Here is a 57,671-nt window from a genome sequence, read left to right on the forward strand (position 1 = left end):
CGCCGCCCTGCCCGCCGGCAGCCGGATCTCCTCCGCCCACGGTGTCGGGGGGCGACGCGAGTACGTCATCGGCACCGACGACCCCGCGGCGCTGGGCCCGGGCTTCCTGGCCACGGTGACCGCCTGGTGCGCGTCCGCCGACGTCCTGGCCGAGGACCTGCGGGTGCGACGGCGTACCCTCGAAGACGTCTTCCTCGAACTCACCGGCCGGGAACTGCGGGAATCATGACCGAGCACACCTCCAGCACCACCGCACCCGCCCCGGGCGGCGCGCGCCCGGCGGGCGGGCCCTCCCTTTTCGCGCCCGCGCCCGGAGCCGCGCCGATGTGGCGGATGGTCGGCGCGCAGGCCGGCATGGAACTCCGGGTCATGCTGCGCCACGGCGAGCAGTTCCTGTTGACCATGGTCATCCCGGTGCTGCTGCTGGTCGGCTTCAGCCTCACCTCCGTCCTGGACGTCGGCGAGGGCTCGCGGGTCGACGCGCTCACCCCGGGGGTGCTGGCGTTGGCGGTCATGTCCACCTCGTTCACCGGGCTGGCCATCGGTACCGGTTTCGAGCGGCGTTACGGGGTGCTCAAGCGGCTGGGGGCCACCCCCCTGTCCCGATTCGGCCTGCTCGCCGCCAAGACACTGGCGGTGCTGGGCGTCCAGACCATCCAGATCGCGGTGCTGTGCGCCGTGGCGCTGGGCCTGGGGTGGAACCCGGCCCTGAGCCTCGGCGGCGTGGCGGCGGCGATCGCCCTGGTGCTGCTGGCGACCGCCGCGTTCAGCTCGCTGGCCCTGCTGATGGCGGGGACGCTGCGGGCCGAGGCCACGCTGGCCGCGGCCAACCTGGTCTACATCCTGCTCCTGGGGCTGGGCGGGGTGCTCTTCCCGATCACCGCGTTCCCGCCGGCCTTGGCGACGATGGCCTCGGCGCTGCCGATCACCGCGCTGAGTTCGGGTCTGCGGGCGTTGCTGACCGACGGTTCCCTTCCCTCCCTGGGCGCGTTCGCCGTCCTGACGGTGTGGGCCCTCGTCTGCGGGGTCCTCGCCGCCCGTCTCTTCCGCTGGGAATGAGGGCGGGCGCCGCGCGGGCGGACGGACACCGGGGGGACCGCTCGCGCGGGTGCGGCGGCGGTCCGGTGTCGGTCCAGGTACGGGAGTGGAACACGGACCCGGGCCGACGGGCGTGTCGGGGCGGAGTCCTAGGATGGCGGTCATGATCGACATGGACGCGGTGACCGGCATCCTGCGCGACGCGGCCCGGGAGGTCATCCTGCCCCGGGCCCGCTCCCTGGCCGAGGGCGAGGTCATGGAGAAGTCCCCCGGCGAACTGGTCACCGTCGTCGATCGGGAGGCCGAGGAGGTCATCACGGCCCGGCTGCGCGAACTGATGGACGTGCCCGTGGTGGGCGAGGAGGCCGCCTCCGCCGATCCCTCGCTGCTGGAGGCGGTGCGCACCGAGCCCGTGGTGTGGCTGGTCGACCCGTTGGACGGGACGCGCAACTTCGTCGAGGGTCGGCGGGAGTACGGGGTGATGGCCGCCCTGGTGCGCGGCGGCGAGACCGTCGCGGCGTGGATCGTGCAGCCCGAGTGGGACCGCTCCTACGTCGCCGAACACGGATCGGGCGCCTGGCGCGACGGGGTGCGGCTGCGCCGGGAGGCGGCGCCGACCGACCCCGGGGAGATGCGCGGCGCGGTGATGAGCCGATTCATGGCCCCGGAGACCAGGGAGCGCGCCGAGGCGGCGTTCCCCCGGTTCGCCGAGATCGGCGGGGGCACGCACTGCTGCGCCGTCGACTACCCGATGCTGTGCGAGGGCTCGCAGGACTTCCTGCTGTTCAACAGGACCCTGCCGTGGGACCACGCCCCCGGCGCGCTGTTGCTGAGCGAACTGGGCGGGGTCGCCCGGCGCCCGGACGGGTCGGTCTACCGGCCCGACGACGACGCGCTGGGGCTGCTGGGCGCCACCGACGAGACCTGCTGGAAGACGGTCCACGAGCTGCTGCTCGCCTGACCGTCCCGGCTCAACCGAGGGGGATCAGGCGCCACTGCTGGAAGGCGTGCCCACCGTCGGCGGCCTGGACGACCGCGGTCCCGTTGTCGGGGGCTCCGCCCTGGCCCTCCAGGGCGTTTCCGGTGGCCCGGTTGATCAGGCGGATCACACCGCCGCCGACGTCGACGACGGTCCAGTGCTGGTTGGCCGCCCCGGTGGGCGTCAGCAGGGTGGCCGTGGGCGGCTCGTCCGCGACGTTGGAGACCTCAAGGACCTTGCCGCTGCCGATGCCCTCGATCTCGTAGAAGCCATCGTCGAGGGGAACGAAGCGCCACTGCTGGTTGCCCTGGTCGTGGCGGTCCCACAGGTGGACGGGCGCGCCGTTGTGGGTGGCGGCCTGGGCGACGTCCATGACCCGGTCACCGTGCACGTTCTGGAGGACGTAGACGACCTCGGGGTCGATCCCGGCCGGGTGGGTCGGTTCCTCGGAGGCCTCCGGGGAGGGTTCGGGTTCGTCCTCCGGCGCGTTCGGGGGTTCGACGAGGACGCCCGAGACGGTGATCACGCCACCGCCCGCCTCGGCGTCGTCGGCGACGAACAGGCCGCCGATGTAACCGATGATGGCGGCCACCAGGACCAGGGCGACGGCACCGGCGAGAACCGGCCATTGGGGGACGTACCGTTCCGTTGCGGGCTGGGGGGCGGCGCGGCGGCGGGATCGGGACATGGGGCGGTGCTCTCCCGTGTTCTACGGAGTTCGGTCCAACACCGAAGCATGTCATACCGTTTTGCACCTTTCGCGCGCATTCCCTCGGGTACAAGGACGCCGGCGGCGGCGCTCTCGATAGAGTGCCGCCCGTGGAAGCCCTCGGAGTGCCCTGGTTCATGGCCGTGCGCCTGCTCGGTCCCCCCGTGTTCCTGTTCGTGGTGGGCGGCGCCCTGGTGCTGTGGCGACGCCCGGCCCGTTCTGGCGTGATCTGGGCGGCGTTGGCGGTCAACCTGACGGCCGCCGCCCTGCCGTTCCTGTGGATCGGGGCGCAGATCCTGACCGATCAGGCGGAGCAGACCGTGTACGGACTGGTCATGACCCTGCTGCAACCGTCCGTCGTCCTGTTGGCCTGGTCCCTGATGCTGTGGGCGGCGGTGTCGGCTCCCGCGTCGGACCGAAGGACGAGGGCGGGCGGCGGAGGAAGGACGACCACGGAAACGGAGCGTGCGCCCGAAAACATAGGATGAATGACCATGGGCACCCCGACCACTCCCAGGACGCCGTTCTCTCCGCGCACCGCGGCGGAGGCGATACCCCCCGTGTGGCTGGTGCTCGTCGGTATCGTCTCGGTGCAGACCGGCGCGGGCGTGGCCAAGAACCTGTTCGAGGTGCTGCCGCCCTCCGCCGTGGTGTGGCTGCGGCTGCTGACCGCCGCCGTCCTGCTCGGCCTGGTCGTGCGCCCGGCGTGGAAGGCCCACACCCGGGGCGACTGGCTGGTGGTGGTCGGCTACGGCGTCGCCCTGGCCATGATGAACTTCTTCATCTACCAGGCGTTCGCGCGCATCCCCCTGGGCATCGCGGTGACGATCGAGTACCTGGGGCCGCTGGCCATCGCGGTCCTGGGGTCGCGCCGCCGGGTCGACCTGCTGTGGGCGGGGCTGGCCGGTCTCGGCGTGGTCGCGCTCGGCCTGGAATCGGGCTCCCTGGACCCCTGGGGCATCCTGTTCGCGGTGCTGGCCGCCGTCTCCTGGGCGGGCTACATCCTGTTGAGCGCCGCGACCGGACGGCGCTTCGACGGGGCGTCGGGGCTGGCGATCGCCAGTGTGGTCGGCGCGCTGCTGATGGCCCCGGCGGGCATCGCCGAGGGCGGGGCGTCGCTGTTGGACTGGCGGGTGCTGCTGTTCGGCCTCGCCGTGGGCGTGCTGTCGTCGGTGGTCCCCTACACCCTGGAGCTCAACGCCCTGCGCCGGATGCCGCCACGGGTGTTCGGTGTGCTGATGAGCCTGCAACCGGCCGCCGCGGCCCTGGTGGGCCTGATCCTGCTGGGCGAGATGTTGACGGTGTGGCAGTGGCTGGCCGTGGGCTGCGTCATCGCGGCGAGCGCCGGCTCCACCCGTACGTCCGCCTCCTCCGTCTGATCCGACCGAAGGACGTCGGCGCAGGTGGTGATGGTCGGCGGGGTCGGGTCAGAACTCCCGGGAGCGTGTACTACGCTCTGTCGTATGTCTGATTCCCCGGTCTCCGCGGCGTCCGCCGTGGCCACCCTCCCCCCGTTGGCGGCGGAGGACATCGTCCTGCTCGGCGTTCCCCTGTGGGGATGGCAGATCGCCGTCGCGGCCGCCGGTGTGCTGGCCCTGATCGTGCTCTCCCGCAGCATCTGGAACCCCACCGCGACATCGCTGCGGCTGTGGGCGTTGGGCAACATCGTCGTCAACGCCGGGATCGCCGTCACCGGCGCCACCGTGCGGGTGACCTCCTCGGGCCTGGGCTGCTCGGAGTGGCCCAAGTGCACGCCCGAGAGCTTCGTGCCCATCGACACCGGGCACGCCGCGCTCAACGCGGCCATCGAGTTCGGCAACCGGACCCTGACCTTCATCGTCCTGGCGGTCGCCGTCATCACGTTCGTGGCGTTCCTGCGCGCCGCGCCGCGCCGCCGGGACCTGGTGCGTCTGGCCGCGATCATCCCCTTCGGCGTGCTGGGCCAGGGCGTCGTCGGCGGCATCACCGTGTGGACCGACCTGCACCCCGCCTCCGTGGGCGCCCACTTCCTGCTGTCCATGGTGATGGTCTTCGTCACGGTGGCGCTGTACGTGCGCTCCCGCGAGCCCGAGGGCACCCCGCGGATCTCGGTCGACCCCATGCTGCACACCCTGAGCATCGGCCTGGTCGTCATCGGCTTCCTGCTGCTGATCGCCGGAACCGTCGTCACCGGCACGGGCCCGCACGGCGGCGACGCCGCCGCGCCCCGGTGGGCGTTCGCGTTGGAGACCGTGACCAGGGTGCACTCGGCGCTGGCCTGGCTCACCCTGGTCTGCGCGATCCTGGCCGTCGTCCTGGCCTTCCGCACCGGAGCGGGCCGCCCCACCCGGATGAGCACGGTGCTCCTGCTCCTCGTGGTGATCGCCCAGGGCGTCCTCGGGTACGTCCAGTACGCGATGGCGCTGCCCGAGGTGCTGGTCGTCCTGCACGTCCTGGGTTCGGCCCTGACCTGGATCGCGATCTCGCGCCTGTACTTCTCCACCACCCGGCTGACGCCGGCGGGCGAAGGGCTCAGCGCGGCCCCTGACCATGCCGTGGCAGGTACTCCTGTTGAGCCCGCGCCTGGGCGATGACGTGCGCGAAGTCCGCACGGCGTAGGAACCCCGAGTCCGTCGGCCGCTCGGCCCAACCCGGGGCCAACGGCTGGGGGACGCGGCCCAGGAAGGCGTCCCGGGAGACGTGCATCAGGGCCAGGAACGCGTCGCGGCGCACCTTCCAGTCCTCCCGGCTGATCCCCCTGTCCAGCTTCTGGTGCAGCAGGGCCAGCTCCGTCGCCGCCAACTGGTACTCGCGCATCGCCTCACGGCCCTTCTGACCGGCGTTGCGCGCCGCCCATTCGCGTGCCAGGCGCCGCCCCTTGAGCGTGCTGAGCATGGTGATGTCCGCCGGGGTGACCAACCCGGTGGAGATGTAGGGCGGCAGGTAGTGGGAGATCGCCTGGACCTGACCGCGACGGTCGTGGGCGGCCAGCGCCAGGATCCCCAGGAGCACGACGAACAGCACCAGGTAGGCCAGGCCCAGACCGGTCCAGCCGAAGTAGGTCGCGCCGTTCCACATCCCGTGGAACAGGACCGCGAAGAACCAGCCGACCACCGGGGCGAGCAGTCGGAGGAAACCGGTGCGCATCGCCGCGTACGCGACACCGATGCCGATCATCGCCGTGTAGAGCGGATGCCCGAGGGGGGCGACGACGCCCCGGATCGCGAACGTGGCGACCAGGGTTCCTTCGAAGAAGGCGCTGAGGAAGTACAGGATGTTCTCGGTGAAGGCGAACCCGGCGGCCACCATGGCCGCGTAGACGACGCCGTCGGTGAACGTGTCGATCTCGTTGCGGCGCCGCCACAGCAGGATGAGCAGCACCGCACCCTTGGCGCTCTCCTCGACCAGGGGGGCCACCACAGAGGTGCCCAGGAGGTCGCCCATCTCCTGGCCGAACATCGGGACGGTGATATTGGCGAATCCCCAGGTGTTGAGCAACAGGGCCGCGACGACGGCCACACCCGCGCCCCACACGAACGCGAAGAACAGCACCCACCCGGGCTCGGGTTCGAGGCGGTCGAGCATGAGGATGAGCGGGACCAGGATGCCGGCCGGGATGACGGCCGCGATCAGCGCGATGACGAACCCGGTGGCGCCGTCGATCCCTGCGGCCGCACCGCCGGCCAGGGCCAGGAGCCACAGATAGACGAGCATGCCCGCCATGCACACGAGGCTGACGGTGATGCCCAGGAAGAGGGTCATCGAATGACGGGAGCGGCGGCCCTGGAGCACGGCCTTGCTGTCGAGACGGGACATGGGCATCGATCGTAGCGGGGTTCACGGGCGGAAAAGGGCGCGGGACCTGGGAACGGAATGCGGCCAGTGTCGTCTTGTGGACGGAAGGAGGCCTTCGTCGGGGGGACAATGGCCGGGTCCGCCGTATCCATCGACGAAAGAGGCCTCGCTATGGACCGGACCACCACGACCACCACGACACCGACACCCCTGTGGGCGGTGCGCGTCGCCGTGCTCGCCCACCTGGCCGCGATCCTGTGGGAGGGGGCGACGGCCGGGCAGTTGGTGACGTTCAACCACGACGCCCTGCCGCTGCACTACTTCGGGGCGTTCGGTGTGCACGCGATGGCGGCGCTCCAGGTGCTGACGGCGTTGTGGTACTGGAACTCCGCCGGCCGGGGCGCCGGAGCGCCCCGAACGTTGCTGCTGGTCAGCGGTTCGGCCTTCCTGGTGGGCTTCCCGCAGGCGGCGTTGGGCACCTACGGTCCGCTCCAGGCGCACGTGCCGTTGGCGCTGGTGCTGACCGGCCTGGCGGTGTGGTCGGCGGTACTGGCCTGGCGACGCCCCTGACACGGTTCACCCGGCCCAGGCCAGGGCGTTCAGGCGGGCGCGGACCGCGTTCAGGTAGGTCGACGCGGCCAGCCAGGCCACGGCCGCCCCGTCGGGGGACGGCACCACCGACTCCCCCGTCACCGTGCGCACGCGCTCACGGGCGGCGGCGATCACGGCGGTGAGCAGGTCGGCGCCCGTGGGCAGGTGGTGGGCGCGCAGCCGGGCGATCGCGGCGGTGTCGACGGAGACCGTCTCCCGGCCCGCCTCCGCGAATCGGCTCAGCACCCGGGCCAGGGCCGCCTCGGCTTTCGGCGACGGCACCGGGAGCGGTGCCGGAGCCGCAGTCGGGGCGGCCGGAGCAGGATCCGCCCATTTCAGGGTGTCCAGGGACACGTCGAGCCGGCCGCGCCGGGTGTCCGGCAGGCCCGTGAGCCCGGAGACGGTGAGCGGGATCAACCGGCCCGGGCGTTCGGGGACGGGGCGGGCCATGACACGCAGCACCGTTCCCCGGTTCAGGCCGATCCGGGCCAGGTTGCGGGCGCGCAGCGGGTCCCGGGGGCCGTCGGCGACGAGCACGTGGGGGCGGCCCTCACGGGTCTCGACGACCTCCACGCCCTCCGGGTGGGGGCCGACCACGGAGAACCCGGCGAAGACCAGATCGGACCCGCTGCGGCGGGTGGGGGCGGCCAGGGCCGCCAGCGCGTCGGCGACCTGGTCGGCCAAGGGGCGCTCCCAGAGCGCCGCCAAGGGCCCCTCGTCCCAGGGGATCGGGTCGATGGTGGCGGCCGTGGTGGCCGACATCCCGCTGAGCCGACCGTCCGCGGAGGCCCCCGCCCGCTGCGCGATCAGCGCGCCGCGCCCCAGGTCGCGGTGGCTCAGGGCGATGCCGCCGAAGGAGACGCGTGAGCCGTGGGCGGCGGTCACCCGATCGGCGTCACCGGGCGCGACGTCGGCGACCCGCCACAACCGGGGGGCGCCGTCGGACACCGATACGAGGTGGGTGACCACCCCCGCGTACCCGGAGGCGGTGACGACGCGTTCCCCGCCCAGGCCGTACAGGCGCAGCGACCCCACCTCGGTGTAGGCCCGACGGGCCACGCCCACGTCGGCCCGGGTGGGGGGCGGCCGGTCGCCGGCGGGGCCGCCGCCCAGGCGCAGGGACAGGTCGAGCAGGTCGGTCAGGTCCGCGACGTAGGCGGACAGGTCGAAGGCCGGGGTGGGGTGGTCGCGCGGGCCCGCGGCCACCGCGACGCAGGCGGCGGACAGACGAGGCAGGTGGGCGGCGCGGGCCAGCGCGGAGGCGCGCAGGAGTTCGGCGCGCCGGCCGGAACCGGCGGAGCGCACCCCGGCGGCGAGGACCCGGGCCGCCGCGTCCCAGGCGGCGTGGGCGGCGGCCCGGCCTGCCGGATCGACCTCGACGACCTCGGTCAAGGGGTCGGGGGACGCGGACGCGGGGGGCGTCGAGGACGTCTCCGGGACGGGTCCGTCGTCCTCGACGGCGTCGAGCAGGCCCGCCACCGCGAGCAGGTGCAGGCAGCGCGGGCCGAGCAGGCAGGTGCAGGCGACGTGTCCGGGTTCGGTGAGATCGGTTCCGGTCAGAGTGACGGTCTCACCGCCGGCGGCGACGGTCCACGTTCCGTCACCGCCGCTCCAGGGCCACCCCTCGGCGGTGCGGGGCGCGGCGTCGAGTTTGCGGCGTACCCGGGCCGGGGCCGCCTCCAGCAGGGCGGCGAGCAGATCCGGGGCGATCCGGGGCCGGTCGGTCATCGGTGGTCCTTCCAGAGTGGTCAACCGCGCACCTTCTCACCGATCCACGCGGCCAGTCGCTCGGGGCCCAGGGCGGCCACCGGCATGCCGGCGTCGGCGAACGACGCGGCGATCGCCCGGTTGTACACCGGTGCGCCGCCGTGATCGAGGGCGGCCAGGCCGAGCAGGTGCACGCCGGCCGAGGCCAGGGCCCGGACCTCTCCAAGGGTGCGCGACAGGCTGCCGCCCTCTTCGAAGTCGGTGATGAGCGCGACGATGGTGCGGCTCGGCACCCGCACCTTCGCCCGGGTGTGGGCCAGTCCCGCACCGATGTCGGTACCGCCGCCCACGGAGACCTCCAACAACAGGGCCAGGGGGTCGTGGACCCGGTCGGTGAGGTCGATGACCTCGGTGGAGAAGGCGGTGAGGGAGACGCTCAGCGCGGGCATGCCGTGGAGGATCGCGGCGACCAGGGCGGCGTGGATCGTGGAGCGTTCCATCGACCCGGACACGTCCACGACGATGTGCACGTGCCAGTCGGCGCTGCGCCGCGCACGGGTGGTGAACACCGGGTTCTCGGGGACGATCAGAGGGCCGTCCGCCCCGGGGCGGACGGTGTGGAGGTTGGCGCGGACGGTGCGTCCCAGGTCGAGGCGACCGCCCCGGCGGCGGGTGGGCCGGGGGACGGACAGCCCGGACAGCGCGGGGCGCAGGCGGCGGGCCAGTTCGGCGGTGAGGCGGTCGGTGAGGCGTTTCACCAGGGGGCGCAGCCGGACCAATCGGGCCTCGGGCAGGGCGCCGGCCAAGGAGAGGACCTGTTCGAGGAGGTCCACCGAGGGGGTGACGGTGTCGGGGTCGAGGTGATCGAGGACGTCGGAGCGGCCGCGTTCGGCGGCCCGGCCCAGGACCTCTTCGCGCACGTCGACGCCGAACAGGGCCTGGAGTTCCTCCGACCATTCCCGGGCTGCGGGTTCGGAGCGGCCCCGCCCGCCGGTGGGGTCGTGCGATCCCTCGCCGTGACCGCGTCCGTAGAGCTCGTCCAGGGCCCGGGCGGCACGCCGCGCCGGGGCCGAGCCCCCTTGCGGTTCGCGCCCCAGGACGAGCCGCCACCGGTCGGCGGCGCCGATGGCGCGCTCCCCGGGAACCGGGCCTGTGGACAACCCGCTCGGGGCCGTTTCCGCAGGCGACACTGAAAGGGATCCGGTCCGTGTTCCGAGAGGAATCGCCATGTTCTCCACCGTGGGCGTGTCCACCCCGTCCCCCGCATCCTCCTCCCCGGCCGGCCGAGGGGGCGCCGCACCGGAATCCATCGGCGCGGACCCCCCGGTCCGGGGGGCGGCGGGGTCGGCCCCCTCCGGCGGAACGGCCGATCCGGCGGTGTCCCCGGAGGTGGGTGTGCCGGCGGTGAGGGCGGTGAGGAAGGCCGGCAGGAGGGCGTTCACGGCGGTGCGGGCGGTGGTGTCGGCGTCGGCGAGGGCCGCGGCCAGGGCCTGGGGCACGGTCAGGTCGGTGTCCACCTCACCGAGGCGTTCGGTGATCGCGTCCAGGAAGCGACCCCTGGCCGCGTTCGACAGGGCCTCGAATCCTTCGCGCAGCGCGGGCAGGCGGGTGAGGAACCCGGGGTCGTCCCAGCCCTCCACCCGTTCGGTGAGGGTGTCCAGGAGCGCGGGGTCGGCCTCCAGCACCGGGGCGGCCACCACCAGCGCGCCGGTGAGTCGGCGGGCCAGGGCCGTGCCGTCGGAGGCGTCGTCGGCCCATCCGGCCAGGCGGGCGGCCGTCTCGCCGGGGTCGGTGGCCTCCAGCAGGAGCAGGGCGGCCAGGGCTGCGCCCTGGGCGAGCGCTCCCCCTTCGGTGAGCAGCGAGCGCAACTGCCACAGCAGTCGGTGGACGCCGACGGCGCCCGGCAGGGCCGCCTGGTCCTGGACCATGCGGACGACCCGCAACAGGGACTCCGCGTCGGCGCGGTCGGTGCTGCCCGCCATACCGGGCACGGAGGCGATGGCGGCCTCCGCCAACCGGGTGCGGAGCCTCACCAGTGCGTCGGGGGCCTCGGGCATGCCGGGGATCCGGCCGACGACGATCCGTTGGAGCCGGTCGTGCAGGGTGACGGCGTCGGTCAGACCGGCCCGGGGCAGCACCTCGTCGCGGACGCGGTGGCCGAGGTCGGTCACCAGGTCGGGCAGCGCGCACTCGGCGGCCCCGGTGAGCAGGTTCCCGACGAGTTCGGGGGTGAGGTCGCCTTCGTGGTCGCGCAGCCGGGCGGCGATCCGACCACGGGCGACCTGTTCGAGGGTCGTCCCGTAACAGGCCGCGAGTTCGAGGGTGGCCCCGGTGGAGGGGGTCCAGCGGAGGTTCCAGGAGCGGCCCAGGGTCTCGCCGTCGGTGGTGGGGCCCGTGTCGTCCAGGGACTCGCCGTAGGCGATGCCCGCGGCGACCATCCGTTGCAGGGCGATGTGCCGTTCCCGGTCCAGCGGGGAGCGCATCGGATCCAGCCGCGACTCCCGGCGTTCGTCGCCGGGACCGGGCAGGCGCAACCGGGCGACCAGGGAGGAGACGTGCACGCTCAGGCCGGAGGCCGGGGCGTCCGGTGCCGGGCGACCGCGCCGATCGCCGACGAGTTCGCGCTGGGCGGCGCGGGCCAGGGCCCGGGCCCGCCCCAGGGGCTCGCCCTGGGCGAGGGCGCTGGTGAGCGCTTCGATGAGCTCGCGGCGTCCGGGCGCGGGCAGCCCGCGCAGGACGGCCAGGTCGCGGGCCATGCGATAGGCGGCGGTCGTGTCGGGGACACCGCACACGTGCCCGTCGGCGCGCAGCCGGGCACCGATCGCCGACAGACGGCGGATCGCCGCCTCCTCCACCCGCTCGGGGACGCCGGCGGCCGCGTGGACGTCCTGCTGCCATTCGGGGTCGCGGATGCCCGCCGGGTAACCGGAACGGGAGTCGAGGAGGGCGAAGGTGTAGGGGATGAGGGCGGTGACCGTGCCGCCGGTGTGGGATCCGGGTTCGGGAACGGGCACCTCGTGCGCCTCGGGCAGGGCGATCGGGCTCTCCGGCACCGCGAGCGACCGGCCAGGGTCATCGGTTCCGCGGCCGGGGGGCCGCGCTTGGGCCGCCGGGTCGGCGGGCGTCGGGTCTGCGGGCGTCGGGTCTGCGGGCGGGACGGCGGGCGGGGTGAGGGAGCGGCGCAGGGTGTCGCGGGCGGTCTCGGAGAGCAGGGCCGCGGCGTGGTAGGCGCCCACGACGGCCACCGGACGGACGGCGCCGATCTCGGCGATCCGGCGTCGCATCCAGGCCTCGCGGGCACGGTCGTGCGAGCCGGGGCCGTCGGGTTCGGCCGCGCGGTGGGCCCAGCCCAGGGCCAGTGCCGCACGGCGGATCCGTTCGGGATCGGCGCCCTGGGAACGCGCCTCGACCAGGCGGTCCCAGAGCTCCTCCCCGTCGGTGACGTCGGCGGCCCGCAGCATCGCCTCGGACAGCCCCGAGGGGGTGCGCGGGGCGTCGGTGTCGGGCACCCTCACCGAGGCGGGCAGGTCGATGGCGTGCACCGGAACGCCGTGCTGCCGGGCCCAGCGCAGCGCCGCGAGTTCCGGCGAGAAGTCGGCGAACGGGTAGAAGGCGTGCGCGCCGTCCTCGGACCCGCCCAGGACGAGGGCGACGGGTGCGATCGTGTCGGGGTGGGCGAGCCACTCCAGCCACGGCCCTGCCTCCCAGGGCAGTTCGACGAGCACCGCGTCGGGGTCGGCGGCCGACAACAGGGCGGGCATGGCGGCGGCCAGGACCGGCGAATGGTGGCGCACGCCCACCAGGTACGGCGAGGCGCACCCGGCCAACGCCGCCACCACGGCCTCGGGGGCCTCGGCGGTGGACGTCACGTCACTCCCCCAGGACATGACGCAGCTCGTACAGGCGCTGCCACATGCGGGCGCCGTTCTCGGCCCGGTGGCGGATCGTGGAGTCCCAGTAGGCGAGCAGCCGCCCGTGGTCGTCCGGGTCGTCCTTGCGGACCGTGCCCAGCAGGTATCCGGGCAGCAGCGACAGCGGGTCGGACACCCCCAGGTAGGCGCTCTGCAACCCGAGGGAGGTGGTGACGCCGACGGCCTCGGCGGTGCTCATGACGGTGGTGGGCCGCTCCACCGGCCACCCCTCCACCGAGGTGCCCGAACGCAGGTCGCGGAAGGCGGTGACGAGTGCCTCCAGGACCGCGTCGTCCACGGGCCGGGCGTGGCCGTGGCGGGCCAGGGCGGTGCCCGCCTGCCGGCGCACCAGCGCCACCTCGGCCGTCAGGTCGGCGATGGGCGGTACCACCTCGAAGTTGAAGCGGCGCTTGAGGGCGGCGCTCATCTCCGACACGCCCCGGTCGCGCAGGTTCGCGGTGGCGATGACGTTGAACCCGGGTCGGGCGAGGAAGGTGCCGTCGTCGGCGAGTTCGGGCACGGACATGCGGCGGTCGGAAAGGATGGACACCAGGGCGTCCTGCACCTCCGGCAGGCAGCGGGTGACCTCCTCGACCCGGGCGATGCGGCCGGTGCGCATCGCGGTGAGCACCGGGGAGGGGGCCAGCGCGTCGGGGACGGGCCCCTTCGCGAGCAGGAGGGCGTAGTTCCAGCCGTAGCGCAGGTGCTCCTCGTTGGTGCCGGCGGTGCCCTGCACGGTGAGGGAGCCGGTCCCGCCGACGGCGGTGGCCAGCAGTTCGGAGAGCATGGACTTGGCGGTGCCGGGTTCGCCGACCAGGAGCAGTCCGCGCTCACCGGCGAGGGTGACCGCGCAACGCTCCACGAGGCCGCGGTCGCCCACGAACTTGGCGGTGATCTCCAGGGAGGCGGGCAGCCCGTCGACGGGTTCGGGCAGGCGCAGGCGTTCGCCGGCGCTGCCGACGATGAACGTCACGACGGCGCGGGGCGTCAGCGCCCACCCCGGCGGCCGGGGACCGGTGTCGTGGGCGGTCAGGAACGCCAGTTCCTCGGCGTACCGCCGCTCGGCCGGTTCGATCTGCGCGTCGGTCGTGGGCTCGGGCACCACGGTCTCCTCCGGGGTAAGGGGGGCGGGGATGGAAGGTCGATCGGGTGCCCCGGTCCCGGCGAACGGCCGGGACCGGGGCGGGGGGCGGAGGTCACGAGGTCGGGGCGTCGCCCTCACGGACACGTCGCCAGGCCTCGGCGAAGACCTCCGGAACCGGACGCACGGGCAGGTTCCGTTGCGGGAGCGGCGAGAGCACGGCCGTGCCGTTGATCCGCAGGTCGTACAGCGACGCCTTCCACGTCTCGAAGGGCAGGTCGGGGCCCTGCTTGATGTCGGTCCACGCGCCCGGCAGGAAGACCGTGCGACCGGCTCGGGCGCGTTTGGCCGTCATGACCAGGCCTCGGTCGAGCAGTTCGGTCCGGGCCCTGCCGTGCCGGGCCGGACTCCATCCGTTGACGGCGCGGATCCGCTTGTCGGTGGGCTCCAGGACCGCGAGCAGTTGCAGGTACAGCCGGGCGGCGTCCTCGGACAACCCGAGTGTCCCGGCGGCCTCGGCGAACAGCTCCGGTACGGAGGCCGCCGGATCGTACTCGTGGGCGCCCTCGGGCAGCGCTCCGGAGGCGATACGGTCGGCGATCGCCGTGTACCCGGGGCTGCGCAGCAGGTCCACGGTCCGCACGGCGGAGGAGCCGTGCGAGGGGAACTCGTCCCCTTGGATCAGGGCGCGCAGCGTCCCGGAGTGCACCCCGTCGTCGAAACGGGCGGGACGGAACCACAGCCGCAGGCCGTAGGCCTCACCGGACAGGACCACCGTGCCGTTGTCGGTGGCCTCGATGGGGGTGGCCCCGCCGACGGCGGCCCGGTAGGGCTCCCCGCCGATCCGCTCCCGCAGCGCCTCACGCCCCTCCCCCCAGAAGGAGCCCACGCTCAGCAGCAGTTCGGGGGCGTCCAGGCGGGCACGCAGGATCCGCAGGGTCCCGGGGACGGCCTCACGGACGGGGTCGCCCGCGGGGAGTTCGGCGTGGACCCAGGGGATCAGCAACGCGAACTCCGCGAGCAGACCTTCCAGGGCCGACGCCCGCGCGGGTTCGTGCCGGACCTCGATCCGGACGCGGTTGTAGGACTCCTCCGACTCCAGCCGGCTGCGCGTGTCCGTGGTCAGGACCGGGTCGTGGGAGGGGTCCATCAACAGGCGCAGCGTAGCGGTGCCGGTGGGAGGCCACGGGGTCTGGAGGGCGGCCAGGACCGCGGGCGACAGGGGCTCGCGGACCCCCTTCAGCCGGTTCCAGGCGTCGGCGAGGCGTTCGGCCGCCGCGCGCGTCCCCTCCGGGGACCACAGGGCGGCGAACTCCTCGGGGGTTCGCGGCAGGGCGTCGCGGTACAGCTCCAGCACGGTCTCCCGGTCCACCGCGCCCAGTTCCCGGGCGCCGATCCAGGTCTGCGTCTCCGTCAAGCCGATCGCCCTGCGCGCTTCGGTGGTGAAGGCGTTCTCATGGAAGCGCTGGACCAACAGCATGGCGGCGGCCTCCGTGGGCAGGCCGGTGCGCGCGGCCAAGGCGTCGACCGCCTCGGGGCTCCAGGACAGCGGACCGTGCTCGGCCAGGGCGGCCAGGAACGCGGTGATCGCCCGAGCGGTGCCCCACCCCGGGGCGATCCGGGTGCGGCGCAGTTCCCGAACGCCCGGGGCCGTGGGCAGGGCGTCACCGGCCGACGTCTCGACGAACCACTGGGCCCGCTTCTCCTTCTTCGTCCTCTCCCGTTCGGGGACGTCCGGCACGAGGTCGAGTCCGGCCCGGCGCCCGCCGTCGGCGCCGATCACGGAGGGATCGTGCCTCTCGTTGGAGAGCACGATACCCAGGTCCAGTTCCACGTCGGGGTCGGCGAACACGGTGTCGGCCCACCGGGTGAGAAGGTCGACCAGGACCGCGCGCTCGGCCTCCCCGGTCAGGGGTGAGGCCGCCGACCAGGCCAGGGTCCCGATCGAGCCGGGGAGCGAGGACCAGTCCAGGGCCGTCGACGGTCGCCCGCGCAGCGCGTCGAGGTCGTCCTCACCGCGCAGGAAGCGGGAGGTGGCCTCGATGTGGCCGCGCACGTCCCCGTCGCCGACGTGGTGCAAGGGCAGGAAGGGCCTGAGCGCGGTGAGGAGTTCCTCGGACTCGGGACCGACGGCGTCGAGTCCCTTGACCCGTTCGGCCTTCTCCAGGTAGGTGTCCAGGTCGTGCCGCAGCCGCGCGGCGGCGATCGCCAACCCCATGAGCCCGTCGATGATCCCCGGAGCCGGTGGGGCGCCCTCCGGGGAGGACAGCAGGGCCGTGACCGCCCGACGGGTGCCGGCCAGAGGGCCGTCGGCCGCCGTGACGGGGGCCTTGGCGACGATCATGGACCGTGCGGCCGGCGTCATCCGGTCGCGCTCGGCCAGGGCCGCCGCCACCAGGTCCTTCAGGTCGGCGCCGCGCACGGTGCGCAGGAACGCCGAGGCGGCGGTGTCGCGCGGCCTCATGAAGTACCAGAACAGCATGGGCGGCAGGTGGGGTGTGCCCCATTTGGCGGTGCAGTCGCAGGCCCCGCCGAGATGGCAGCTCCACAACCGGCGGCCCTCGGTGTCGACGAGGCCGATCCCGTTGGCGTTGGTGAGGACGTGGGTGTCCTCACCACCGGGTGGGGTGAACAGGCCGATCGCGGGCAGGAACCGGTGTCCTCGGTTCTCCGTGGTGCGGATCCGGACCTCACGTCCGTCGGTGGAGACGATCCGGTGGAGGCCCTCACCGGCCCGGCCGCGCACGATCGCGAACCCGGCCGGGCCCTCGGTGTTCCCGAGCGGGCCTTCGGTCGCCGGTTCGACGAGCGGCACCAGGGTGGACAGCCACGGCATCAGCGTCTCCCCCTCACCGATCCGCTGTTCCTCCAGGAAGGCGGGCAGGCTGGCCCGCCCGAAGGCGCCGGTGGCGGGGTCGACCTCCACCGCGACGTCCCGCTGTTCGTCACGGGTCCAGAAGGTCCGCCCGTCGGAGAGCACGTGCCGGTCGCGGAGCCCGTCGACGTCCCCGGCCCGCAGGGCGCGTCGACCGTTCATGCGGGCTCCGTCGGCGGTCGCCTGGGCCACCCCGGGGGTCTGATCGCGCCACATGGCCCCGTGGACCACCGAGTCGTAGTCGAAGGCGAGTCGTTCGTCGGGGGCGTCGGACCAGTAACCGAAGTGGTCGTGATCCTTGGTGTAGGACACCAGGAACCGGCCCTGGACGTAGAGCGCGCCGGTGGCGGTGGCCCCCCTGGGCAGCATCAGGTGGTGCTCGGCCACGCGTTCCCGAGGGCCCACCGCGATGGCCCGCTCCTGTGAGCAGAGGGTGTAGACCGGCCAGGAGGAGGTGCCGTGGAGCTCGGTGCCGCCGCCACCGTGGGCGCCCAGTTCGAGGGCGGCCTCCTCCAGCGCCGGCCAGGTGTACTCGTCGACGATGCCGCTGTTGAGGGTCCGGGCCAGGAAGTCGGCGACGTCCAGGGCGGAGAGCCGGGCCAGGTGCCGGGGGAAGGCCCGGAAGATCTCGCCGTTCGTCTCGTGTCCCAGCGCCTCCAGTCGGTCGCGCAACCGGAACAGGCCACCGCCCTCCATCGCGGAGGTGAGCACCTCCAGCCGCCGTTCGACGTAGGGGTGCAGGTACTCGTAGGGGAGCAGGTCCTCCAGAACCTTTTGTCCGCCACGGTAACCGTAGCCGCTGCCGTAGGAGGCGACGGCCTCCTCCAGCAGCGGTTCCCACTCGGGGGCGGCGCGCAGGAACGCCAGGTCGCGGCGGGGGCCGCCGCGCGGGTGGTCCAGCCAGGTCTCCAGGTCGAGGGAGCCGCGCGCCCGGTCGGTGGTGACCGGGACGCCCAGTTCCAGGCACAGGTCGAGCAGATCGGCGGGGATGTTCGAGACGTACCGGCTCCGTCCCGAGACGGTGACCGGGGTCCCGTCGGCGCGCAGCCGGCCGGCGATCCGGGTGACCAGATCCAGGAACCCGTCGGGCAGCGACCTGTTCCATCCCCGGGTGTGGCCGATCATGCGGCTCACCCACCCGGCGGCGCCGCCGGGCACGGTCTGCGCGGGGTCGGCGAGCAGGTCCACCGCCCCCGCGTCGGCGAGAAGCCCCAGCCACCACCCGTGGAAGGGGGTGTCGCCGTAGCCGCCGGCGTTGACGAACGTGCCCAGCAGGGTGCGTGCGACCTCGGTGTCGGACCGGCCCAGGGTCACCAGTCCGGAGCGGGCGGACTTCCAGAACCCTTCGGGGGCGGAGGCGGTGGCGGGCACGGTGAGGAGTTCGCGCAGCAGCGACGCCTCCTCCTCGGCGGGGACGAGCCCGGCGGCCTTGGCCAGGGAACGGATCTGCTTGACGAGACCGGTCCACGGCGGCAGCCCGCCCAGGGTGCGGCGCACCGCCAGTTCGCGGAACTCGGTGTAGGCGCGGTCGGGGGCGTAACGGCCGGACAACTCGACGGCGTGCGCGGCCAGGGCCTTGACCGTGAGGGCACCGGCGAACGCGAACTCCAGGAAGGACTCGCGTCGGGTGGTCTCGTCGACGGGCAGGCTGTAGACCTGTTCGGCCTCACGGGCGCGGCCGAACATGATGGCGGCGGTGCGGGCGTTGTCGGCGGCCAGGAAGGCGCGGCCGGCCTGCTCCCAGTAGGCGGGCAGGTGCGGGATGGGGACCTCGGCGGCGATGCGGACGAACTCGTCGGAGGCCGGGCCGGGGCGGGTGGCGGCCAGGCGGGCGGCACCCTCCATCGGCCGGACCAGGGCCAGCGCCTCGGCCCGCCGGTCGGGGTCGTGGACGAGCGCCCACTCGGGGTAGCCCAGGCCGCGCGGGCGGGTCAGGGTCAGGGGCTCGGAATGGTGCGCGATGGCGAACCCGAGGAAGTCCATGGCGGAGTCCTCGGCGGGGGCCAGGGCGTCGGGGACCAGGCGCACGACCTGGCGGTCGCCCAGGGCCGGGTGGGTGTGGACCCGCGCGGAGACGGGGTCGGTGTGCCCGTCGACGACGGCGTCGAGAGGGGCCAGACCGGCGTCGAGGAGGCCTTCGTGGGGGGTGGTCACTTGTTCTCCTCCCGGGTGTTCTTACGGCCCGCGTAGATGAGTTCGGCCATGCGCACGCCCTCGGACCAGGCGACGGGGCCCACATCGGTGAGTCTCAAGGGGCGCTCGTCGGTGTCGACCCACAGCAGGGATCCGGTCTCGGTCTCCCAGTCGGGGGCGTCGGAGCCGATCCAGTGGCGGGCCTGCACCGGACGTCCGCCCTCGACGACCCGACAGGTCGCGTAACCGCCCCGGACGGGGAAGCCGTGGCGCTGGGCCAGGCCGGCGGCGTGGCGCAGTTCGTCGAACCGTCCGCCCGCGTAGTCGTCGATCTGGGCGGCGTCGGCGGCGAAGGCGTCGGGGCGGCGGTGGATCTGGCGGGTGAGCTGGGGCAGGCGTTGGGTGATGTCGAGTTCCAGGGCGAACTCGCGTACGTCGGCCAGGTCCTCGATGAGCACGGGGTGCGGGGGGACGACCCGGTCGGCGTCCAGCCAGACGCTCTCGGCGTCCAGGTCCAGGACGCCGATCCGGCCCCGGTCGTCGACACCGCGCAGGAACCCGCCCTCCCCTCCCTCGACGGGGGCGACGAACAGGTCGGTGAGCAGATCCCGCCAGGTCGGGTCGGGCCACACCGCGGCGATGACGGAGGCGGGCACCGGCAGGGAGCCCAGCAACCAGGACTCGACCCGGGCCGCGCAGTCGCGTTCGTGGCGTTCCAACCACAACAGCACGTCGGCCAGGCGGCGCGCCTGATCGGATTCGCGCACCTTCTTGGGCACCGTCTTGAGCCTGCGTCCCTTGGCGTTGCGGCAGGCGAGGGTGGTGCCCTCCAGGGCGAGGGAGTAGCCGTCGGGACCGTCGGTCCAGACCGGCTGGGGGGAAGGGGAGGTCATCGGCATGTCTGAGGTTATAGCGGTCTCCTGTGACAAGAGCGCGGTCCCGGGGAGCACCGGTGGACGCGATGTCCGATGAGTGCCGGCCCGATCGCGGCCCGTGCGCGATCCTGCTCCCATGAACACGGTGATCACATCGCACGAGATCCGGGCGATCGCCCCGGAGGTCCTGGAACGGTTGCGCGTCGCCGACGACGCCGGCCGTGTCCGACCGATCCGCACCGATCCCGAGGGCGGCGCCCCCTTGCGCTGCTGTCTGCGGCGGAGCCGGGCCGGGGAGCGGATCATGCTCGTCTCCTACGCCCCGTTGCGGGTCCGGCCCGGGGCGCACGGCGTCGACGCGGGCGCCTATGACGAGGTCGGCCCGGTCTTCGTCCACGGCGACGAGTGCGGCGGACCGGCCCACGGAACGGGGTATCCGGTCGCGTTGCACGGACCGCTGCGGGTCCTGCGCGCCTACGACGCCCGGGGCCGCATCCTGGGCGGGCGACTGATCGAGCTGCCCGACGCGCGGGCCGGGGAGGTCGACGGCGTCCTGACGGAGATGTTCGCCGACCCCGACGTGGCGTTGGTCCACGTGCGCGCGGTGGTGTTCGGCTGTTTCCTGGCCGAGGCCCGACCGATCCGCTGAACGCCGGCCCCGGGAACGACCGTGGCGGCGCCCCGAGGGGCGCCGCCACGGCGGACGGGTCGTCGGTCCGGGTCAGCCCAAGAGGCCGGCGAGCAGCGGGTCGACCGTGACGGCCACGAACAGCAACGCCAGGTAGGCGTTGGACAGGTGGAAGAAGCCCATCGTCTTGAGCTGCGCGCCGCTCACCCCGGCGCGGGAGCGCTGGAGCAGACGGTGGGCCTGGACGATCAGCAGGGCGCCGAGCGCGGTCGCGACCGCACCGTAGAACCAGGTGGTACCGGCCACCGGCCAGAAGATCAGCGACACGACCACGGTGGCCCAGCTGTACAGGACGCACTCCAGCAGGACCCGGCGGTCGCTGGCGACCACCGGCAGCATCGGGACCTTGGCCTGCGCGTAGTCCTCCTTGTAGCGCATGGCGAGCGTCCAGGTGTGCGGCGGCGTCCAGAAGAACACGACCAGGAAGAGGACGAACGGCGCCCAGTCCAGGCTGTTGGTGACGGCGGACCAGCCGATGAGGACGGGCATGCACCCGGCGATGCCGCCCCACACCACGTTCTGCGCGGTGCGGCGCTTGAGCAGCAGGGTGTAGACGAAGATGTAGAACGCGATCGCGAAGACCGACAGCGCCGCCGAGAGCAGGTTCACCAGCAGGGCGAACCCGACCGTGGATCCGATCGCCAGGATCAGCCCGTAGACGAGCGCGCCACGCGGTGTGACCAGTGCCATCGCACCGGGCCGTTGGCGGGTGCGACGCATCTCACGGTCGATGTCGCGGTCGATGTAGCAGTTCATCGCGTTCGCGCTGGCCGCCGACATCGTGCCGAACAGCAGCGTGTACACGGCGGTCCACAGCGGTGGGACGCCACCGGCCGCGACGAACATCACCGGGATCGTGGTGATGAGCAGCAGCTCGATGACGCGGGGTTTGGAGAGGGCCACATAGGCGCGCACGTACTCGCCGAAGGAGGCCTTGCGGGAGGCCTCGGGCACGGCGTCGTCGGACGTGGTGCGGGGCGCGGGGTCAGCGAGGGCCATCGGTCACCGTGTCCCCACTGCCGGACGGCTCGCTCGCGTCCCCACGGGGGGCACCGGCTCGGTTTCAGACACGCGGATACCTCGACAACTCTAGGGTCTTCGACACTGCTCGCCACGCGGGGTCGGGCGGACCGACGAAAAGCGTCATGATCGGCGGAAACCCCGTCAACGACATACTGTAGTACTTGTTCGCGGGGCCCGAGGACCAGCCCCCTCCGATGCGAAAGTCCCAGGTCCTTCGGCACGTCAGGGCGGTCGGCCACGGCGGGTCACAGAAGGGTCGCACACGCCCCGCACGCCCGCCAGCCGCCACGCACCCGCTCCCCCACCGCCCGACCGGCCGTCTGCGGGGTGCCCGGACGAGCGTGTGAGCGGTGTCGGGCAACGACATCTCCGGTTACGGACGATAGGCTCGAAGTCGACCGAACCAGCCCCGGTTCCGGACACGCTCCCGGCCGCCACCGGCCGAGAGCGGCACACGGCCCACGGTGTTCGGGACGAGAACACGATCACGGCCCACCCCCGCGCCCCTTGAGCCCCGCCCCGACGGCGGGTCGCCAGGGTGCCCGGCGACGGTGCGGACGACCGATGCGACACCGACCCCACACCCGGGCCGGAACCGGGGACGTGCCCGAGAAGGAGAAACGAGAGTCCGTGAACGCCCACACCCCGCAGGCCCTGGAGTGGTCGGACCTCGACCGCCGCGCCGTCGACACGGTCCGCGCCCTGGCCATGGACGCCGTAGAGAAGTCGGGTAACGGACACCCCGGCACCGCGATGAGTCTCGCACCCGCCGCCTACCTCCTGTTCCAGAAGATCATGCGGCACGACCCGGCCGCCCCCGAGTGGGTGGGCCGCGACCGCTTCGTGCTGTCCGCCGGCCACTCCAGCCTGACCCTGTACATCCAGCTCTACCTGGCCGGCTACGGACTGGAACTGGACGACCTCAAGGCTCTGCGGCAGTGGGACAGCCGCACCCCGGGACATCCGGAGTTCAGCCACACCCCCGGTGTCGAGACCACCACCGGTCCGCTCGGCCAGGGTGTCGGCAACGCCGTCGGCATGGCCATGGCGGCGCGCCGCGAGCGCGGCCTGTACAACCCCGAGGCCGGCCCCGGCGCCAGCCCCTTCGACCACCACATCTACGCCATCTGCTCCGACGGCGACGTGCAGGAGGGCGTGAGCCACGAGGCCAGCGCCCTGGCCGGCACCCAGAACCTGGGCAACCTCACCCTCATCTGGGACGACAACCGGATCTCCATCGAGGACGACACCCGCGTCGCGCACTCCGAGGACGTGGCCGAGCGCTACCGGGCCTACGGCTGGCACGTCGAGGAGGTGGACTGGACCTCCGGCGGCGAGTACGCCGAGGACGTCGACGCCCTGTACCGGGCGATCCTCAACGGCAAGGCCGAGACCGAGCGTCCCACCTTCATCCGCCTGCGCACCGTCATCGGTTGGCCGGCGCCCAACAAGCAGAACACCGGCGCCATCCACGGCGCGGCCATCGGCGCCGCCGAGATCAGCGCCACGAAGGAACTCCTCGGCCTGACCGACGAGCCGTTCCACGTCGACGACGACGTCATCGAGCACACCCGCGCCGCGCTGGAGCGGGGCCGCACCGCCCGCGCCGAGTGGGAGACCCACTTCGAGGCCTGGCGTCGCGGCGCCGGCGAGCAGGGCGAGCTGTTCGACCGCCTCCAGTCCGGCAAGCTGCCCGAGGGCTGGGAGCAGGCGCTGCCGACCTTCGAACCCAGCGAGAAGGGCGTGGCCACCCGCAGCGCCAGCGGCTCGGTCCTCACCGCCGTCGCCCCCCTGCTGCCCGAGCTGTGGGGCGGTTCCGCCGACCTCGCCGGCTCCAACAACACCACGCCCAAGGGCGAGCCGTCGTTCCTGCCCTTCGACCGGGCCAGCTCGATGTTCCCCGGCAACCCGTACGGTCGCGTGCTGCACTTCGGTGTCCGTGAGCACGGCATGGGCTCGATCCTCAACGGCATCGCCCTGCACGGCCCCACCCGCCCCTACGGCGGCACCTTCCTGGTGTTCAGCGACTACATGCGCCCGTCGGTGCGGCTGGCCGCGCTCATGAAGCTCCCCGTGACCTACGTGTGGACGCACGACTCCATCGGTCTGGGCGAGGACGGTCCCACCCACCAGCCGGTCGAGCACCTGTGGTCGCTGCGCGCCATCCCGGGTCTGGACGTGGTCCGCCCGGCCGACGCCAACGAGACCGCCGTGGTCTGGCGCAGGATCCTGGAGAACCCCCACGGCCCGGCCGCCCTGGCGCTGACCCGCCAGAACGTCCCGGTCCTGGACCGCTCCGAGTACGCCCCGGCCGAGGGCGCCGCCAAGGGCGGCTACATCCTCGCCGAGGCCACCGGCGGTTCCCCCGCGGCGATCATCATCGCCACCGGCAGCGAGGTGCAGCTGGCCTTGGCCGCCCGCACCGAGCTGGAGGACGCCGGCACCCCCACCCGTGTGGTGTCCATGCCGTGCGTGGAGTGGTTCGAGGCCCAGAGCCGGGAGTACCGCGAGCAGGTCCTGCCGCCGTCGGTGCGCACCCGCGTCTCCGTCGAGGCCGGCATCGCGCTGGGGTGGCGTTCCCACGTCGGCGACGCCGGCGAGTCGGTCTCCCTGGAGCACTTCGGGGCCTCCGCGCCCTACCAGACGCTGTACGAGAAGTTCGGGATCACCTCCGAGGCCGTCGTCGCCGCTGTCCGCAGCAGCGCCGCCAAGGCCGGACGCTGACATCGCGGGCCCCGCCGGAGACACACCGGCGGGGCCCGCGCTCCCTGTGAGAGGAAGGCGCACACCATGAGCAAGCCGCTTCAGGCACTGTCCGACGCGGGCGTATCGGTCTGGCTGGACGACATCAGCCGCGAACGCCTGCGCACCGGGAACCTGACCGACCTGATGTCCACGCACAACGTGGTCGGGGTCACCTCCAACCCGACCATCTTCGACAAGGCGCTCGCCGAGGGCGACGCCTACGACGAGCAGGTCCGCGAACTCGCCCTGCGCGGCGTGTCCGTGGACGAGGCCGTCCGGGCGCTCACCGCCTACGACATCCGCTGGGCCGCCGACACCCTGCGCCCCGTCTACGACGCCACCGACCGCGTCGACGGCAGGGTCTCCCTTGAGGTCGACCCGCGACTGGCCCTCGACACCGAGCGCACCGTCGCCGAGGCCAAGGCCCTGTGGTGGCTGGTGGACCGGCCCAACCTGATGATCAAGATCCCGGCGACCGTCCAGGGTCTGCCCGCCATCACCCGCGTACTGGGGATGGGCATCAGCGTCAACGTCACGCTGATCTTCTCCCTGGGCCGCTACCGTCAGGTGATGGACGCCTTCCTGGAGGGCATGGAACTGGCCCGGAACAACGGCCACGACCTGTCCCGGATCCAGTCCGTCGCCTCCTTCTTCGTCAGCCGGGTGGACAGCGAGGTGGACAAGCGACTCAAGGCCATCGGCACCGACGAGGCCAAGGCCCTGCTGGGGCGGGCCGCGGTGGCCAACGCCCGGCTGGCCTACCAGGCCTACGAGGAGGTCTTCTCGGGCGCCGAGTGGAAGGCCCTGGAGGCGCAGGGCGCCACCCCGCAGCGCCCGCTGTGGGCGTCCACCGGTGTCAAGGACCCGGCCTACGCGGACACCCTCTACGTCACCGAGCTGGTGGCGCGCGACACCGTCAACACGATGCCGCAGGCGACCCTGGACGCCACCGCCGACCACGCGGAGGTCACCGGCAACACCGTGCTGGGCACCTACGACCGTGCCCGCGCCGACTTCGCCGCGCTGGAGGACGCCGGGGTGAGCCTCCCCGAGGTCTTCGGGCTCCTGGAGGAGGAGGGCGTGAGGAAGTTCATCGACTCCTGGGAGAGCCTGCTCGGGGAGTTGTCCGCGAAGCTGGAATCGGCCACCTGATCCGTTCGGCCGACCGGCGTCCCGCCCGCGCCCCCGAGCCGGGGCGCGGGCGGAGCCCGTCACGACCCACCGGCCACTCTCGACAGGAAGAGCGAGAACCTTGAAAGAACCGGTGATGCCGGGAGCGGTTCCCAACCCGCTCCGCAGCGCCCTCGACCGAAGACTGCCGCGCATCGCCGGGCCCAGCGTCCTGGTGCTGTTCGGCGTCACGGGCGACCTCGCCCGCAAGAAACTCCTGCCGGCGATCTACGACCTCGCCAACCGCGGGATGCTGCCCCCGGGCTTCGGCCTGGTGGGTTTCGCCCGCCGGGAGTGGGAGGACCAGGACTTCGCCGAACAGGCGCACGAGGCGGTCCGCAAGTACGCCCGCACCCCGTTCCGTGAGGACGTCTGGCGCCAGCTGAGCGAGGGCGTCCGTTTCGTATCGGGCGAGTTGGACGACGACACGTCCTTCGACCGGCTCGCGGAGACCGTGCGCGAGCTGGACGCCGCGCGCGGCACCGGCGGCAACTACGCCTTCTACCTGTCCCTGCCGCCCAAGCTGTTCCCCACCGTGATCAAGCAGCTCAAGCGGTCCGGCCTGGCCGAGTCGCCCGAGGCGGACCCCGAGGGTGCGCGCCCCTGGCGTCGGGTGGTCATCGAGAAGCCGTTCGGCCACGACCTGCGCAGCGCCCAGGACCTCAACACGGTGGTGGACGACGTGTTCCCGCCCTCGTCGGTGTTCCGCATCGACCACTACCTGGGCAAGGAGACCGTCCAGAACATCCTGGCGCTGCGGTTCGCCAACACCCTGTTCGAACCGTTGTGGAACCGCGGGTACGTCGACCACGTGCAGATCACCATGGCCGAGGACATCGGTGTGGGCGGCCGGGCCGGCTACTACGACGGCATCGGCGCGGCCCGCGACGTCATCCAGAACCACCTGCTCCAGTTGTTGGCGCTGGTGGCGATGGAGGAGCCCATCTCCTACGACGCGGACGCCATCCGCGCCGAGAAGGAGAAGGTCCTGGCGGCGGTGTCGCTGCCCGAGGACCTGGAGACCGGGACCGCGCGCGGCCAGTACGCGGCCGGTTGGCAGGGCGGCGCGTCGGTGCGCGGTTATCTGGAGGAGGACGGCATCCCCGACGACTCCATCACCGAGACCTACGCCGCGCTGAAGCTCGCCGTCAACACCCGCCGTTGGTCGGGGGTGCCGTTCTACCTGCGCACGGGCAAGCGGTTGGGGCGTCGGGTCACCGAGGTGGCGCTGGTCTTCCAGGCCGCGCCCCAGCAGCTGTTCCCGCGCACCGACGTCAGCGAACTGGGCCAGAACGCCCTGGTGTTGCGCATCCAGCCCGATGAGGGGGTGACGCTGCGCTTCGGCTCCAAGGTGCCGGGCGCCAGCATGGAGGTGCGCGACGTGAGTATGGACTTCGCCTACGGGCAGTCGTTCACCGAGGCCAGTCCGGAGGCCTACGAGCGACTCATCCTGGACGTGCTCATCGGCGACCCGCCGCTGTTCCCACGCCAGGAGGAGGTCGAGCTGTCCTGGCGGATCCTGGACCCGGTCGAGGAGTACTGGGCCAAGGCGGGCCGGCCCGATCAGTACGGGTCGGGTACCTGGGGACCGGAGTCCGGCGAGCTCCTCCTCGCCCGCGACGGCCGTCAGTGGCGGCGTCCGTGACCGGCAACGACCACGTCGGGAGGAACCGATGACGCTCTACCTGCCGCGCACCACCACCGCCCAGATCACCGAGGCGCTCATGGCCGAGCGGCTCAGTGTCGGCGGTGGCGCCATGAACATGGTGCTCACCCTGGTCATCGTCACCGACGAGGCCGACCACTACGACGCGGTGCGGGCCGCCACCGAGGCCGGGCGCGAGCACCCCTCACGGGTGATCGCGCTGATCCGACGCGACCCCGACACCGAACCGGCCATCGACGCGGAGATCCGCCGTCCGGGCACCTCCGGTCCCGGCGAGGCGGTGCTGCTGCGACTGTACGGACCGCTCGGCGAGCACCCCGATTCGGTGGTCACCCCGCTGCTGGTGCCGGACGCCCCCGTGGTGGTGTGGTGGCCCGGGATCGGGCCCGTCGACCCGGCGGACGACCCGATGGGACGGCTGGCCCAGAGAAGGATCACCGACGCTTTGCGCGCCCCCGACCCGTTGCGGGACCTGGTGGAGCGGGTGTCCCACTACAGTCCGGGTGACACCGACCTGACCTGGACACGGCTGACCCCGTGGCGTTCGCTGCTGGCCAGCGCGATGGACCAGCCGTGCGGTTGGGTGACCGCGGCCAAGGTGACGGCCGAATCCCACTACCCGAGCGCCGACCTGTTGGCGGCGTGGCTGTCGGAACGGCTGGAGGTGCCCGTGGAGCGTGAGACCTCGCACGGCCCCGGCCTGACCGAGGTGCGGTTGATCACCGACCGGGGGGACATCACGATCTCCCGGGCCGACGGTCGCACCGCCACGCTGTCCCGGTTCGGCCAGCCGGACCAGACGGTGGCTCTGGCCCGGCGCGGCGCCGCCCAGGCCCTCGCCGAGGAGCTGCGCCGACTGGACGCCGATGAGATCTACGAGAGCGCGGCCCGCCATCTGGGACCGCTGCTCGCAGGAAGCGGAGTTGGGGCATGAGCACACCGCAGATCATCAGACACGCCGACGCCAAGGCCCTGGCCGAGGACGTCGCGCTGCGCCTGGTCAACGAGATCGTGCGGGCGGAGGCGGACAAGCGCACCTTCCACCTGGTCCTGACCGGGGGCGGGATCGGCATCGCGGCGTTGAACGCGGTGCGCGAGCACGCCGCCGAGTCCGGGATCGGCTGGTCCCACGTCCACCTGTGGTGGGGTGACGAACGGTTCCTCCCCGACAAGGACGCCGACCGCAACGAGACGCAGGCCCGCGCGGCGCTGATCGACGCCATCGGCGTCCCCGCCCAGCAGGTGCACCCCATGCCGGCCTCCGACGGGCTGGACGGGGACCACGCGACGCACGCCGCGACCCGTTACTCGCGGGAGTTGGCCGTGGCGGCGCGCGGGCAGGGGCCGGTCCCGGTCTTCGACGTGTGCCTGCTGGGCGTGGGACCGGACGCGCACATCGCGTCCCTGTTCCCGGGGCTGCCGCAGGTCCACGAGGACGAGGCGTCGGTCGCGCCGGTGCACGACTCGCCCAAGCCGCCGCCGACCCGGATCACCCTGACCCTGCCGTCGATCAACACCTCGCGCGAGGTGTGGGTGCTGGCCTCCGGTGAGGCCAAGGCGGAGGCGGTCCGGCTGGGGCTGGCCGGGGGCGACGTGGGCGAGGCGCCGGTGGCGGGCGTCCGCGGCACCGAGAAGACCCTCTTCTGGGTCGACGAGGCGGCCGCGTCGCTGATCTGAACGCACGTGTGAAGGGCCGGTGACCGAAGGGTCGCCGGCCCTTCGCGTGGGGCCCCGGGCGCTGGGTCGCGAACCGGGCGCGACCGGCGTCGGCCCTTCGCGCGGGGGGACCGGTGCCGATCGCGTGTCACACGCGCGGAACCGTACGCCGAGTCCGAGCCGCCCGCAGGGTGAGCACGGTGTACAGCACCGCCGCGGGCAGGGCGTAGGGCCCCGGCCCGGCGAAGAGCCCCCAGAGGTCGGCCGGGGATCCGGCGCCCAGGGCGGGCAGCAGTCCGATGACGCTCAGGCCCCAGGTGAGCACGGCGGTCACACCGGAGAGCGCCACCCAGATCGCCGCCGGGCGCGATGAACGGCCCAGGATGAGGCCGAGGGGCGCGAGGCCCACCCCGCAGATCAGCGCGGGGACGACCACCCACGCCAGGTGGGCGGGGGTGAACTCGGCCCGGCCGACGAGCGCCAAGGCCGTGGTGACGACGACGTGGGCGATCCCCAGCAGCATCGCCGCCCCCGCCGCCGCCGTGCCGAGCCCGCGGTGCGGGGTGTCCGTGTGCGCGATGGCCATCGTTCCTCCCGGTGACGTCCCTATCCGTGTCCATGCTCCCGCCGCCGGGCCGGCCCCGTCCTCCCCCGGTACGGGGAACGGGGCGGGTCGGGCTCCCCCGCGCGGGTGAGCCCGGCCCTCGGCGCGGCCTTTGCGGATTTCCCGTTCCGACCGGCTCGGATCCCCGTGAACGGACCGTGGATTGTCGGTGCCGGGTGCGAGACTGGGGTCACAGTCGATGAGGTCGAGGATTCTCCCCGACGACTCCCACCACAGCACTCTCCCGATGGGGGCGACACCGTCATGGGTGCGAACACACGGAACCCGCGATCGGCCACGGCGAGCGCGGCCGGGGCCCGACGGCAGGCGGACACGACCCGTTCCCTGCTGCTCTGCGGCATGTCGACCGGCCCCGCGCAACTGCTCCTCTCCCTGACCCAACAGTCCTGGGGCGACCCGACCCCGGTGATGAACCCGTTCGTCGCCGCCGGCCCCGGGTGGGTCCGCGCGCTCGTGCTGTCGGCGTGCGGAGCCCTGGCGATCGGTGGCGCGGTGGGGCTGGCGCGGGCTCTGCGCGGACGGGCCTCGGCCCGCTCCACCTCGGTATCGGTGGCGGTCTACGGGGTGTGCGTGCTGTTGAGCGGGGTGTGGGTGATCGATCCGATGTCCGTGCCGCTGCCGGGCGCGACCGAGGCGGCGACGCCGATGGCCGACGCGGCGGTGCGCACCGCCCTGGGGTGGGCGGCGCCGATCGCCCTGACCCGCGCGGTCCTGGGCGGGTCGGGGTGGATGCGTTCCACCGGCCGGGGCGGCCTCGTCCTGTACTCGTGGGCGAGCGCCCTGGTGGCCGTGGTCGGCGGGGTCCTCGCGTTGGCGGTGCCCACGCTCGCCGGAGCCGTGGCCTGGACGGTGGCGGTCGTGCTGTGGGCGTGGCTCTCGACGCTGTGCGCCCTGGTCCTGCGCGACCTCGTCCCCGGGCGACACCCGATTCCGGTACCGCCACCGCGACGCCGTCCGTGAAAGCCGGGGACCTCGTCGCGCGGAACGACCGTACGGCGGGGTCTCCTCCACTCCCGGGTCACACCCGGGGGCAGCGCGACCCGTCCGGCGGCGGCTCTCCGGTGAGCAGGTAGTGGTCCACGGGTTCCTCGACGCACGGCACCCGGCCCGAGCCGTACAGGGTGTGTCCACCGCCCTCGTAGGTGATCAGGACCGCGTGGTCCAGGCGGTCGGCGAGGTCGTGCGACCAGGCGTAGGGGGTGACCGGGTCGCCCACGGTGCCGATGATCACCACCGGCGGGGCGTCGGGGGCGGTGAACCCGGTCGGCGGACGTTCGACGCGCCCCCAGTGGGCGCAGGGCAGGTGTTCCCAGACGGAGTCCGCGCCGAAGAGCGGGGACCGGTCGGCAGCCTCGGCGGCGACGTCCCGATACCCCTCGATACCGGCGGGCGAGGCGTGATCGGCACAGGTGACGGCCGTGTAGGCGGCACGTGGATCGCCGTGGTCGCCGCCCGGCCCGGGTTCGACCGGCTCCTCCCCCTCCTCCTCCACGTGACCGCCGAAGAGTTCCTCGTACAGGACGCGCAGCCCCTTCTCCGGTTCCCCCTCCTCCTCCCGTTCCAGGGCGGCGAACGCGTCGGCCAGCGGATCCCAGGTCTCCTCCCGGTACAGCGCGCTGGTGGCCATGAGCAACAACAACCGACCGTCGACCGGTACCCCGTCGACCGACGCGGGGTCACTGTCGAGCGCGTCCAGGAGTTCGCGGGCCAGGGCGTCGGGGTCGGTCTCCCCGGCGAACGGGCAGTCCTCGACGGTGGCGGCGCAGTGCGCGACGAACCGCTCCCAGGCGCCCTGGAACGCGACGGCCTGGTCGAGCGCGATCTCGACGGTGGAGCCGTCGGTGTCCACGGCGGCGTCCAGCACCATGGCCCGGGTGTTCGCGGGGTACGTGTGGGCGTACAGGGCGCCGATGTGGGCGCCGTAGGAGTAGCCCACGTAGGTCAGCGTCCCGTCGCCCAGGGCGTCGCGGACGATCTCCAGGTCGCGCACCACGTTGACGGTGCCGATCTCGGCCAGGAACGTCTCCCCGGCCGCCTCGGCGCAGGAGGCCGCGTAACGCCGGGCGGCGTCGTCCAGGGGTTGCAGGTGGACCGGGGTCAGGTGATCGGGGTGGACGTCGGCGATGTCCTGTCGCGCGTCGTCCAGGGCGTAGAGGTCACCGCAGGACAGAACGTCGCTGGCGCCGACACCGCGCGGATCGAAGGAGACCAGGTCGAAGACGGAGCGGACGTCCTCGGAGAACGCGGACCCGTGGAACAGGCCGGTGCCGGGGACGCCCGGACCGCCCGGGTTGATCACCAGGGAACCGATCCGTTCCTCCGGGGCGCCGGTGGCCGGAAGTCGGATGAGGGCCAGATCGAGGGTCTCCCCGTCGGGCCGGTCGTGGTCGAGGGGGACGGCGACGGTGCCGCACTCCACGGGCTCCCCGCGAACGGGACAGGGCCCCCAGGCGATGTCCTGTCCCGCGAACCGCGGGGGGATCGTCTCCACGGCGGGATCGGGGCCGGTGGACGGCGGGCAGGCGAGCAGCAGGGCCGCCGTCACCACCGCCGCCGACCAGGTCCGTACCGACCGCATCACCGCGGACTCCGTTCCCCGCCCGCGCCTCGGGCGGTCCCCTGCCTCCCATCCTCGCCGGTCGGCGGGCCTGTGGTCGGGGATGACACGGTTTCCGCGCCCGGTCGTTCCGTGCCGGGTCGGGGCATGGCACCGCTCCCGGTCACAGGACGCTGACGTCGGTGTTCCACAGGGCGGGCGGCGCTGCGGGGTCGGCGACGACCAGCACCGGGCGCTGTGGGTCGCCGAACCCCCAGCCCCCTCCACCGCCGTCGTCCGGTTCGTCGTGGGTGATCCACGCGACGAGCTCGCCGGCCCGCCCCACGTCCCCGCCCGGCCGGGACAGGGCCATCACCTTGCCCGCGACGTCACAGCGCAGGTTGAGGTGGCCCGTGGCGGCCGAGACGCTCTGCGCCCAGGCGCCCCGGCTCACCCCGCGCACCACGCCGGAACGACCGGGGCGCCGCCAGGAGGGGGCGACCAGACCGACCGCCCGGTCGTCGAAGGTGAGCACCACGGCGGACCGTTCCCGGGCCGTCGACGCCGTCGCCGGGTCCGCCAGCGAGCGGTCCGCCCACACTCCGACCGGGCCGCTCGCCGCGCGCGCCAGGTGATCGGCGGCGGCCGCCACCAGGGGGACGTCGATCTGCGCGGCGCCCTGAGGGCACACCACGTCGGACAGGGGCCCGACCAGGGGCGCGTAACCGTCCAGGACCAGGGCCCAGTCCACCACCGCCCGCCCCTGCGCGGCGGTCCCACCGTGGGCCAGGCACACCACGGCACGGTCGCGCACCACGAGGCAGGCGATGCACGCCCCCGATCGACGGGCGGCCAGGGCCAGTCCGAGGCTCATCGCCTTGGTGCCGGTGGTGACGTCGACGACCACCGGCCGCTCGGGGTCCTCGGCGCGCACTCCGTCGATCCAGGCCCGTGCCGCGTCGGCGACGGCCCCGGCGTCGAAGCCGTCCACCGGGTCGGCGGCGAACCGGATCCGGTCGCGGTGGCCCGACTCCCGCAGCCCGGCGGTGTCGGGCAGGGGGGCGTCCGGGTGTTCGGCGGCGTACAGGGCGCGCGCCGCCGCCTCGCGCACACCCGAGCGCACGCCCTGCCGGGAGGAGATCAGCAGCGCCCGAGCGGGCCGGTGGGCGTGGACGGCCGACAGCAGACCCAGGCGACTGCTGCCCAGGGCGGTGACCAGGATCGGGGCGGGCCCGGTGGCGGTGACCGCGCAGATCGGCGCGGCCGCTGCCGCGCAGGGGGCGACCGGGGGCGCGGAAGGGACGGCCCGGGGCGCGGCGGAGGCGGTGGGCGACGCGGAGGGTCCGGTCGGGGGTGGGAAGGGTGCGGCAGGCGGCGCGGTCCGCGTGTGGAGGCCGCTCCCCGGTCCCGCCTGGCCCGGGAAGAAGGCCCGACGCAGGGCCTCCGCGTCGGTCAGGCGTTCGCGCAGGTCCTTCAGGCTCCACGCCTGCACGTTCGAGGAGCTCAGCGCGGGGCTGTGGTCGGAGATCCGTTCGCGCAACCCGGGGACGGGGGGCCCGGTGTGCACGAACAGCACCTTGGCGACGTTGCCGAACACGCGGCGGGCCTTGGCCACGGTCCACCCGGCACGGGCGACCACCTCCTCCGGACCGCTCTTGACCTCCACGCACAGCACGCGGTGCCGGATCCGAACGAGGGCGTCGAAGTCCGCGATGGAATCGGCGGGATGCCGCGGGTCGGCGACCCGGCGCGGGCCCAGCACCTCGATGTCGCCCCGACCACGGGTGATGCGCCGCAGGTGGCGCAGGACCTCCGCCTCGTTGACGACCCCGCGCACCTCCGTGGGGTGCAGTCCGGGGAAGGTCTCGCGCAGCGCCCGGGCACCGCCGCGCAGGGCGGCGCGCACGGGGGCGGGATCGCGGTCCTCCAGCCAGTGCGCGCCGTGGACGTCGGCGAGCACGCCGAGGTCGACCCCGCCGTCGGCGATGGGCAGGGCCGGGTCGGCCGCGTCGACGGGACGCAGCAGGTCGGAGGCGGGATCGAGGTAATGGCACCGGAGCCCCGGAGCCCCCGTGACCGGCGCGCGGTGCAGGGCGGCGGCCACGCTCATCACCTTGGTGCCACCGGTGTAGTCCAGGTGGCGGGGGGCGACCCCGTGGTCGCGGTGGATCCGTTCCAGCGCGGCGCTCACACCGACCGGATCATGCGGGTCGGGGCCCACGCCCATGACCCGCGCCGTGCGGTCGGGGGCGAGGCGTTCCAGGGCCGCGGCCACGCGTTCGGCGAGAGAGCGGGTCCCGTCACTGCACAGCAGGACGATCCGGTCGGCAGGAAGGGTGAGGGAGGACAACAGTGCCGGGGTGGGGTTGAGGCCGACCAGCACGACGGCGACGCTGGGACTGTCCACGGCGTCCTTTTCCACAGGGGGGATTTGTTCTTTTCGCGAGGAACAAAGCTATCCCGTGGCGAAAGGTGATGGTCGAACGACTCACGTCCGTTTCGCGATCTCCATGGCGCGCCCCTTCCCTTTCTTCGGTGACCGTCCGCTGATCACGAACGATCGGCACGCCGTGACCACGCCCCTCTTGTCCCTGACCAGATCGGAGGGTATGAGCAGGTCGTCGCGCTCGGGGTGCGCGGAACCGACCACGGAGGAGACGATGAACCACACCCCCTCCCTCGGCTCGGGAAGGTTGGCCCTGGTGCGCCGCTCGACGATCAGGGGGACCAGGCCCCGGCACTTGTCGTCGTCCAGGTGGCCCATGGGCACCCGCTCCGCTTCGACCCGAGCGGGGTCGGCCGCGCCGGGCCAGGTGCGGATGACCCTCGCGTCCTCGTCCACGACTGTCACCACATGCGGCGTCAGGTTGACAACCGGCATCCGGCGACCTCCGTTCCTCTCGCTCGACGGCGGCCCCGGGACCGCGTCCGCCCCTGCCCCGGAACCCTCATCGCAGTCTCTCGGACAGGGGCGATCGCGGTCCGGGCGCGACACGGCGGAGCGCGGGAAGGGACTGCTGTTACTGATGTCTGATTTATAGCTATCTAGAAGGATTGATATGCCTTGGGGACCAAGGCAAAGAATTGACATTCCGGTCGTATCAGTCATATTTTGTTATACGGTCTCCCGTTGACGCGGGAGTGCCACCTGAGGTCTCACGTACTCGCACACGCTTCTCCGGAGGGCTGGGGAAGCGACCCGGCCCCGGAACACCCGGGGAGAAGAGTTCGTGAGCACGCACCACTGCTCCGCCTGGGAGCTGTTCGGCTCCGCCACCTTCCTGCGCGTCTTCACGCGTGTCCTGGGGTGCGGGCCCTGCTCCGCGGACGGAACCGCGCAGGGCTGCTCGGGCCACGCCGAACAGTTCTGCGACTACGTCGATCTGTGCGCCGAGCACTGCCCGTGCCCGGTGCACGGCGGCGATCCCGACGGCGTCATCGCCGTGCGCATGAGACGCGCCGTCCCCGGCGAGGGAGGAGTCGACCGCACCGCCGCGCACCGGCTGCGCGATGCCCTGGACGACGTGCGCCGGGACCGCTCCTACAAGAACCTGCGCCACGTGTACCCCCGCCCCTCCTCCGACGGGCGGGTGCGCTGCGCGTTCTCCGAACGCCCCCGGCGCTGGGCCCAGCGCCGTGACGTCGCCCGCGTGGCCACCGACGTGGTCGAACAGGAGGCCTTGGCCATGCTGGTGCTCACCGCCGGCTGGGGCAATCCGGCCGCCGACCTGCCCGAGGACATCGCCCCCGGGGAGAACGTGTCCTTCACCGAGGACGGCAGTGCCGTGCCCATCGTCGACCTGCACGGGCGTCGCCTGGGCGGGGCCAAGGAGGCCCCGATGGTCTCCACCGCCACCGGCGACTACCTGCTGCGCAAACTCGCCGAACTGGCCTGCGGCCGCGACGCCGACCCCGGCCGCACCCCCGACCAGCGACGCCGCCTGCTGCTGCGCGACCTGCTGCCGACCCTCGACGGCGAGGACGTCGCCCGCAGGCTGACCGGGGTCCTGGGCCGTATGGCGGTGGACATGCCCACCCACTTCGCCCTGGTGCAGCAGGCCCGGGGCCGGGCCCGCAGCGCGCCCTACGCCCCCGTGCCGGACGGCCCCGCGCACCCGGTCCAGGACGAGTCCGAGCGCCGGGAGGTGCTCAGCGAGGAGGAGAAGATGTGGCTGGAGCGGACCGCCCTGGAGCTGTCCGCACGCGCCAGGGAACAGCGGTCCGCCCTCGAAGCCGATCCCCAGGGCACCCTGGACTCCCTGCTGTGCGATCTCCTGGAGGAGGGTCGGGGCGTGCCCGCGCTGTGGGCGAACGCCCAGGACGACCTGGACCTGCGCGCCGACCTGATCGACGCCCTGACCGAGGTCATCACCGGTTGACGCGGTCGGCCGCCGCGAAGCGGTCGACCAACGACGGCAGGATCGGGTACTCGGCGAACTCGCGCAGCGACATCACCGCGGTGTCCTCCCAGGGCAGTCGGTGCCGCCAGCGCGCGGCAAGGAGCACGTCCACCGCCTGATCCACCTCGCGCCACCGCGACGCCTCACCGCTCCCCGCGGACCGGCGCGCGGCCAGGGCGGCGTCGAAGACGTCCAGGAACCCTCGGACCCGGGCCTCGTCGGCGCGCTCCACCCCGGCCCCCGGGTCCACCGACAGGGCCCGGACCCGCCGGTCCACCAGGTACAGCTCCGGGCGCAGGTACACGCTGCCCATCCCCAGTGACTTGCCCATGCCGATCTTGTGCGCGTACTCGGGGTCGGACGGGTCCCCGCCGTCCACCGGGTTGTCCAGCAGCAGGGCCCGCATCAGGGCCCCCACCTCCCCGTCCGTGAGATTGGTGAAGGTGATCCGCGACCGGAAGGTCACCCCGTCCCGCAACGGGACGATGTCGCGCTGGGTGTCCCGGGGCGGTTCGTGGTCGCGCCCCGCCTCCAGCACCGTCACCCCCAGGTCCTCCTGCGCCCGGGCGTCGTAGCGCACCGGCGTCCCCAGATCGTTCCGGTGCCGGTGCAGGTAGACCTTGTAACCGTTGAGCCGCACCCGCCCCTCGTGGGACCAGGTGATGATGTCCGGCCGGTCCCCCGAGGCCGCGTCCGGCCCTTGGAGCAGGTAGTTGGCGAAGCATCCGCGCTGGGGCGAGAGCAACCGCACCCGCAGCACGGCCCCGTCGGGATGGTCCGGATCGGGGTCGGCGCACAGCGCGTTGCCGAAGAACACCCGCCCCTTCGAGGCCGGCGCCTCCCCCGCGAAGGTGTCCACGTCCCCGAACAGGGCCCGGCACACGTCCACCGGACGACCCGCGCGCTCGGCCCGGTCGACGTCGCCGTGCTGGGGCGTCATGAGCCGCTCCGGGACGGCCCGACGGATCGGATCCTCGTCGCTGACCGCGATCCGGTAACCGCCCGAACGGCCGAAGGACACCACCGTGCCCCGGGCGTCCACGTCGAACCAGACCGGCTCCATCCCGCGGCGCGGCAGTCCGCCGCCCCCGGCGCCGGCCACCGCCTCGCGTTCGGGATCGCCCTCCCCCACTCCGAGCCCGTCGGGGAACGCGGCCCGCTGGTACCCGGTGATCTGCTCGGCCGACTCGAACATCTCCACCAGGGAATCGGGGACACGCGCCCGTCCCGTCCGCAGGTCCGGCGGCCGGGGGAAGAGGTACGCGTTGCGGCGTTCCCCGGCGGCCGTGCCGGTCAGGACCACCAGGGCCTGGACGACCCCGCCCCGCCCCAGGTCCCCGGGGCCGAACGTGTGCTCGGCCAAGTGCGCGCGGGCCTCCTCCTCCGTCGGCGCCACCGCGTGGATCCGCCGCTCCCCCGGCAGGTGCACGGCGTGCACCCAGCGGTACTGCACGTGTCCGTGCTGTTCGTGCGAGGTGGGCACGTAGGCGGTGCCCCGAGGCGGATCCGGGAAGTCGTCCACTCCGAAGTCCCACCGTTTCAGGCTCTCCCGCAGCACCGTGAAGGGCACCTTGAGCGCCCGTCCCCGGTCGCCCGCCACCGGGGTGGAGGGGACCTCGACGATGGACCAGCGGTCCCGTGACCGTTCGTGGAACAGGAACCCCTGTTTGGTGCGCAGCCCGGTCCGGCGTTCCCGGTACTGGGCGTGCCGCAGGGCCATCACCGACCGCGCCCGCGCCGACAGGGCACTGTCCGCGGCCGCCGGATCGATGCGAACCGGGGCCCGGAAGAACAACATCGGCGTGTTGACCGGCCCCGTCTCACCGCTGGTGAGCATGCGCAGGGTGTTGCGCACCAGCCCGCGCAGCCCCGAACCCGGGACCGCCGGCAGCGGGTGCTCCCCGTCGGGCAGACGCAGGGACCGGCTCACCCCTCCCCGGCCCGGGGTGCGGCCGACGAAGGTGGGCGTGAGCGTGGTCAGCGTCAGGTCGATCCATCCCGAACGGGTGCCGGGCACCGTCCGGTCGTGGCTGCGCAGCAGGTCGCCGGTGTCGTGGTCACCGTGCAGGTCGGCCGCGGGCAGGGGTTCGTCGGCCATCCGGACCGCGCCGTAGGGCGCGGTGGCGCGCACCGGGCCGCCACGTCCCGGAGGCCGGGGCCGACCGCCCCCGAGCCGGGAGGCCACATCGCGGGGGTTCACCACGGCCCTCGCCCCCCGGTCTCGGACGGTTCGTCGCCGGTCCCCGGGTCGAACACCGGCCCGGTGGGTTTGGGGCCGGTACCCACCCCGGTCAGCCGGTGGAAGGCCACCCCCACGGCCCCCGTCTCCGGATCCTGCGCCCAGTACTCGCGCACGGTCAGCCAGCTCCCCGTGCCCTCCACGACCGCCCGTCCGCCGCGTTCGCGCCGCACCCGCGCGGAGAAACCGGTCCAGACGACCGGGAGGACCGCCAGCGCCCCGGACGGTTCGGCGGTCACCGACAGCGGCACCCCCTCGCCCGGGGAACGGCCGTGCTCGGGCCCCGTCCACCCCTGCAACAGGAAGGAACGGTCCCGGGGGCGCGACCACGAGGGGAGTTCGCCGGGGGCGTCACCGCTGATCCACCCCGCCCGAGCGCCCTCGCCGATGCGGATCTGGGCGTGGGGGGCGAAGACCAGGACCTCCAGAACGCGCACCCGGTCCACGGCCGTGACCGGCGGGCGCGCCGACAGGTCCGCGGTGGCGGGTCCGTCCGAACGGTGCCAGCGCCCCCGCGGGCAGACACCGGTGATGCGACCGTCCCCCAACTCGGCCAGCATCCATTGGGGAACCTCCGGGTCACCGGCGACGCCCGCCACACCGGCGTCGAGCAGACGAGAGCGCACACCGCGAACGAAGACCTCGTCCAGCACGGCGTCGATCTCCCCGGCGTCCAGCCGGCGCACGGTCACTCCCAGCGGTTCGGGGACATCGGTCATGGTCCACCGCCCTTTCCTCGTGATGTGCCGTCCTCGCGGTCCGGCTCCGGGGAGAGCAGGGCGCGCAGGGCCGCCACCCACCCCCGGACGACCTCCGCGTCCGCGCCGTCCGGCGCGAACGACGCGTCGAGCAGGTCGACCCGGTCGGGCGCGCGGTCACCGGTGATGGTGACCAGCTCCGCGCGGACCGCGCTCACCCGCCCGTGGCCGACGCCGGCGCCCGCCCCCACGGTGTCGAAGGGGACCGTCGCCAGGTCGCGAACGACCAGCGCGCACAATCCGCGGATCGCGTCGTCGGGATCGTCGATGTCGAAGACCACCTCGGCGACGCCCCCGCACTGGAGGTCGTCGGTGAACAGGCGACCGTCCACCGCGTCGCCGAACAGGGAGTCCACGGTCATCCGGGTGGCGGTCAACACCGCGCCTCCGGTGATCACCGGTACGGTCCGCAGCCGCACCCGGGAAGGGCGCGGAACGGCCTCCCGCGCCCCGGTGTCGGCCCCCCACCAGTGGTCGTACCAGGCCTGACGTCGCCCCGGGTCGGCGTCGCCCAATGCCTCGGCCGCGTCTCGGACCGATCGCGCCGCGATCCTCTTGACCAGGGCGAACAGTGCGGTGTCGCCGAGTACCGGTGCGATGCGCACCCCGCCCTTGTCGGGGTCCTCGACCACCGGTCGCTCCCGGTGGGCCCGGTCCACCTCACCGAGCCGGTCACCGGTGGGCGCGTCCCCGATCGACAGCAGCCCCGGCCGCAGGTCACCGGAGGGGGCCGTCAACGGGTCGGTCCGCTCGGCGACCGCCAGGACCAGGCGCAGTTCGGCCCGGCGCCGACGATCGGGCCCGGCGACCCGGGCCGCGAGGTGGGCGGCGGTACCGGCCCGGTCCTTGGCGCGCAACTCCCGGGCCAGCGCGACCGACAGGTCGGCGGACGCCTCGGCCAGGGCGTCCTCCCCCGCCCGCCACCGCTCCTCCCACGACCTCCCGTGGTGGGCGAACCAGTCGTGCTCGTCCCCCAGGTCCAGGCGGCGGACCGCCCAGTGGGTGGCGCGCACCGACCCGTGCCCGCGCCCGGTACGACCGCCCACGCGCGTGCCCGGTCCCGCGCCCCCCACCCCTTCGACCGCCAGCGCCATGAGCGTCAACAGGCGGGCCTCATCGGCCGGAACGGCCACCCGCAACCGCAGGTGGACGACGAAAACGGTGCCCGCGGGCAGCACCTCCCACTGCCACAGCAGGCCGGGCAGGACCGTCCCGGCGGCGGGATCCACCCGGGTCCCGGTCCGCACCGCCACACCGGCGCCCTCGGGCAGCCGGCCGAACGCGTCGTCGATCTCCACCGCGCTGGCCCGGGGCGCCCGTCCGTCGCCCTCCGCCGCCCCGAACAGCTCGCTCACCCGCGCCGGGTCGCCCACCCGGGCGGCGAGCCCGTGCCGCAGCAGACCGGCCAGGGTGGTGGCGCGCAGGCGGGGCGCCCCCGTGCGCGGATCCCGGTCGAGGTGCAGGTCCACATCGCTCTGGGCGGCGTGCCGGGGCACGACCTGCGCGGCACCGACGTGGGTGTCGGAGAGCAGACACCACCGCCCGGTGATCTCCCACAGCACCCCGGGACGGTCCGCCCGCGCGCTCACCGCCACCCTCCACCACCGTGCGGCACGTCCCGGGCGCGCAGCACCCGGGCGACCTCCGCCAACCAGGAGGAGACCAGGGTCAGGCACAGCCGAGCGGCGGTGCGACGCTCCCACTCCAGGGCCCGCTCGGACAGGCCGGACGGATCCTCGCGCGACGGCAACCCCTCGGGCACGGACAGGTCCACGACGGCGATCGCCTCGGCGTAGGCGGGACCGTACGCCGGCCGGGGGCGGTTGGCCTCCCACCAGGAGACCGCGGCCGCACCCCCGGACAGCCCCGACAACCACCCCCGCACCGGGATCGGCGCGCTCCCCGGCGACACCACACGGGCCCGCGACAACGCCCGGACCGCGCGATCGTGCAGGCCCTTGTGCGCGCCGCCCGGGGAGCGGTCCCCGTCCACGACGTTCGCCAGCGCCTCCAACGCGGCGTCCGCGTCATCGTGGGGATGGGTCACCACCTCCCGCAACCGGCCCACCAGGCTCGGGGTGAGCGGCTCCAGCCTGCGGGCCGACCGCCGGGCCAGGAACCGGGCGTGATCGCGCACCGGGCCCGCGGCGGCGTTCCACAGCAGCTCGTCGTACAGGGCGGCCAACCCCGGATCGTCCCATTCCTTCGAGGTCCACGCCGCGACGGTGCGCCCGTCGGTCAGGGCGACCGTGCCGGCGGGCCGTCCCACCAGGGGGACCGTCTCGGGGGCGTGCGGCAGCGGGCCCGGCGGCGGCGGATCCACCAGTACGAACTGGCCGTGGCCGTCGATGACGCGATCGCCCAACGGGTCGGCCTCGATCGCCCGGACCAGTTCGGTGGGCAGGTCGCGGTCCAGGCGGAGCCGCACCACCGCGCCCGGCGCGGCCGCCCGACGCTGGGCCATGGGACCGTGGTAGCCCCGGTGGTAGGCGCCGATCACCGTGGACTCCACGTGGGCCGCCACGACCTCGACGCCGACCCCGGGCAGCCACCGGTCCAGTAGCGCCGGCACCTCCGAGACCAGGGCGCCGGGAGCGTACTGACCCTGTGCGCCCACCACCAGCGCCGCCGACGACAACAGCAGGTCGAAGGGGCGGCCCGCCGCCCAGGCGCGCGGCCCCACCGGGTCCGCCCGGTCCGGGCGGAGGGGGTCGTCGGGGTCCACCGGGGCGACCCGCACGCCGCCGTGGGCCCGGGTGCCGCCCGAACCGAGGGTCAGGGTGCCCTCGGCGTCGGCCAGGACCTCGGCGATCCGCCGCGCCAGTTCCGACAGTGCGGTCCGGTCGGAGGCGAGCAGCTGCCATCGCGCCTCGAAGACCTGCCCGGAGTCCAGGGCCGTGGTGAAGAACGGCATCCCGCGGTCGGGGTCGCCGATGCGCGCCCGCCCCAGATAACGCTCGGTGGTGGTGCGCACCCGCGCCCGCAGCGTCCGGTCCAGGGTGATCGGATCGCGCACGGCCCGGTAGGGGACCGTCGGATCGGCGTCACCGAAGACGTCCGCCATCGTGTCGCTGTTCTTGCCCAGGGTGTACAGGTGGGCCGGCGGCGGATAGGCGACCAGCGCGCGGGAGAGGCCGGGCAGGTCGGGGTCGGCCCCCGGCTCCAGTCTCGGGTGGGCGGTGGCGAACCGGATCCGGCCACCGTCGGCCACCCACTCCCGTTCCTCCCGTCGCAGTCCCGCGCGCCGCAACGCGGCGGCGAGCATCCCGCGCTGGGCCCGCCCGCCGATGACGTGTTCGGAGTCGATCCGCAGCGGGTCGAAGGAGGTGCGGACGACGAGCGTGTCGGTCAGGACGTACCGCAACGGCAGGTAGCCGCTCACCGGGACGCTCATCGGCGGCCCTCCCCGGGTGGGACGGCCAGCCGCAGGGTGAGCGCGTCGGGATCGGCGCCCTCGGAGTCGGCCAGGCGCACATCGACCCGTCCCCGCCCCCGGGTCCCCTTGAGCCCGATCTGCGTGGTCGCCAGACAGGCACGGGCCACCAGACGCCAGTGGTCGGGGCCCGGTTCCTCCGCCCAGGTGAGCGTCGAGGTCAGGACCAGGTCCGGCAGCAGCACCCGGTGGGTGCGCAACCGGCCCGGCTCCGCGGCCCCGTCCGGGCCCACCTCGATCCCCGCCTCCAACGCGGTGTGGGCGTCGGTGACCGCGCGCCGCAGCACGGCCCGCGCCCGCTCCGACCGGCCCGCCAGCGCCCGGGAGACCGCCGCGCGCACCGCGTCGCCCACGACGGCGTGCCCCATCCGCAGCATCCGGTCGCGGCCGTGCGATCGGCTCCGCCCGAACACCTCGTCCACGACCCCCACCAGATCCGGGGAGACGGCCAGGGCCCGGTGCGCCCCCGCGCGCAGACGCGCCGCCAACCGGTGCCGCGGCAGATAGGGCGCCCCGTGGTCGTCGGTGACCACGTCGGTGTCGGCCCCCGTACCGTCGGCGCTGGCGCCCACGAACAGGGCGGGCGAGGCCAACCGCACCACGACGCGATCGGGGGCGGTCACCGGGACGCGCCTCTCGACGGGGCGCGTCGGGCGGCGGAGAGCCGGGGGTCCAGCGCCCGGGACAACCCCGGGTCAAGGTACAGGTCCATCATCTCCACGGCGTCGAGCAACCCCGCGGGCGTCCAGTCCCGGGGCAGGTCCACCGGTGCCCCGGTGACCCGGGCCCGGCGGGCGATCTCCGGTTCCGGGTCGACCCCCGACTCCAGGAGCGGCACCAGTGCCGAGATCAGCCAGCCCCGACGGCGGGAGTCCCGATCGGCGGTCAGGCTCCCCGGCGCGTCCGCCGCCAGGTACCGGTCCAGGAAACCGGCGAAGCCGGTGCCGGTCAACGGCAGGGCGGTGCGCGGAAGCGGACCGCGTCGGGCCGCCTCCCACCGGCCGAGCAGCCGGTCGACCCCGTCCACCCGGGTCGTCCAGGCCACCGTGTGCTCGTCGGGGGCGCCGCCCTCCATCGCGGCCACCCGGTGCCGTTTGGCCGTGCGGCACATCGCCTCGCACGATTCGTGCCCCAAGGACAGGGGCGCGCCCACCGGCTGCACGGCGATGCCCACCCCCACGGTCGGCACGAACGTGGTGTGGGACCGACCGTCGGAGCGCGCCACCACCCGGCCTCCGCCCGGCCGATCGCCGTGGGCGTCGGCGAGCGTCCGGTGCAGGGCGGCCCTGGGGTCGTCCGGGTCACCGATCCGTCCGGGGTCCACGTCCAACCAGTCCAGGACGTATCGGACCAGGGACAAGGCCAGTCGCGCGTCGCACAGAACGGTGAGATCGTCCCCGGCCACCACGATCGGCCGCACCGGCAGGCGGACCGTCCCGGAGGGTTCGTGGTCGAGGGTGATCGGACGCGCGCCCCCCTCGCCCGGGATGACCGGCGCCCGCCCCGGGTCGACGCGCACCGTCGCCGCCACCGCGCGTACCAGGACGCGCGCCAGCGCCTCGATCAGTCCGGCGATGCGCGTGGACAACCGTCGCTGGGCCAGCGCCCCCGAACCGGGCACGGCGCGGTCGCCCGCGCGGTCGCGGTACTCGCCCAGGATCGCGCCGAGGCCGTTGACGTCCATGTGCACGACCGCGATGCGGCTGACGTCTCCGGGTTCGCGGCCGAGCCGGTCCACCTCCATCGGCAGCGTCAATCGCGGCGCCCCGGTGGCCGTCACCGCGCCGGCCGCCCAGGCGGCGCTGTGCGCACGGTGCCACCGACGGCCGATCCCCCGGGCCCTCGCCACATCGGCGCTCACCCGTTCGGGGACCCCGGGCCGGTCGTCCTGGGCCCGGCTGGGGTCGATCACCTCGGCCGGGCCACCGCCCACCGCGCACACCGCGGTGATCCCGTACCCGTGCGCGGGGTCGTGCAGCGTGGACATGTACCCGCGCGCCCGCCGCAACCGGTCCGGCAGCACCGACAGCGCCTCGTCCACGTCGTAGGCCCACGGGCCCGCCGCGACGGGGGCCGTGGGTCCGTAGGGGACGTGGGCGACCACCGGGGTGAGATCGCCGGCGCGCTCGCGCAGCGACCGGGTGTACCAGGCGGTGAAGTCCCGGGCCGCCGCGGCGTCGGGCAGGACCACGGTGAGCGCGCCACCGGCGTCGCGCAGCACGACGCACGTGTCGGGCACCAGGTCGGCGATCCCCCGTACCGGGTCGGAGGTGTCGGTGAGCTCGGCGACCAGCGCGGCCCGCCCCACCGCGTCCAGGATCCGACGCCCGCTGTAGACGTAGGCCTGGATGCCGCGCAGGTCGACGCCGACCAGCACCCCGCTCACCGGGGGCGTCGCCGAGGCGGGCGCACCGACGGTCGACCGGTGCGGCTCGGGAACGGAGGTCACCGTGTCGAGACTCCTCATCGCGGGTCCGGGCGGGGGCAGGGCGTGGTCCCGTGAGGGTGGGCACCCGTTCATCACTCTCGGACGGTGGTGTCCCACCGACGGACACGAAGAACCACCCTTACCAGTCGGGCGCCCGCAAAGCACCTTCGGGGCCACGGGTTGTCCCCATCCGGCCACCCCGGGTGGGGTCGACCGGTCACTCCGCGTGCCCGTCCGAGAGAGTTCCATGCACGAACCGCCCACGACACGGAGGTTCCCACGGTGTCAGCGCACACATCCGGAACGACCGCCCCGCGCGATCACGCCCCGACCACCCCGACCGCCCCTCGCGACCCGACTCCGCCCACCCCCCAGGACCTGGTCCCGCACCTGCGCGGACTGGCCCGCTCCCTGCGCGAGCGGGCCGCCGCCGAACGCCGCCCCTCGTGACCCGAACGGGCCCGACCGACCTCGACGGTCCCCGTTCTCCCCGGAACGCCCCCACCGGAGTCGTTCCGCACCGGTCCCCGGCCCCACCCCGCCGGACCACCGGAGGGTGACGACCCCCTCCTTCCGTGCACCGCCCACGTCCCGGTGGTGGCACGCGCACCGTGACCGCCCGGCCCCGCGCCGTCTCCCCGGCGCGCCCCTCGACATCCGGCGGTCCGGCCCCCTCCCCCGCGCCCGTGAGGCGCGCCCGTACCCGACCCGGTGACGGGCCCGGGTGGAACGACGACGGCTCCCACCCCCGTCCACGGGGTGGGAGCCGTCGTCCGTCCATCTCGACGAACGTCTTCGGCGCGGTGCCCTCTCTCCGACGCGCCTTCCCCCCGGACGAGGACGTCGGTGGCCTCCGGGATGCTCCCATGAGGTCACGGTCGCCCGTCCGGTCGCGTGCGGTGGCTCCCCGAACAGGCTGACGAATCCCGTAAAGGACAGCCGGTCGGTGGGTCAAACCTGCCGGAGAGGCCACCGCACATCCTCACGGTCAGTCGAAGAGCACGCCCCCGAACTCCTCTAGTTCGGCCACCGCCCGCACGGGCGCCTCGCCCCCGGGCGGCCCGGACAGCGCGGACGGACGCCGGGGGGCGCGGCGAGGCCGTTGGACGGCCTCGCCGACGACCGCCCGCTCCCAGGTCACCGTGTCGACCAGCACCGACCCGAAGCCCTGAGCGGTGTACTTGCCGATTCCCGACAACTCCACCAGTTCGAGCAGGGTGGTGAAGACCTCGGCGTGCCGCCGGTCCCCGCCCACCACTTCCAGGCGCAACGCCCCCCGCCAGCCCAGGACGGTCCGGCCTTCGGCCTGGTGGTGCTCGACCAGCCGCACCTCCTCGTCGGGCACGGGGGACCGGCGCACCAGATCCAGCCCCTCGAACACCGATTCCAGCCACGGCCCGGACAGCGCGGGCGGCGCGAACCGGGCGACCGCGCCCACGGCCCCGCTGCCGCCGACGATGCCGCCGCCGGAACGGTGCACGGCGCCGAAGATCCGGCGCGGCCCCGGCCACACGTGGGGGATCCGCTCACCGGTGGTGTCCCGGGTCGTGGTGACCACGGGGGTACGGCTGCGCAGTTCGGCCGTCCGCACCGTGGCCGGGCCCCGCGCGCGGGTCAGCAGCGTCGCGTAGTCGTGGTCGAAGGTGCGGGTCACCGAGAGGGGTTCGAGGATGTGGTCGCCGATCCGCTGGATCCGTCCCACCGTTCCCTCCGGATCCACCGGCGGGGCCACCGCGTCGTCCAACCAGGTGAGGGTCCAGTGGTACAGCCGATCACCCAACGGGGCCGGCCACCCGTTCATCGCCCACCGTTTGGCCGAAGCGTGCTCTTCGGGGGGCTGGGGCCACCAACGGTTGAGCAGACCGTGGCAGTCCTCGGGCCGGATCGGACGCGCCGTGTCGGCCAGATCGCGCAGGATCACGGTCCATCGTCTCGGCACGGACACCACCGTTCCTTCCCGGAGTCGTGCACCGTGGACTTCTCTCGGACGGATGTTTTCTCTCGAACAAGGATCTCGGCAAGGGGCTCACCGGATCATCTCGGCGATCCTGAGGACCGTTCGCCAGTTGCGTCCGGTGACGACGCCGTCGGTGTGACGGGCCACCACGTCGGGAAGCCGGGCCTGGCGAAGCCCCTCCTCGTGAACGGTGTAGGCCTCGGTCGCGGTCACCGCGAAGCGTTCGTCCGGGTACCGCCCCATGTCCAACGAGGTGAGCGCGTGGGTGTCCAGGGCCCCGGAACAGAACAGGACGAGGAACCGGGAGGGATCGACGACCTCCAGCGGATTGGCCGATACGGCGGCGGCGAACGTCTCCGCGGTGCGCACCACCACCGGCACGTCGAGACCGCACCGGTCGCGCAACCCCTCGGCGACCGCGGCGGCGACCGCGGCGGGCCCCTCGTCTCCCGAGGTGACCACCGCGTTACCGCTCTGGAGGTGGGTGGCGACGTCCCGATACCCCAGACCGGCGAGCAGCCGCCGCAGATCGGCCATGGCGATCCGCTTGTGCCGGCCGACGTTGATCCCTCGCAGCAACACCACGTACACGGTCATGGGGGCCATTGTGCCGCCCGTGGCCGACACCGGAACCCGTACGCTGGTGCACGCCGCGCACCCGAGCCGACACCGGAGCCACCGTGACCCGTCTGAGTCATACCTTCGACATCGCCCCCGTGGACCGGGAGACGGTGGACCGGATCGTCGCGGGCCTGTACGAGGTGGCCGCCGCGTGCCGGTTCGACGGCCGCGGCTGGCTGATCACGCCCGACGAGGAGGCACTCTCCCTCCTCGTCGAACGCGCCGGGGAACTGGGGCTGATCGACGTGCGAGAACGCGAGAAGCGGATCGCCGAACGGGAACGGGCCATCACGGAACTGCGCGAGGGCGACCCCTCGCCCGGACGGCGCGAGGAGCTGGAGATCCAGGCCTCCCGGCTCGGGCTCCAGTTGCGGAGCGGCCGGCACCTGGAGCCGCGCACCCGCTACCTGGTCGCCGAACTCTCCCCCGACGGGATCCCCGTCGAACCCGGAGACGACGAGACCAAGGGCTGGAGCGGCACCGGCGTCGCCGTCACCTCCTGGGACCCGTGGGGGCGGGCGGCGATCGACTACGCCATGCCCGACGGCACCGGAACCGGGGAACCCGCGGTGACCTGGGGTTCGGTCGCCCACGACGGGGCCGCCGGCACCCTGGACTGGTCCCTGGAGATCCGGTTGCCCGGACGCGGGGCCCGGTTGCGGTCGGCCTCCGGAGCACTGCACATCGACCTCGACGCCTGGTACGCCACCCTCGACGGTGGCCCGGTACCGCCGGTGCATCTGAGCGCCACCCACGCCATGGCCCGGGTGGAGGGGTGGATCGACGCGACGCGCACGCCCGAGGGTCGCTGGTCGGTGAAGGCCGTCCTGGACGTGCGTGGGCGTGGGCTCTACCGGCCGTTCGTGGCGGCGGCGCTGTGGGCGACACGGGCCTCCTTCCGCCGCCAGGACGCCCGCATCCGACGGGAGGGCACCGGGGAACCGACCACGGCCGACCGGTTGGAGCAGGCCGCTCGGGACTGGGACACGGCCGCCCAGGCCGCCCCACAGGTCCCCGATCTGCTGGCCGACCTCGCCCGGGTCATGTCCGAGGAGCGCCGACGCCCCTGACCCGCCCGCACCGCCCACCCGGAGCCGGGGTCCTCGACGGACTCCTCCGGCGCTGCCCCTCCCTCACCCGTCAGTCCCGGTCGGCACCCCATCCGGTGAGGGAGCGCACCCGCAGCTCGGTGAACCGGGCGCTGTTGCGCTCGGGGGAGAGCAGGCTGCCCACCACCGCGCAGGCGAAACCGAGGGGCACCGCGACCAGTGCCGGGTTCTCCATGGGGAAGAACCCGATATCGATCCACGGCGGCAGCACCGACAGGTTCTCTCCGGTGACCGGGTCGGTCTTGCCCGACATCACCGGTGAGAACAGCATGAGCAGGAGCGTCGCCGACAGCCCGCCGTAGATGCCCCACTCGACGCCCTTGGTGTTGAACCGGCGCCAGAACATGGTGAGCACGATGACCGGGAGGTTCGCGGCGGCGGCGATGGCGAAGGCCAGTCCCACCAGGAACGCCACGTTCTGTTCCTGGGCCTGTACGGCCAGCACGATGGCGACCGCGCCGATGAGACAGGCCGAGAAGCGGGCCACCCCCATCTCCTGCGACTCGCGCGGCCTGCCCCACATGAGGATGTGGCCGAACAGGTCGTGGGCGATGGAGGAGGACGAGGCCAGGGTGAGGCTGGCGATGACCGCCAGGATCGTGGCCAGCGCCACCGCCGAGATCAACGCCAACAGGACGGCGGCGCCCACCGGGCCGGCGGTGAGCCGGCCCAGCTCCTCGGCGAGCATCGGCACGGCGCTGTTGCCGGAGGGGTCCAGGGCCATGATGCGTTCGGAGCCCACCAGGGCGGCCGCGCCGAAGCCCAGGGCGAGCGTCATCAGGTAGAAGGCCCCGACCATGACGATGGTGCGGTTCACCGAGGAGCGCGCCGAACGCCCGTCGGGCACCGTGTAGAAGCGGATGAGGATGTGCGGCAGGGCGACCGTGCCCAGCACCAGCGCCAGGCCCAGGCTGATGAGGTCGAGCTTGTTGAACAGGGTGGTGGTGGGCTCCCCCGGCACCTCCACCCCGAAGCGCAGTCCCGGCTCCAGGAACGCCGTCCCGTGGCCGCTGGCCTCGGCCGCGGCCCCGAGCAGGGCCCGCGGATCGAACGAGAACATCGCCAGGACCAGGACGGTGAGCATCCCGGTGGCGGCGAGCAGCACGATCGCCTTGATGATCTGCAACCAGGTGGCGGCCTTCATCCCGCCGTACATGACGTAGACGATCATCAGCACGCCCACCAGCACGATGGCGCCGGTGCGGGCCTGGGAGGCGCTCATGCCCAGGAAGGTGCCGCCGTCGTGCAGCCCCAGCAGGACCGAGACCAGGGCGCCCGCCCCGACCATCTGGGCGACCAGGTAGAACACGCACACGGTGACCGTGGAGATCGTGCAGGCCAGGCGCACCCGCATCCGGCGCATGCGGAAGGCCGGCAGGTCGGCCATGGTGAACCGGCCGGTGTTGCGCATCAGCTGGGCCATGGGCAGCACCAGCAGCCAGGCCACCAGGAAGCCGATGGAGTACAGGAACCCGTCGTAGCCCTGGAGGGCGATCATGCCGGCGATGCCCAGGAACGAGGCGGCGGACAGGTAGTCACCGGTCAGGGCGAGGCCGTTCTGGGTACTGGAGAACCCGCGCCCGCCCGCGTAGAAGTCGACGGCGCCCTTGGTGGTGTGCCGGGCCCGAATGGTGATGGCCAGGGTGACCAGGACGAACAGCGCGCACAGGCCGATGGTCCAGGCGTGCGCGGGACCGAACCGCCCGTCCAGGGCGGTGGGTTCGGCGAGGAGGTGGACGATGCCGTCCCCCGTGACGGCACCGTCCACACCCGCCCTCGAAAGCGATCCGACGATCATCGGGACACCGCCGGACCGTCCACGCCGGGCCGCGGCGACCGGGCGCCCCCGTCGGCCTGGTCGCGGATCTGCGCGGCCAGGGGGTCGATCGCACGCGCGGAGAAACGGCCGAACGCCCAGGCGAGCACGAAGGTGAGCAGGAACTGCCCTATTCCCAGGAGCAGGGCGACATTGATGGAATCGGCGATCTGCACGCTCATGAAATCGCGCGCGTACGCCGACAACAACAGATAGGCCATGTAACTACCGAGGAAGGCGACGACCAAGGCGCCGGCCTGGAACGCGAATCTCCTTCGTAGTTTCACGAAGCGGGGATCGACGGACACACGTTCGCAGGCGTGGGCGATATCCGCCTGCTCACGCCGCCGCGCCGCCGCCGACCTGGCCGGTCGCGCGCCGGACTCCTCCTCGGCCTCCGGTGCGCGCCTTCTGTAGACACCCTCCATGTAATCGACCACGAGCCTCCCCCTGTTCCCCTTCCCCCGGACATCGCTCCCCCGCGATCCCCATCACCGACCGGCGCGCCGACCACGGCGGGCGGCTCCCGTCCCCCTTCGCCGCGCCGCGAGCGCCCCCCTTTCCGGGCGGTACTGGCAATACCCTAGCCACGCCGTTCGCTGCTCGTTCACCAAATGCACAAATCGACTGGAGGAAATCATGGCGTCCCGTTCCGAGAACGGACGAAGAATAAGTGACAATGACAGTCGGTGCGATATCACCGCGCATCGCGCGATCCGGATCACAGCGACGCCACCGAACCGGAGAAGGCCTGCTCACCGGGGGCGCGCGCGAGCGGGCGGGCCGCACTCGTCCCCGGTCTTCGCTAGGCTTCGGGGCGACCCCGAACCCCGTGCACGGCGAACCCGGCGCACATTCGGCCGTTTCGTTCGTACAGGTGTATGATTAAGGGGTCCAGCACTGTTCACGCGATACCGAAGGGAAATCCCCGCCGTGGTCACCGAGGTCTTCACGCGCAAGTACTGCGATCCCCACGCCGTTCGCGAGGAGAAGGTCGAGGCGACTGAGGTCATCCAGTTCGCCTGGGAGGGCACCGTCCGCGAGGTCGACGCCTGCACCGACTGCTTCAAGGAGCACGAGGTCCGGTTCGAACCGCTCGTGGACTACTCGCGTCCGGTGAAGAAGCAGCGCCGTGTCACGAAGAAGGCCGCCTCCGACGCGGCCGACGGCGCGACCACCGAGGACGACGAGTAACACCCACCGCCCGGCCGATCGGCGCTTCCGCGCACCGATGACCGGCCGCGCACCCGAGCACTCCTCCCCGAGGGGCGAGGGCTCCCGTGCCCCAGGAGACGGCCTCGACGCGTCGAGCACGAGCGGGGGTCGGCGACACCCCCAGTGACCGCCGACCCCCGCGTCCTCGCGCGGCCCTCGGGCCGCGCCGGGTTCAACCCCGGCCCATCAGCCGGGCCAACTGCCCGACACGGCCCGGCTCACCGGCCGGCCCGTTCTGCACGGCCTCGGCCACCGGCAGCCGGGCGTGCACGTACGAACCCTCCTGCGTCCGCACCGCGGCCCCGAAGCGTCGCATGATCCGCAGCATCGCGGTGTTGGACAACGTCGTCTCCGCCCGCACCTCGGCCAGGCCCCAGTCGGCGGCGATGACCGTCAGCGCACGGGTCAACGCGGTACCCACACCGCGGCCCTGCCACCCGTCCTCCACCAGGAACGCGATCTCACCGACCCCCGGATCCAGGGTGTACATCAGATGCGCCAGGGCCACCGGGTGCTCCTCGCCCTGCGTCCGCACCGCCAGCGTCAGTCCGCGATCGGGATCGCAGAACACCCGCAGCATCTGCGGAGTCGGTTCGCGCATGCCCGCCAGATAACGTCCCCGCACCGTCTCCGGGGAGCACCGCCGGTGCAGGTCCACCACGGCGGGGGCGTCCGTCTCGCGCACCTGGCGCAGCGACAGCGCCGTCCCCTCGTTCGTGCGGATGGTCCGATCGGTGGGCACCGGGCCCGTCGAGGGCATCACCGACCGCACCAGGGCGTCCGCCCGGCTGGACTCGGTCCAGGTGAAGGGGTGGGAGGCCCGGCGCACCAGCACCCCGCGCAACGGACCCACCGGCACCAGCATGGCGGTGCCCGGCTCCGACTCGTCCACGCCCTCGGCCCGGGTCAGGTTGGTCCAGTGCGCCTCGTCCGCCATCAACAACTCGGCCAGCGCGGCGGGCAGACGATTGGGGTGGGAGCGCAACCGCGCGGTGAGCAACAGGGCCCGCGTGACGTCGTCGCCCACCTCGCGCCGGTGGGCGGGGACCGCCGTGACCGTCCCGGCGGGGCAGTGTTCTTGGAGCGCGCGCAGGGCGGCGCCGTGATCGTCGGGGATGTCCACCACGAACTCGTCCACCACACCCGTCACATCGGTGTGGATGGACAGCCCCACGATGTTCCCTCCCCGTCCGGCGAGGGCGTCGACGAGTCCGGCCAGACCGCCGGGGCGATCCTCGACCGCGGTCCTGATGCGCCACAGGCCCACTGTGCCCCCCTGGAGAGAAGATGTTCCCGCCGCCGCGGGACGACGCTGTCACCACGGCGGCGGGACGCGCACCGACGTGTCTCCACACTGAGGGGTCGAGGTTTCCGGCGCGTTATGCGCCTGTTGAGTTCTCCGTTCCCCTTCCCGTTCCCGTTCGCTCCGGCCCGCCCGCCGCCGACGGCCCACGGCGGACGACCCGACGTTCACCCCACCGGGCTCCGGAACCCCAGGGGCGCACCGTGCCCTCCCGGCCCTTCGCCTCGGGCCGCGCGGGGCACCCGGGGCACGGGACCTCCGATCGCCACGCGGCCCCCCACGTCCGCTCCGCCGGCCCCGTGCGCCGTTCGCCGGTCAAGGACGGCCGTGCGCCAGGACTCCGTCCTTCCACACCGCCGCGACCTGCGGGACACCGGGCCGGTAGGCCAGGTAGAGGTGGTTGGGCGCGTTCAGCAGGACCAGATCGGCGTGGGCGCCCGGGGACAGCCGGCCCACGTCGGTGCGGCGCAGCGCCAGCGCGCCGCCGGCCGTGGCCGCCCACACCGCCTCGTCGGGGGTCATCCCCATGTCGCGCACCGCGACCGCGATGCAAAAGGCCAGACTCGACGTGAAGCACGACCCCGGATTGCAGTCACTGGCCAGCGCCACGATCGCGCCCGCGTCGATGAGCGCGCGGGCGTCCGGGTAGCTCTGCCGAGTGGAGAAGTCCACACCGGGCAGCAGGGTCGCCACCGTCGGCTCGGTACGCTTCGCCGCCTGCGCCAAGGCGTCGACGTCGGCCGCCGACAGGTAGGTGCAGTGGTCCACCGACGCCGCGCCCACCTCCACCGCCAACCGCACGCCCGGCCCCTCACCCAGCTGGTTGCCGTGCACCCGGGGCAGCAGGCCGCGGGCCATGCCCGCCGTCAGGACCCGACGCGAGGCCTCCTCGTCGAAGGCGCCGCGTTCGCAGAACACGTCGATCCACCGCGCGCGCGGGGCGCACGCGTCCAGCATCGGACCGGTGACCAGGTCCACGTACCCCTGCGGGTCGTCGGCGTACTCGGGGGCCACCACGTGCGCCCCCAGGAAGGTGACCTCGTCGGTCACCCGTCCGGCCACCGCCAGGGCACGCTCCTCGTCGGCCACGGTCAGCCCGTACCCCGACTTGACCTCCAGGGTGGTCGTTCCCTGGGCTCGCGCCTCGGCCACGAACCCCCGCGCGCCCGCCAGCAGCTCGGCGTCGCTCGCCGCCCGGGTGGCCGCCACCGTGGTGCGGATCCCCCCGGCCGAATAGGGGCGTCCGCTCATCCGGGCGGCGAACTCCCGGCTGCGGTCCCCGGCGAACACGATGTGGGAGTGGGAGTCCACGAACCCCGGGATGACGCACCGGCCGGCGGCGTCCACCCGCGCGTCGGCGGCCGGGGCGTGGGCGCGCGGCCCCGCCCACGCCACCGCGCCGCCCTCGATCACCAGGGCGGCGTCCTCGACCGTGCCGACCCGCCCCTCCCCCAGGCCCGGGTCGTTGGTGACCAGGGTGGCGATGTCGTCGATGAGGATGCTCTCGGGCACATCGGTCATGTCGCGATCTCCTTGATCACCGTGTCGAGGTCGTGGGCGAGGTCGGGCCGACGGGTGTGGACGCCGTCGCGGACGATCCAGCGGCCGTCGGCCATCACGTGCCGCACGTCGGAGGCGTCGGCGGCGAAGACCACCGCGTCCACGGCCCGGTCCGGGTCCGCGCCCGCCAGCCGCACCCCCTCCAAGGGGACGTTGACCAGGTCGGCGCGGGCCCCGGGGCGCAGCGCGCCCGCGTCGTCCCACCCCAGGGAGGCGTGGGCGGTGGCGGCGCGCATCAGGTCGCCCGAGCCCAGGGTGCCGCGCCGGTGGGTGCGCAACCGCTCGTGCAGCTCCACCGCGCGCGCCTCCTCGAACAGGTCGATCCGCGCGTGCTGGTCACTGCCCAGGCTCAACCGGTCCGTGTCCAGGTCCCCGGTGCGGGGCAACCCGTCGGCCAGGTCCCGTTCGGTGGTCGGGCACAGGCACACCGTGGAGCGCGAGGCGCGGATCGCGGCGACGTCGGCGTCGGTGAGGTGGGTGGCGTGCACCAGACTGGTGCGCTCCCCCAGCACCCCGGCGTCGGCGAGCACCGCGATGGGGGTGCGCCCGTGGGCGGCCAGACAGACCGCGTTCTCGGCGGGCTGCTCCGACACGTGGACGTGCAGGGGGCCGCCCAGCCCGTCGGCCACCGCCGCCACCCCGGGCAGCGCGTCGACGGGAACGGCGCGCACCGAGTGGGCGGCCACGCCCAGGCGCGCGTGCCCGGGGAGCGGCCCGAACCCGGCGACCCGCTCGGCCCATCCGGCGACGTCGCCGTCCCCGAACCGCACCTGGGGCCCGGTCAGGGGCCGGTGGGTGCCGTCCGGTTCCAGTCCGCCCGCCAGGTAGCACACGTCGAGCAACGTCACCCGCAGCCCGGCGTCGGCGGCCGCGCCGAGCAGGGCCCGCCCCATCTCGTTGGGATCGGCGTAGCGGACCCCGCCGGGGGCGTGGTGCAGGTAGTGGAACTCCCCGACGCACGTCACCCCGGCCAGGGCCATCTCGGCGTAGACCGCGCGGGCCAGCCGCAGGTAGGTGTCGGGATCGAGTCGGTCGGCGACCCGGTACATCACCTCGCGCCAGGTCCAGAACGAACCGCCGTCGGAGTGGGTGCGCCCGCGCAGCGCCCGGTGGAAGGCGTGCGAGTGCGCGTCGGCCAGCCCCGGCAGGGTGACCCCGGTGAGCGTCTCGGCGTCGGCGGGCGGCTCGACCCCGGCGACGACCGACGCGAACCCGCCGTCGACGATCTCCAACAGGACCCCGTGTTCGGGGGCGCCGTCGGCGGACCCGGTCCAGGCCAGCTCGCACCACAGCCGGATCGGGGCGCTCATCGCGCCCCCTCCCCGGTGAGCAGGTCCGTCAGGACGTCGGCCAGCGCGATGACCCCGGCGTGGCAGTCGTCCGGGCGCGCCCACTCGTGCGGGGAGTGCGAGACCCCGGTGGGGTTGCGCACGTACAGCATCGCCGTGGGCACGTGGGCGGCGAGCACCCCGGCGTCGTGCCCGGCGCCGGTGGGCAGCACCGGCACCGCCGGGCCCCGGCCGGCGATCACCGCGCCGAGCCGGTCGCGCAGCGCCTCGGCGAACCCCACCAGCGGGGTCCGGGACTCGGTGACCATCTCCACGCCCACACCGTGTTCTCGGGCGGCCCGCTCGGCGGCCCCGCGCACCTGGGCCACCACCGCCTCCAGCGCCGTCTCGTCGGCGGCCCGCGCGTCCAACCAGGCCCTGACCAGTGACGGGATCGCGTTGGTGCCGTTGGGCGTGACGAGGGTCTTGGCGACGGTGGCGCGGGCGTCGTGCGCCACCGCCGCCTCCCGGGCGGCCAGGACGGTGTGCGCGAACGGCAGCATGGGGTCGTCGCGGTCCACCAGGCGGGTGGTCCCGGCGTGGTCGGCACGGCCGGTGAAGTCGATCCGCCACCGGCCGTGCGGCCAGATGGTGGAGGCCACGGCCACCGCGTGCGGGGTGTCCTCCAGGGCGCGCCCCTGTTCCACGTGCAGCTCGACGAACACGTCGAGCAGCCCCAGGGTGTCGGGGTCGGCGCCGATGCCCTCCGGGTCCAGCCCCGCCCCTTCCATCGCTTTCGCCCAGGTCAGGCCGTCCGCGTCGGTGAGGGAGCGGGCCCGCTCCGGAGAGATCCCCCCGGTGGCGAGCCTGCTGCCCAGACAGGGGACACCGAATCGGCCGCCCTCCTCCTCGACGAACACCACCACGGCCAACGGCCGCGCGGGACGCACCCCGCGCCGCCGCAGCTCGTCCACCGCGGCCAGCGCGCTCACCACCCCGAGCGGACCGTCGAAGGGCCCTCCCGAGGGCACCGAGTCCAGGTGCGAGCCGGTGGCGACGGCCCCCGGTCCGGGTCCGCCCCACCAGGCCCACAGGTTGCCGTTGCGGTCGGTCCGCACCTCCAGCCCGCGGGCCTTCGCCTCCTGGACGAACCAGGCGCGGGCGTCGGTGTCGGCGCCCGCCCAGCTGAACCGGTGGTAGCCGCCGTCGGTGTCCCGGCCCACCGGGGCCAGGTCCGCCCACATCCGGTCGAACGCCCCCGCGTCGGGGACGGTGCGCTGCTCTCCCACGGGGTGCTACTCCCCCTCGCGCATGGGGACGCGGATGCCGTGCGTCTCGGCGACCCGCTCGGCCTCCTCGTACTCGGCGTCCACGTGGCGGATCACGCCCATGGCGGGGTCGTTGGTGAGCACCCGCTCCAGCTTGGCGGCGGCCAGGTCGGTGCCGTCGGCGACGCTGACCTGCCCGGCGTGGATGGACCGGCCCATGCCCACGCCGCCACCGTGGTGGATGGACACCCAGGAGGCACCCGAAGCGGTGTTGACCAGGGCGTTGAGGAGCGGCCAGTCGGCGATGGCGTCCGACCCGTCCTTCATCCCCTCGGTCTCGCGATAGGGCGAGGCCACCGAGCCCGTGTCCAGGTGGTCGCGGCCGATCGCCAGCGGCGCGGCGAGCTCCCCGGCCGCCACCAGCTCGTTGAACCGCAGGCCGGCGGCGGCCCGCTCACCCTGGCCCAGCCAGCAGATGCGGGCGGGCAGCCCCTGGAACGCCACCCGCTCCCCG

45 protein-coding genes (2 of these 45 cut by a window edge) are annotated in these 57,671 nt (G+C 73.6%); 18 read left to right on the top strand and 27 right to left on the bottom strand.

All coding sequences use genetic code 11. From position 1 onward, the window contains the following. From PWG71_RS20100 to PWG71_RS20110, 3 genes are all read left to right on the top strand, one after another. Positions 1 to 229, top strand: partial view of an ABC transporter ATP-binding protein gene (locus PWG71_RS20100; RefSeq protein ID WP_274811460.1) — the end only. The gene continues 716 nt to the left of window position 1, outside the view; only the last 229 of its 945 coding nucleotides appear in the window; its start codon lies off the left edge, out of view; it ends in the stop codon at positions 227 to 229. Further along, positions 226 to 1,059, top strand: coding sequence for an ABC transporter permease (locus PWG71_RS20105; RefSeq protein WP_274811461.1), 834 nt, complete (start codon positions 226 to 228; stop codon positions 1,057 to 1,059). The genes PWG71_RS20100 and PWG71_RS20105 overlap by 4 nt, the downstream gene beginning before the upstream one ends. Before the next feature lie 142 nt (positions 1,060 to 1,201). Next, positions 1,202 to 1,999: an inositol monophosphatase family protein gene (locus PWG71_RS20110; RefSeq protein ID WP_274811462.1), complete on the top strand. Its 798-nt coding sequence runs from the start codon at positions 1,202 to 1,204 to the stop codon at positions 1,997 to 1,999. Between the two features lie 10 nt (positions 2,000 to 2,009). Here PWG71_RS20110 and PWG71_RS20115 read toward each other — a convergent pair whose 3' ends face one another. Beyond that, a complete protein-coding gene (locus PWG71_RS20115) occupies positions 2,010 to 2,705 on the bottom strand; it encodes an RICIN domain-containing protein (protein ID WP_274811463.1) in 696 nt (231 codons plus the stop codon). A gap of 131 nt (positions 2,706 to 2,836) precedes the next feature. On the opposite strand from PWG71_RS20115, the gene PWG71_RS20120 reads away from it, so the two are divergent. The 3 genes from PWG71_RS20120 (at position 2,837) to PWG71_RS20130 (ending at position 5,299) form a co-directional block, all read left to right on the top strand. Next, positions 2,837 to 3,214, top strand: coding sequence for a hypothetical protein (locus tag PWG71_RS20120; RefSeq protein ID WP_274811464.1), 378 nt, complete (start codon positions 2,837 to 2,839; stop codon positions 3,212 to 3,214). A gap of 6 nt (positions 3,215 to 3,220) precedes the next feature. Beyond that, on the top strand, positions 3,221 to 4,105 hold the full coding sequence (locus PWG71_RS20125) for an EamA family transporter (protein ID WP_274811533.1): 885 nt from the start codon (positions 3,221 to 3,223) through the stop codon (positions 4,103 to 4,105). An 84-nt stretch (positions 4,106 to 4,189) separates the two neighbouring features. Next, a complete protein-coding gene (locus PWG71_RS20130) occupies positions 4,190 to 5,299 on the top strand; it encodes a COX15/CtaA family protein (RefSeq protein WP_274811465.1) in 1,110 nt (369 codons plus the stop codon). On the opposite strand, the gene PWG71_RS20135 is transcribed toward PWG71_RS20130, so the two are convergent. Further along, entirely contained in the window at positions 5,238 to 6,521 is a 1,284-nt protein-coding gene (locus PWG71_RS20135) for a PrsW family intramembrane metalloprotease (protein WP_274811466.1), read from the bottom strand. The genes PWG71_RS20130 and PWG71_RS20135 overlap by 62 nt on opposite strands. Positions 6,522 to 6,671: 150 nt before the next feature. Here PWG71_RS20135 and PWG71_RS20140 point away from each other — a divergent pair, with 150 nt between their 5' ends. Further along, positions 6,672 to 7,070, top strand: coding sequence for a hypothetical protein (locus tag PWG71_RS20140; protein WP_274811467.1), 399 nt, complete (start codon positions 6,672 to 6,674; stop codon positions 7,068 to 7,070). A 6-nt stretch (positions 7,071 to 7,076) separates the two neighbouring features. Here PWG71_RS20140 and PWG71_RS20145 read toward each other — a convergent pair whose 3' ends face one another. The 5 genes from PWG71_RS20145 to PWG71_RS20165 form a co-directional block, all read right to left on the bottom strand. Beyond that, positions 7,077 to 8,819, bottom strand: a complete 1,743-nt coding sequence (locus PWG71_RS20145; RefSeq protein ID WP_274811468.1) for a hypothetical protein — start codon at positions 8,817 to 8,819, stop codon at positions 7,077 to 7,079. Between the two features lie 20 nt (positions 8,820 to 8,839). Then, the gene (locus PWG71_RS20150; RefSeq protein WP_274811469.1) at positions 8,840 to 12,667 is read right to left on the bottom strand and encodes a DUF5682 family protein; all 3,828 of its coding nucleotides are present in this window, start codon (positions 12,665 to 12,667) and stop codon (positions 8,840 to 8,842) included. 1 nt (position 12,668) lies between these two features. After that, positions 12,669 to 13,811, bottom strand: coding sequence for an ATP-binding protein (locus PWG71_RS20155; protein WP_274811470.1), 1,143 nt, complete (start codon positions 13,809 to 13,811; stop codon positions 12,669 to 12,671). Between the two features lie 94 nt (positions 13,812 to 13,905). Continuing rightward, entirely contained in the window at positions 13,906 to 18,819 is a 4,914-nt protein-coding gene (locus PWG71_RS20160) for a hypothetical protein (RefSeq protein WP_274811471.1), read from the bottom strand. Further along, the gene (locus PWG71_RS20165) at positions 18,816 to 19,697 is read right to left on the bottom strand and encodes a DUF4132 domain-containing protein (protein ID WP_274811472.1); all 882 of its coding nucleotides are present in this window, start codon (positions 19,695 to 19,697) and stop codon (positions 18,816 to 18,818) included. Before PWG71_RS20165 ends, PWG71_RS20160 begins: the two co-directional genes overlap by 4 nt. Before the next feature lie 112 nt (positions 19,698 to 19,809). Here PWG71_RS20165 and PWG71_RS20170 point away from each other — a divergent pair, with 112 nt between their 5' ends. Next, positions 19,810 to 20,322 carry a DUF1203 domain-containing protein gene (locus PWG71_RS20170; protein ID WP_274811473.1) on the top strand — a complete coding sequence of 171 codons (513 nt, stop codon included), beginning with the start codon at positions 19,810 to 19,812 and terminating at the stop codon, positions 20,320 to 20,322. Positions 20,323 to 20,394: 72 nt separating this feature from the next. Here the strand turns inward: PWG71_RS20170 and PWG71_RS20175 are convergent, their stop codons facing one another. Then, positions 20,395 to 21,360, bottom strand: coding sequence for a heme o synthase (locus PWG71_RS20175; RefSeq protein ID WP_274811474.1), 966 nt, complete (start codon positions 21,358 to 21,360; stop codon positions 20,395 to 20,397). 654 nt (positions 21,361 to 22,014) lie between these two features. Between PWG71_RS20175 and tkt the strand changes: the two genes are divergently transcribed. The 5 genes from tkt to pgl all read left to right on the top strand — a co-directional run bounded on the left by tkt (position 22,015) and on the right by pgl (position 28,642). Continuing rightward, positions 22,015 to 24,108 carry a transketolase gene (gene tkt, locus PWG71_RS20180; protein WP_274811475.1) on the top strand — a complete coding sequence of 698 codons (2,094 nt, stop codon included), beginning with the start codon at positions 22,015 to 22,017 and terminating at the stop codon, positions 24,106 to 24,108. A 66-nt stretch (positions 24,109 to 24,174) separates the two neighbouring features. Beyond that, a complete protein-coding gene (tal, locus tag PWG71_RS20185) occupies positions 24,175 to 25,281 on the top strand; it encodes a transaldolase (protein WP_274811476.1) in 1,107 nt (368 codons plus the stop codon). 115 nt (positions 25,282 to 25,396) lie between these two features. Next, positions 25,397 to 26,944 carry a glucose-6-phosphate dehydrogenase gene (gene zwf, locus PWG71_RS20190; RefSeq protein WP_274811477.1) on the top strand — a complete coding sequence of 516 codons (1,548 nt, stop codon included), beginning with the start codon at positions 25,397 to 25,399 and terminating at the stop codon, positions 26,942 to 26,944. A 28-nt stretch (positions 26,945 to 26,972) separates the two neighbouring features. Continuing rightward, the gene (locus PWG71_RS20195; protein ID WP_274811478.1) at positions 26,973 to 27,899 is read left to right on the top strand and encodes a glucose-6-phosphate dehydrogenase assembly protein OpcA; all 927 of its coding nucleotides are present in this window, start codon (positions 26,973 to 26,975) and stop codon (positions 27,897 to 27,899) included. Further along, the gene (gene pgl / locus PWG71_RS20200; RefSeq protein ID WP_274811479.1) at positions 27,896 to 28,642 is read left to right on the top strand and encodes a 6-phosphogluconolactonase; all 747 of its coding nucleotides are present in this window, start codon (positions 27,896 to 27,898) and stop codon (positions 28,640 to 28,642) included. The genes PWG71_RS20195 and pgl overlap by 4 nt, the downstream gene beginning before the upstream one ends. A gap of 127 nt (positions 28,643 to 28,769) precedes the next feature. Here the strand turns inward: pgl and PWG71_RS20205 are convergent, their stop codons facing one another. Beyond that, complete coding sequence (locus PWG71_RS20205; RefSeq protein WP_274811480.1) at positions 28,770 to 29,207, bottom strand: hypothetical protein; 438 nt, start codon at positions 29,205 to 29,207, stop codon at positions 28,770 to 28,772. A gap of 282 nt (positions 29,208 to 29,489) precedes the next feature. Here PWG71_RS20205 and PWG71_RS20210 point away from each other — a divergent pair, with 282 nt between their 5' ends. Continuing rightward, positions 29,490 to 30,206 (top strand): hypothetical protein, encoded by a 717-nt coding sequence (locus PWG71_RS20210; RefSeq protein WP_274811481.1) that lies wholly within the window; start codon positions 29,490 to 29,492, stop codon positions 30,204 to 30,206. A 58-nt stretch (positions 30,207 to 30,264) separates the two neighbouring features. On the opposite strand, the gene PWG71_RS20215 is transcribed toward PWG71_RS20210, so the two are convergent. The 3 genes from PWG71_RS20215 to PWG71_RS20225 all read right to left on the bottom strand — a co-directional run bounded on the left by PWG71_RS20215 (position 30,265) and on the right by PWG71_RS20225 (position 34,663). Further along, positions 30,265 to 31,824 carry an alpha/beta hydrolase gene (locus PWG71_RS20215; RefSeq protein ID WP_274811482.1) on the bottom strand — a complete coding sequence of 520 codons (1,560 nt, stop codon included), beginning with the start codon at positions 31,822 to 31,824 and terminating at the stop codon, positions 30,265 to 30,267. A gap of 142 nt (positions 31,825 to 31,966) precedes the next feature. Further along, positions 31,967 to 34,189 (bottom strand): CRISPR-associated protein, encoded by a 2,223-nt coding sequence (locus PWG71_RS20220; protein WP_274811483.1) that lies wholly within the window; start codon positions 34,187 to 34,189, stop codon positions 31,967 to 31,969. Positions 34,190 to 34,270: 81 nt separating this feature from the next. Further along, complete coding sequence (locus PWG71_RS20225; RefSeq protein WP_274811484.1) at positions 34,271 to 34,663, bottom strand: hypothetical protein; 393 nt, start codon at positions 34,661 to 34,663, stop codon at positions 34,271 to 34,273. Positions 34,664 to 35,012: 349 nt separating this feature from the next. On the opposite strand from PWG71_RS20225, the gene PWG71_RS20230 reads away from it, so the two are divergent. Beyond that, the gene (locus tag PWG71_RS20230) at positions 35,013 to 36,161 is read left to right on the top strand and encodes a hypothetical protein (RefSeq protein WP_274811485.1); all 1,149 of its coding nucleotides are present in this window, start codon (positions 35,013 to 35,015) and stop codon (positions 36,159 to 36,161) included. Here the strand turns inward: PWG71_RS20230 and PWG71_RS20235 are convergent. The 6 genes from PWG71_RS20235 to PWG71_RS20260 are packed head-to-tail and all read right to left on the bottom strand — an operon-like array spanning position 36,151 to position 45,079. Continuing rightward, on the bottom strand, positions 36,151 to 38,382 hold the full coding sequence (locus tag PWG71_RS20235) for a TIGR03986 family type III CRISPR-associated RAMP protein (protein WP_446725062.1): 2,232 nt from the start codon (positions 38,380 to 38,382) through the stop codon (positions 36,151 to 36,153). The two genes, PWG71_RS20230 and PWG71_RS20235, sit on opposite strands and share 11 nt — an antisense overlap. Then, positions 38,379 to 39,140 carry a hypothetical protein gene (locus PWG71_RS20240; protein ID WP_274811487.1) on the bottom strand — a complete coding sequence of 254 codons (762 nt, stop codon included), beginning with the start codon at positions 39,138 to 39,140 and terminating at the stop codon, positions 38,379 to 38,381. Before PWG71_RS20240 ends, PWG71_RS20235 begins: the two co-directional genes overlap by 4 nt. Continuing rightward, positions 39,137 to 40,768 carry an RAMP superfamily CRISPR-associated protein gene (locus PWG71_RS20245; RefSeq protein WP_274811488.1) on the bottom strand — a complete coding sequence of 544 codons (1,632 nt, stop codon included), beginning with the start codon at positions 40,766 to 40,768 and terminating at the stop codon, positions 39,137 to 39,139. The genes PWG71_RS20240 and PWG71_RS20245 overlap by 4 nt, the downstream gene beginning before the upstream one ends. Beyond that, positions 40,765 to 42,573, bottom strand: coding sequence for a hypothetical protein (locus PWG71_RS20250; protein ID WP_274811489.1), 1,809 nt, complete (start codon positions 42,571 to 42,573; stop codon positions 40,765 to 40,767). The genes PWG71_RS20245 and PWG71_RS20250 overlap by 4 nt, the downstream gene beginning before the upstream one ends. Next, the gene (locus PWG71_RS20255; RefSeq protein ID WP_274811490.1) at positions 42,570 to 43,235 is read right to left on the bottom strand and encodes a hypothetical protein; all 666 of its coding nucleotides are present in this window, start codon (positions 43,233 to 43,235) and stop codon (positions 42,570 to 42,572) included. Before PWG71_RS20255 ends, PWG71_RS20250 begins: the two co-directional genes overlap by 4 nt. Continuing rightward, positions 43,232 to 45,079 carry a hypothetical protein gene (locus tag PWG71_RS20260; protein ID WP_274811491.1) on the bottom strand — a complete coding sequence of 616 codons (1,848 nt, stop codon included), beginning with the start codon at positions 45,077 to 45,079 and terminating at the stop codon, positions 43,232 to 43,234. The genes PWG71_RS20255 and PWG71_RS20260 overlap by 4 nt, the downstream gene beginning before the upstream one ends. Before the next feature lie 243 nt (positions 45,080 to 45,322). On the opposite strand from PWG71_RS20260, the gene PWG71_RS20265 reads away from it, so the two are divergent. Further along, positions 45,323 to 45,490, top strand: a complete 168-nt coding sequence (locus PWG71_RS20265) for a hypothetical protein (RefSeq protein ID WP_274811492.1) — start codon at positions 45,323 to 45,325, stop codon at positions 45,488 to 45,490. Positions 45,491 to 46,028: 538 nt separating this feature from the next. Here PWG71_RS20265 and PWG71_RS20270 read toward each other — a convergent pair. Both PWG71_RS20270 and PWG71_RS20275 read right to left on the bottom strand, forming a co-directional pair. Then, positions 46,029 to 46,979 (bottom strand): CRISPR system precrRNA processing endoribonuclease RAMP protein Cas6, encoded by a 951-nt coding sequence (locus PWG71_RS20270; RefSeq protein ID WP_446725063.1) that lies wholly within the window; start codon positions 46,977 to 46,979, stop codon positions 46,029 to 46,031. A gap of 87 nt (positions 46,980 to 47,066) precedes the next feature. Beyond that, a complete protein-coding gene (locus PWG71_RS20275; RefSeq protein WP_342455995.1) occupies positions 47,067 to 47,594 on the bottom strand; it encodes a DUF1697 domain-containing protein in 528 nt (175 codons plus the stop codon). An 83-nt stretch (positions 47,595 to 47,677) separates the two neighbouring features. On the opposite strand from PWG71_RS20275, the gene PWG71_RS20280 reads away from it, so the two are divergent. Continuing rightward, positions 47,678 to 48,688 carry a hypothetical protein gene (locus tag PWG71_RS20280; RefSeq protein ID WP_274811495.1) on the top strand — a complete coding sequence of 337 codons (1,011 nt, stop codon included), beginning with the start codon at positions 47,678 to 47,680 and terminating at the stop codon, positions 48,686 to 48,688. Positions 48,689 to 48,758: 70 nt separating this feature from the next. On the opposite strand, the gene PWG71_RS20285 is transcribed toward PWG71_RS20280, so the two are convergent. Both PWG71_RS20285 and PWG71_RS20290 read right to left on the bottom strand, forming a co-directional pair. Continuing rightward, positions 48,759 to 50,495 (bottom strand): solute symporter family protein, encoded by a 1,737-nt coding sequence (locus PWG71_RS20285; protein ID WP_446725064.1) that lies wholly within the window; start codon positions 50,493 to 50,495, stop codon positions 48,759 to 48,761. Positions 50,496 to 50,521: 26 nt separating this feature from the next. After that, positions 50,522 to 50,983 (bottom strand): DUF485 domain-containing protein, encoded by a 462-nt coding sequence (locus PWG71_RS20290; RefSeq protein ID WP_274811496.1) that lies wholly within the window; start codon positions 50,981 to 50,983, stop codon positions 50,522 to 50,524. Positions 50,984 to 51,476: 493 nt separating this feature from the next. Between PWG71_RS20290 and PWG71_RS20295 the strand changes: the two genes are divergently transcribed. Next, entirely contained in the window at positions 51,477 to 51,737 is a 261-nt protein-coding gene (locus tag PWG71_RS20295; RefSeq protein WP_274811497.1) for a hypothetical protein, read from the top strand. A 193-nt stretch (positions 51,738 to 51,930) separates the two neighbouring features. Here PWG71_RS20295 and PWG71_RS20300 read toward each other — a convergent pair whose 3' ends face one another. The 5 genes from PWG71_RS20300 to hutU all read right to left on the bottom strand — a co-directional run. After that, complete coding sequence (locus PWG71_RS20300) at positions 51,931 to 53,025, bottom strand: GNAT family N-acetyltransferase (RefSeq protein ID WP_274811498.1); 1,095 nt, start codon at positions 53,023 to 53,025, stop codon at positions 51,931 to 51,933. Between the two features lie 351 nt (positions 53,026 to 53,376). Beyond that, complete coding sequence (gene hutI, locus PWG71_RS20305; protein WP_274811499.1) at positions 53,377 to 54,582, bottom strand: imidazolonepropionase; 1,206 nt, start codon at positions 54,580 to 54,582, stop codon at positions 53,377 to 53,379. Then, on the bottom strand, positions 54,579 to 55,931 hold the full coding sequence (locus tag PWG71_RS20310) for a formimidoylglutamate deiminase (protein WP_274811500.1): 1,353 nt from the start codon (positions 55,929 to 55,931) through the stop codon (positions 54,579 to 54,581). Before PWG71_RS20310 ends, hutI begins: the two co-directional genes overlap by 4 nt. Further along, the gene (locus PWG71_RS20315) at positions 55,928 to 57,133 is read right to left on the bottom strand and encodes an allantoate amidohydrolase (protein ID WP_274811535.1); all 1,206 of its coding nucleotides are present in this window, start codon (positions 57,131 to 57,133) and stop codon (positions 55,928 to 55,930) included. The genes PWG71_RS20310 and PWG71_RS20315 overlap by 4 nt, the downstream gene beginning before the upstream one ends. A 51-nt stretch (positions 57,134 to 57,184) precedes the next feature. Then, positions 57,185 to 57,671, bottom strand: partial view of a urocanate hydratase gene (gene hutU, locus PWG71_RS20320; RefSeq protein WP_274811501.1) — the final stretch only. The gene runs 1,172 nt beyond the window's last position; the window shows 487 of its 1,659 coding nt (coding positions 1,173–1,659); the start codon falls outside the window, past its right edge — the gene reads right to left on this strand; it ends in the stop codon at positions 57,185 to 57,187.

Source organism: Nocardiopsis sp. N85 (assembly GCF_028882275.1).
GTDB classification, from domain to species: domain Bacteria; phylum Actinomycetota; class Actinomycetes; order Streptosporangiales; family Streptosporangiaceae; genus Nocardiopsis; species Nocardiopsis lambiniae.

Bases quoted from the DNA above. Each gene is read 5' to 3' on its own strand.
- PWG71_RS20105 (WP_274811461.1), top strand. From the start codon at position 226: ATGACCGAGCACACCTCCAGCACCACCGCACCCGCCCCGGGCGGCGCG.
- PWG71_RS20110 (WP_274811462.1), top strand. From the start codon at position 1,202: ATGATCGACATGGACGCGGTGACCGGCATCCTGCGCGACGCGGCCCGG.
- PWG71_RS20115 (WP_274811463.1), bottom strand. From the start codon at position 2,705: ATGTCCCGATCCCGCCGCCGCGCCGCCCCCCAGCCCGCAACGGAACGG.
- PWG71_RS20125 (WP_274811533.1), top strand. From the start codon at position 3,221: ATGGGCACCCCGACCACTCCCAGGACGCCGTTCTCTCCGCGCACCGCG.
- PWG71_RS20130 (WP_274811465.1), top strand. From the start codon at position 4,190: ATGTCTGATTCCCCGGTCTCCGCGGCGTCCGCCGTGGCCACCCTCCCC.
- PWG71_RS20135 (WP_274811466.1), bottom strand. From the start codon at position 6,521: ATGTCCCGTCTCGACAGCAAGGCCGTGCTCCAGGGCCGCCGCTCCCGT.
- PWG71_RS20140 (WP_274811467.1), top strand. From the start codon at position 6,672: ATGGACCGGACCACCACGACCACCACGACACCGACACCCCTGTGGGCG.
- PWG71_RS20145 (WP_274811468.1), bottom strand. From the start codon at position 8,819: ATGACCGACCGGCCCCGGATCGCCCCGGATCTGCTCGCCGCCCTGCTG.
- PWG71_RS20165 (WP_274811472.1), bottom strand. From the start codon at position 19,697: ATGCCGATGACCTCCCCTTCCCCCCAGCCGGTCTGGACCGACGGTCCC.
- PWG71_RS20170 (WP_274811473.1), top strand. From the start codon at position 19,810: ATGAACACGGTGATCACATCGCACGAGATCCGGGCGATCGCCCCGGAG.
- PWG71_RS20175 (WP_274811474.1), bottom strand. From the start codon at position 21,360: ATGGCCCTCGCTGACCCCGCGCCCCGCACCACGTCCGACGACGCCGTG.
- tal (WP_274811476.1), top strand. From the start codon at position 24,175: ATGAGCAAGCCGCTTCAGGCACTGTCCGACGCGGGCGTATCGGTCTGG.
- zwf (WP_274811477.1), top strand. From the start codon at position 25,397: ATGCCGGGAGCGGTTCCCAACCCGCTCCGCAGCGCCCTCGACCGAAGA.
- PWG71_RS20195 (WP_274811478.1), top strand. From the start codon at position 26,973: ATGACGCTCTACCTGCCGCGCACCACCACCGCCCAGATCACCGAGGCG.
- pgl (WP_274811479.1), top strand. From the start codon at position 27,896: ATGAGCACACCGCAGATCATCAGACACGCCGACGCCAAGGCCCTGGCC.
- PWG71_RS20205 (WP_274811480.1), bottom strand. From the start codon at position 29,207: ATGGCCATCGCGCACACGGACACCCCGCACCGCGGGCTCGGCACGGCG.
- PWG71_RS20210 (WP_274811481.1), top strand. From the start codon at position 29,490: ATGGGTGCGAACACACGGAACCCGCGATCGGCCACGGCGAGCGCGGCC.
- PWG71_RS20215 (WP_274811482.1), bottom strand. From the start codon at position 31,824: ATGCGGTCGGTACGGACCTGGTCGGCGGCGGTGGTGACGGCGGCCCTG.
- PWG71_RS20225 (WP_274811484.1), bottom strand. From the start codon at position 34,663: ATGCCGGTTGTCAACCTGACGCCGCATGTGGTGACAGTCGTGGACGAG.
- PWG71_RS20240 (WP_274811487.1), bottom strand. From the start codon at position 39,140: ATGACCGATGTCCCCGAACCGCTGGGAGTGACCGTGCGCCGGCTGGAC.
- PWG71_RS20250 (WP_274811489.1), bottom strand. From the start codon at position 42,573: ATGAGCGTCCCGGTGAGCGGCTACCTGCCGTTGCGGTACGTCCTGACC.
- PWG71_RS20260 (WP_274811491.1), bottom strand. From the start codon at position 45,079: ATGAGGAGTCTCGACACGGTGACCTCCGTTCCCGAGCCGCACCGGTCG.
- PWG71_RS20275 (WP_342455995.1), bottom strand. From the start codon at position 47,594: ATGACCGTGTACGTGGTGTTGCTGCGAGGGATCAACGTCGGCCGGCAC.
- hutI (WP_274811499.1), bottom strand. From the start codon at position 54,582: ATGACCGATGTGCCCGAGAGCATCCTCATCGACGACATCGCCACCCTG.
- PWG71_RS20310 (WP_274811500.1), bottom strand. From the start codon at position 55,931: ATGAGCGCCCCGATCCGGCTGTGGTGCGAGCTGGCCTGGACCGGGTCC.
- PWG71_RS20315 (WP_274811535.1), bottom strand. From the start codon at position 57,133: ATGTGGGCGGACCTGGCCCCGGTGGGCCGGGACACCGACGGCGGCTAC.